Source organism: Lysinibacillus sp. NPDC097287 (genome assembly GCF_044761695.1).
GTDB lineage: Bacteria > Bacillota > Bacilli > Bacillales_A > Planococcaceae > Lysinibacillus.
This window is the reverse complement of sequence record NZ_JBIWCX010000024.1, coordinates 1-40,458: the sequence shown is the minus strand read 5'-3', so window position 1 is coordinate 40,458 and position 40,458 is coordinate 1. Positions and strand designations below refer to the sequence as shown.

38 protein-coding genes and 2 pseudogenes are annotated in these 40,458 nt (G+C 34.3%); 25 read left to right on the top strand and 15 right to left on the bottom strand.

The window, feature by feature from the left end; all coding sequences use genetic code 11:
* Nucleotides 1-300 precede the first annotated feature (300 nt).
* Together ACIQ2D_RS21010 and ACIQ2D_RS21005 are read left to right on the top strand one after the other, a co-directional pair.
* Complete coding sequence (locus ACIQ2D_RS21010) at nucleotides 301-627, top strand: hypothetical protein (RefSeq protein ID WP_402867254.1); 327 nt, start codon at nucleotides 301-303, stop codon at nucleotides 625-627.
* 1,036 nt (nucleotides 628-1,663) lie between these two features.
* A pseudogene (locus tag ACIQ2D_RS21005) lies at nucleotides 1,664-1,805 on the top strand (winged helix-turn-helix transcriptional regulator); the annotation flags it as partial.
* Here the strand turns inward: ACIQ2D_RS21005 and ACIQ2D_RS21000 are convergent.
* Complete coding sequence (locus tag ACIQ2D_RS21000) at nucleotides 1,791-2,114, bottom strand: LLM class flavin-dependent oxidoreductase (protein ID WP_402867253.1); 324 nt, start codon at nucleotides 2,112-2,114, stop codon at nucleotides 1,791-1,793. The pseudogene ACIQ2D_RS21005 and the gene ACIQ2D_RS21000 overlap by 15 nt on opposite strands.
* Before the next feature lie 28 nt (nucleotides 2,115-2,142).
* Complete coding sequence (locus tag ACIQ2D_RS20995) at nucleotides 2,143-2,391, bottom strand: transposase (protein WP_402867252.1); 249 nt, start codon at nucleotides 2,389-2,391, stop codon at nucleotides 2,143-2,145.
* Nucleotides 2,392-2,837: 446 nt separating this feature from the next.
* Between ACIQ2D_RS20995 and ACIQ2D_RS20990 the strand changes: the two genes are divergently transcribed.
* On the top strand, nucleotides 2,838-3,665 hold the full coding sequence (locus tag ACIQ2D_RS20990; protein ID WP_402867251.1) for a tyrosine-type recombinase/integrase: 828 nt from the start codon (nucleotides 2,838-2,840) through the stop codon (nucleotides 3,663-3,665).
* Nucleotides 3,666-4,619: 954 nt separating this feature from the next.
* On the opposite strand, the gene ACIQ2D_RS20985 is transcribed toward ACIQ2D_RS20990, so the two are convergent.
* The 3 genes from ACIQ2D_RS20985 to ACIQ2D_RS20975 are packed head-to-tail and all read right to left on the bottom strand — an operon-like array spanning nucleotide 4,620 to nucleotide 8,026.
* Nucleotides 4,620-5,606: a tyrosine-type recombinase/integrase gene (locus tag ACIQ2D_RS20985; protein WP_402867250.1), complete on the bottom strand. Its 987-nt coding sequence runs from the start codon at nucleotides 5,604-5,606 to the stop codon at nucleotides 4,620-4,622.
* Nucleotides 5,606-6,709 (bottom strand): tyrosine-type recombinase/integrase, encoded by a 1,104-nt coding sequence (locus tag ACIQ2D_RS20980; RefSeq protein ID WP_402867249.1) that lies wholly within the window; start codon nucleotides 6,707-6,709, stop codon nucleotides 5,606-5,608. The genes ACIQ2D_RS20985 and ACIQ2D_RS20980 overlap by 1 nt, the downstream gene beginning before the upstream one ends.
* A 12-nt stretch (nucleotides 6,710-6,721) precedes the next feature.
* The gene (locus tag ACIQ2D_RS20975; protein ID WP_402867248.1) at nucleotides 6,722-8,026 is read right to left on the bottom strand and encodes a tyrosine-type recombinase/integrase; all 1,305 of its coding nucleotides are present in this window, start codon (nucleotides 8,024-8,026) and stop codon (nucleotides 6,722-6,724) included.
* A 473-nt stretch (nucleotides 8,027-8,499) separates the two neighbouring features.
* Between ACIQ2D_RS20975 and ACIQ2D_RS20970 the strand changes: the two genes are divergently transcribed.
* The 7 genes from ACIQ2D_RS20970 to ACIQ2D_RS20940 all read left to right on the top strand — a co-directional run bounded on the left by ACIQ2D_RS20970 (nucleotide 8,500) and on the right by ACIQ2D_RS20940 (nucleotide 14,324).
* The gene (locus ACIQ2D_RS20970; protein ID WP_402867247.1) at nucleotides 8,500-9,300 is read left to right on the top strand and encodes a hypothetical protein; all 801 of its coding nucleotides are present in this window, start codon (nucleotides 8,500-8,502) and stop codon (nucleotides 9,298-9,300) included.
* 455 nt (nucleotides 9,301-9,755) lie between these two features.
* Complete coding sequence (locus tag ACIQ2D_RS20965; protein WP_402867246.1) at nucleotides 9,756-9,953, top strand: helix-turn-helix domain-containing protein; 198 nt, start codon at nucleotides 9,756-9,758, stop codon at nucleotides 9,951-9,953.
* Between the two features lie 175 nt (nucleotides 9,954-10,128).
* A complete protein-coding gene (locus ACIQ2D_RS20960; protein WP_402867245.1) occupies nucleotides 10,129-11,271 on the top strand; it encodes a site-specific integrase in 1,143 nt (380 codons plus the stop codon).
* 264 nt (nucleotides 11,272-11,535) lie between these two features.
* Nucleotides 11,536-12,291, top strand: a complete 756-nt coding sequence (locus ACIQ2D_RS20955; protein WP_402867244.1) for a MerR family transcriptional regulator — start codon at nucleotides 11,536-11,538, stop codon at nucleotides 12,289-12,291.
* A complete protein-coding gene (locus tag ACIQ2D_RS20950) occupies nucleotides 12,284-12,940 on the top strand; it encodes a GAP family protein (protein ID WP_402867243.1) in 657 nt (218 codons plus the stop codon). Before ACIQ2D_RS20955 ends, ACIQ2D_RS20950 begins: the two co-directional genes overlap by 8 nt.
* A gap of 153 nt (nucleotides 12,941-13,093) precedes the next feature.
* Complete coding sequence (locus ACIQ2D_RS20945) at nucleotides 13,094-13,573, top strand: GNAT family N-acetyltransferase (RefSeq protein ID WP_402867242.1); 480 nt, start codon at nucleotides 13,094-13,096, stop codon at nucleotides 13,571-13,573.
* A gap of 127 nt (nucleotides 13,574-13,700) precedes the next feature.
* Complete coding sequence (locus ACIQ2D_RS20940) at nucleotides 13,701-14,324, top strand: alpha/beta fold hydrolase (protein WP_402867241.1); 624 nt, start codon at nucleotides 13,701-13,703, stop codon at nucleotides 14,322-14,324.
* Nucleotides 14,325-14,576: 252 nt separating this feature from the next.
* Here ACIQ2D_RS20940 and helD read toward each other — a convergent pair whose 3' ends face one another.
* Nucleotides 14,577-16,901, bottom strand: a complete 2,325-nt coding sequence (helD, locus tag ACIQ2D_RS20935; RefSeq protein ID WP_402867240.1) for an RNA polymerase recycling motor HelD — start codon at nucleotides 16,899-16,901, stop codon at nucleotides 14,577-14,579.
* Nucleotides 16,902-17,425: 524 nt separating this feature from the next.
* Here helD and ACIQ2D_RS20930 point away from each other — a divergent pair.
* The 4 genes from ACIQ2D_RS20930 (at nucleotide 17,426) to ACIQ2D_RS20915 (ending at nucleotide 21,569) form a co-directional block, all read left to right on the top strand.
* Complete coding sequence (locus tag ACIQ2D_RS20930; protein WP_402867239.1) at nucleotides 17,426-18,037, top strand: hypothetical protein; 612 nt, start codon at nucleotides 17,426-17,428, stop codon at nucleotides 18,035-18,037.
* Between the two features lie 425 nt (nucleotides 18,038-18,462).
* On the top strand, nucleotides 18,463-18,855 hold the full coding sequence (locus tag ACIQ2D_RS20925) for a hypothetical protein (RefSeq protein WP_402867238.1): 393 nt from the start codon (nucleotides 18,463-18,465) through the stop codon (nucleotides 18,853-18,855).
* 669 nt (nucleotides 18,856-19,524) lie between these two features.
* The gene (locus tag ACIQ2D_RS20920) at nucleotides 19,525-20,412 is read left to right on the top strand and encodes a glycine-rich domain-containing protein (RefSeq protein WP_402867237.1); all 888 of its coding nucleotides are present in this window, start codon (nucleotides 19,525-19,527) and stop codon (nucleotides 20,410-20,412) included.
* Nucleotides 20,413-20,810: 398 nt separating this feature from the next.
* Nucleotides 20,811-21,569 carry a class I SAM-dependent methyltransferase gene (locus tag ACIQ2D_RS20915; RefSeq protein WP_402867236.1) on the top strand — a complete coding sequence of 253 codons (759 nt, stop codon included), beginning with the start codon at nucleotides 20,811-20,813 and terminating at the stop codon, nucleotides 21,567-21,569.
* Nucleotides 21,570-21,941: 372 nt separating this feature from the next.
* Here ACIQ2D_RS20915 and ACIQ2D_RS20910 read toward each other — a convergent pair whose 3' ends face one another.
* Together ACIQ2D_RS20910 and ACIQ2D_RS20905 are read right to left on the bottom strand one after the other, a co-directional pair.
* The gene (locus ACIQ2D_RS20910; RefSeq protein WP_402867235.1) at nucleotides 21,942-22,568 is read right to left on the bottom strand and encodes an FMN-dependent NADH-azoreductase; all 627 of its coding nucleotides are present in this window, start codon (nucleotides 22,566-22,568) and stop codon (nucleotides 21,942-21,944) included.
* A gap of 289 nt (nucleotides 22,569-22,857) precedes the next feature.
* The gene (locus ACIQ2D_RS20905; RefSeq protein WP_402867234.1) at nucleotides 22,858-23,442 is read right to left on the bottom strand and encodes a DUF3238 domain-containing protein; all 585 of its coding nucleotides are present in this window, start codon (nucleotides 23,440-23,442) and stop codon (nucleotides 22,858-22,860) included.
* A gap of 149 nt (nucleotides 23,443-23,591) precedes the next feature.
* On the opposite strand from ACIQ2D_RS20905, the gene ACIQ2D_RS20900 reads away from it, so the two are divergent.
* From ACIQ2D_RS20900 to ACIQ2D_RS20875, 6 genes are all read left to right on the top strand, one after another.
* Nucleotides 23,592-24,065, top strand: coding sequence for a MarR family winged helix-turn-helix transcriptional regulator (locus ACIQ2D_RS20900; protein WP_402867233.1), 474 nt, complete (start codon nucleotides 23,592-23,594; stop codon nucleotides 24,063-24,065).
* 272 nt (nucleotides 24,066-24,337) lie between these two features.
* Nucleotides 24,338-24,559, top strand: a complete 222-nt coding sequence (locus tag ACIQ2D_RS20895) for a hypothetical protein (RefSeq protein ID WP_402867232.1) — start codon at nucleotides 24,338-24,340, stop codon at nucleotides 24,557-24,559.
* 146 nt (nucleotides 24,560-24,705) lie between these two features.
* Complete coding sequence (locus ACIQ2D_RS20890; RefSeq protein WP_402867231.1) at nucleotides 24,706-25,146, top strand: cell wall hydrolase; 441 nt, start codon at nucleotides 24,706-24,708, stop codon at nucleotides 25,144-25,146.
* Between the two features lie 744 nt (nucleotides 25,147-25,890).
* Nucleotides 25,891-27,237: a TraB/GumN family protein gene (locus tag ACIQ2D_RS20885; protein ID WP_402867230.1), complete on the top strand. Its 1,347-nt coding sequence runs from the start codon at nucleotides 25,891-25,893 to the stop codon at nucleotides 27,235-27,237.
* Between the two features lie 1,132 nt (nucleotides 27,238-28,369).
* Complete coding sequence (locus ACIQ2D_RS20880) at nucleotides 28,370-28,807, top strand: VOC family protein (RefSeq protein WP_402867229.1); 438 nt, start codon at nucleotides 28,370-28,372, stop codon at nucleotides 28,805-28,807.
* A 317-nt stretch (nucleotides 28,808-29,124) separates the two neighbouring features.
* Nucleotides 29,125-29,661 (top strand): AAA family ATPase, encoded by a 537-nt coding sequence (locus ACIQ2D_RS20875; RefSeq protein WP_402867228.1) that lies wholly within the window; start codon nucleotides 29,125-29,127, stop codon nucleotides 29,659-29,661.
* A 405-nt stretch (nucleotides 29,662-30,066) separates the two neighbouring features.
* Here the strand turns inward: ACIQ2D_RS20875 and ACIQ2D_RS20870 are convergent, their stop codons facing one another.
* Nucleotides 30,067-30,423, bottom strand: a complete 357-nt coding sequence (locus ACIQ2D_RS20870; protein WP_402867227.1) for a glyoxalase superfamily protein — start codon at nucleotides 30,421-30,423, stop codon at nucleotides 30,067-30,069.
* A gap of 359 nt (nucleotides 30,424-30,782) precedes the next feature.
* On the opposite strand from ACIQ2D_RS20870, the gene ACIQ2D_RS20865 reads away from it, so the two are divergent.
* The 3 genes from ACIQ2D_RS20865 (at nucleotide 30,783) to ACIQ2D_RS20855 (ending at nucleotide 33,367) form a co-directional block, all read left to right on the top strand.
* Nucleotides 30,783-31,343, top strand: a complete 561-nt coding sequence (locus tag ACIQ2D_RS20865; protein WP_402867226.1) for a recombinase family protein — start codon at nucleotides 30,783-30,785, stop codon at nucleotides 31,341-31,343.
* A 501-nt stretch (nucleotides 31,344-31,844) separates the two neighbouring features.
* Nucleotides 31,845-32,633, top strand: a complete 789-nt coding sequence (locus tag ACIQ2D_RS20860) for an alpha/beta fold hydrolase (RefSeq protein WP_402867225.1) — start codon at nucleotides 31,845-31,847, stop codon at nucleotides 32,631-32,633.
* Between the two features lie 377 nt (nucleotides 32,634-33,010).
* On the top strand, nucleotides 33,011-33,367 hold the full coding sequence (locus ACIQ2D_RS20855) for a nucleoside triphosphate pyrophosphohydrolase family protein (protein ID WP_402867224.1): 357 nt from the start codon (nucleotides 33,011-33,013) through the stop codon (nucleotides 33,365-33,367).
* Nucleotides 33,368-33,745: 378 nt separating this feature from the next.
* Here ACIQ2D_RS20855 and ACIQ2D_RS20850 read toward each other — a convergent pair whose 3' ends face one another.
* The 4 genes from ACIQ2D_RS20850 to ACIQ2D_RS20835 form a co-directional block, all read right to left on the bottom strand.
* Entirely contained in the window at nucleotides 33,746-34,885 is a 1,140-nt protein-coding gene (locus ACIQ2D_RS20850) for a sensor histidine kinase (RefSeq protein ID WP_402867223.1), read from the bottom strand.
* 250 nt (nucleotides 34,886-35,135) lie between these two features.
* Nucleotides 35,136-35,810 (bottom strand): response regulator transcription factor, encoded by a 675-nt coding sequence (locus ACIQ2D_RS20845; RefSeq protein ID WP_402867222.1) that lies wholly within the window; start codon nucleotides 35,808-35,810, stop codon nucleotides 35,136-35,138.
* Nucleotides 35,811-35,920: 110 nt separating this feature from the next.
* Complete coding sequence (locus ACIQ2D_RS20840; protein ID WP_402867221.1) at nucleotides 35,921-36,592, bottom strand: PspA/IM30 family protein; 672 nt, start codon at nucleotides 36,590-36,592, stop codon at nucleotides 35,921-35,923.
* 1 nt (nucleotide 36,593) lies between these two features.
* Nucleotides 36,594-36,965, bottom strand: coding sequence for a hypothetical protein (locus ACIQ2D_RS20835; RefSeq protein ID WP_402867220.1), 372 nt, complete (start codon nucleotides 36,963-36,965; stop codon nucleotides 36,594-36,596).
* 195 nt (nucleotides 36,966-37,160) lie between these two features.
* Between ACIQ2D_RS20835 and ACIQ2D_RS20830 the strand changes: the two genes are divergently transcribed.
* Both ACIQ2D_RS20830 and ACIQ2D_RS20825 read left to right on the top strand, forming a co-directional pair.
* Nucleotides 37,161-37,856: a hypothetical protein gene (locus tag ACIQ2D_RS20830; protein ID WP_402867219.1), complete on the top strand. Its 696-nt coding sequence runs from the start codon at nucleotides 37,161-37,163 to the stop codon at nucleotides 37,854-37,856.
* Nucleotides 37,857-38,130: 274 nt separating this feature from the next.
* Entirely contained in the window at nucleotides 38,131-39,129 is a 999-nt protein-coding gene (locus ACIQ2D_RS20825; protein WP_402867218.1) for a carboxylesterase family protein, read from the top strand.
* 289 nt (nucleotides 39,130-39,418) lie between these two features.
* Here ACIQ2D_RS20825 and ACIQ2D_RS20820 read toward each other — a convergent pair whose 3' ends face one another.
* On the bottom strand, nucleotides 39,419-39,634 hold the full coding sequence (locus ACIQ2D_RS20820; RefSeq protein WP_402867255.1) for an IS3 family transposase: 216 nt from the start codon (nucleotides 39,632-39,634) through the stop codon (nucleotides 39,419-39,421).
* 159 nt (nucleotides 39,635-39,793) lie between these two features.
* Nucleotides 39,794-39,985, bottom strand: a pseudogene (locus ACIQ2D_RS20815) (transposase); the annotation flags it as partial.
* Between the last annotated feature and the right edge of the window lie 473 nt (nucleotides 39,986-40,458).

Sequence of the window (40,458 nt, the reverse complement as noted above, 5' to 3'; positions counted from 1 at the left end):
AGAAAAACACCTCCACATTGATTATTTCAGGTTTAAATACCCGTTATTCAATGAAAGGTGTTTTTATTTGTCTCATGTTATTAGGTCAGTCCCCTGTCTGAGTTTAATGACTACCAACTTGCTTTATATTTGTTTTCCTTTTCTTCGTTCCTTGAAATCATTCTATTAGAAAACTTCGAGTCAGCATATCTTAATGCTATTTCTAAAAAAATAGAAGATTATTCACTTAAGTATCATGAAATCTACACTCAGTGCTATGACCAAATTGAAGGATATGCTCAGTCCTCAATACAGTCCCACATGATAAAGGGACTTACAAGCGCTAGCAGAGGTGTAGGCGCTAGTTTAGCCGATAAACCAGAATTTAGGAATTTATTATTGGGTGAGTCCTTAAAAATAAGCAGCAAGATACTAGAAAAGAAAGGTTCAAAAAGAACAGAGCGGACTATGAAACAATTTATAGAAAAGCAGAACGATTACATCCAACCTTTCGTTGAAAAAATTAATACAGTTAACAAACTTTATAATCAACCAATTGAACTCATTTTTGATAAAGAGAACTTATACATTGAAACGAAAGAAGGGCAGCAAGAATTTAGTACCCCTTCTCAATTGCTTAGATCTTAATTTCTTCAAGCAATAGAGAGGAAATATCTTGCCCACGATGTTATTCATTCACCAGAAGAATTGATAGGACCTTATTAAGAGCGATTCTTGTTAATAGTAGCGGGGGCTTTAATTGAATAAGAAAATAAACAAAGGATTGAACATATTAGACATATCTAAAATGTTCGGTCCTTTTATTATCAACTCTTTGCCCTATCTAACCTAAATATAACATTGGTTGTACAAATATATGCAAGATCGTGATAACGACGGTATGGTAGGCGAATAAGCCCCTAGAACGTTGAGGCAAATAGAGCATCTGACATCGAAAATTAAATAACTATATTTAACCCCGTCCTAACTTAGAACGGGGTTATGTCTGTTTGAGGCTTTAAAATTAAAAAAACTTTATTGTCACTTGATAAGTTGATAAGCTTGTTACGATTTAAATCATAAATTGCCTAATCTTTAAGGAGATTGTGTTAACCTCAACTCATTTGAGCACGGAACGAGTCGCACCAATTACACCCCATTATTTCAATAACGATATGTTATTTGTAGCTTGACTATAAAGGCATCTTTATAAAGGTAATATGATTCCGGTGAAACTAAAATTATTTATTAATATTTTATGGACATAATAATCCTTACAAATATAAAAAGAGATGGTATTTATGGGTCAGAAACTTAGCTTAAGAAAGCTTAGAAGAGCCAATAAATATAATTCCCTGTCGTCGATTCTATCCATCATGGTCTTATTTATCATGGGGATGGTAGTGAGGAACTTGTACGGAAAATATTTTGATATCTAAAGTAAGGTCTGAATGGTATTTTTATAATACAAATCAAGTGATAACAACGAAAATAAGAGTCTGGATTAGATAACTAATTCGGACTCTTAATATGTGTTTATTTTAAGTTTTACACCCTGAAAGTGAACCCGTTAGTGTTGATGTTGGATTTTTTTTATTCCACAATAAGGCCAAATTGTGGAATAAGGTTTCCAATGAAAAATTTGGCTTTAAGCACAAGCCTTGTCTCTTATATTTTAGACTAGGGCATTATGACGCATCAACTAAGCGAGCTAGAGATAGATGAACTGGTGCATCGTGAGGTATTTAAAGTAGTACCACTAAAAGTCTGAGTATTCATTAACAAAAGAAGGGGGAGTATTTATTCCTATACTAAAAGCGATGTAAAGCTGGGGACTGGGGTAGACGTTCTTGTGATAATAAATCAAACGTTGCTGCTGCTTTTGCAGTTAAAACTGGATGGAGAAGAGTGGTCACAATACTCCCTGTACCAAGTGCGATTTTCTTTGTGTGTGCAGCGAGATGGGAAAGGTTGACAAATGGATTGTATCCAAATGTTGCCGCCGTTTTACCTTTTTTGATAAAAGTAGTATCACGCATAAATAAACTAATTAATCCAATGTTTTCAGCCTTTTTTGCGTAGTGGAGTTCATCCTCAAGGGAGAAGCTAGTTGTAGACTGATTGACAAATGTCACTGTTAATCCTAGTGTGAGACAGTGCGGTTTATGTGATTTTTCGTTCCTTTAAAGCGATCTGATTCAAACACACTGGGTATAGACTCTCAAAGGCTACTAGATTTTTGGGATGATTAAACAGCTCAATTTCTGAAAGTATCGTAGCAACGATTTTTTCACCTATTCCTGGAATTGACTTGATTAATTCATATTCTTCGAGTTGTGCCGCCAGTTGATTAATCTCACGCTCTAACGTAGAAAGTTGTTGGCGGTACGCTTGAAGTAAATAAATATACATATTCAGACTAACGAGAATGCTTTGATAAAGATTGACTGAATTATTTGTAATGCAGTTCACCTAAGTGATAGGCATCAATTGCATCTGTTCTAGTTTTTCGTAAAAGACAATGACTCTCTTGCCTCAAAAAACTGTACTCTTGGGTCGTAATAGTGACCTATCGCTACTAAAAAAATGGGTGGTCTCATTTCTGTTTAACTTTCTAAATCTAGTAAATAAGATGTAACTCTTCTAATCTTTCCACACCGTTTTTATAGGCATTTTTCATCTCAATTTTTCACTAGAATTTTTGCTAAATATTGTTCTATACAAACGTATAATAACGGCTATAGTTGGATATAAATGTATTAACTTCTGACAAATACATTGATATATATTTAGTCGCTAACAAGAACTACTAACGATTAGAAAAAATTGCGTACAATTAATTTGGAGGTATTTTGGGTATGAATAACAAGGAATGTATAGACCGATTTATAACAGAGGCTCTAGCAGGTAAAGCGAATAATACAGTAAATTCTTACAGATATTCGTTGGAAAGGTTCGGTAAGTATTTAGACGAAAGTGATACAGACTTGATTGGATATGGTCGTATAAACGTACAGAACTATATCGATAAGCAGTTTGCTAAGCGTTCGGCTAGTGGTGTTAATCGTGAAATAGCAGCAATCAAAGCATACAGCCGTTATGTAGGAAAGCCGGAAGTAAGCGAGGGTCTTCGTATCTTTAAACCACTTAAAGCTAAGCAACAAGCACGAACTTGGTTATCCCCTGAAAATGCAAATGAGATATTACATTTAACTGCTCTTAAACCTAATAAGCGTGACCATGCGATTGTAAGCCTCTTTTTATATTCCGGATTACGTCTAAGTGAAGTGGCGGCGCTTGACCGTAATGATGTAAATCTGTGTGAAAGTAGAGGCACAGTAAATGTGCGTGAGTATAAAATGGGTTGTGAACGAATTGTTCCACTTAGCAGTGGAACTTGTAAAGCAATCAAAGATTATTTAGATCAAAGAAATGACAACCTCGAAGCGTTGTTTTTATCATCATTTTACAAACCTTTAAGCGCTCGTTCGATTCAATCAATGTTAAAACAATACGGAATAAATTCAACTCAACTTCGTCATACATTTGTGAAGACACTTGTTAATAAGGGTACACCAATTGAGACAGTTAAAGTACTAAATGGACGTTTTAGTATCGGCAGGATTGCAAGTTATTTCAGTACAGAAGGTTTAGCAAATGTAGTCGATCGATTTACTAAACAATAAAACAAAAAAGGAGTTAAACTTCTACGCATTTTAATAGGGTACCTGTAGTTAGGACACTTGAAAAAGGAAGGTGTTTTACCAACAGGTATTTTTATATACTTAAATTTCAAGATATGCAGATTAGGGGACAACATGAGTAAGATAACATTTTCATCCAAAGCGATAAAAAACACTTCAAAAGAATCCAAATGTACAACTTGTTAGCGAGCGAAGGATGAGTATCTGGTTGGTAAACTCCCTCGATGTAAACTTTTGGAGGTGTCCAGTTCTGGATATTATAGCTATCTAAAAGCATCCACTGACCGAGAAGCAAGTGCACAATTTTTTGAAAAGGAAAATGGTGTGATAATCCCCCTCAAACATATAGCGCTTATACTTTGTATTATTTTTTTCTTTATCGTATTTTGTTATGGGTACATCATAACTCCTATTAGGGTTCGAAATGCAATACTTTGAGTGACAATCATTTTTTTTAAAATCTACCTTTTTTAAAAATTCAGCATTTTAGCTACTAGTAGTCTTAAAACTGGCATAGAGGAGCAATAATTTTCAATGGCTAATTGGAAGGTCCAATTTATTTCTTCTCGTTATCATTGATTGATTGGTAAATACAACAGTATCTTTAACTACATACAAAAAAAGGATGAGGATTAATAAATATTGGAGAATTATTAAAAAAGTCTTGATGAGTTGAATATAGGTTAAGGGAGAACCTCCTATAATGTAAGTCCGAAATATAAAAAAGCGCACATTTTCGATACGCATCACAAATAGTCGTATATCACTGATTTTTTATCAGATATAAGGCTATTTTATAATCCAACTTGGAAGTTTTTGACCAAGGGATGTAATCATTTAATATCTCTGATTGCTGATTGGTCGGTAAATTCGGAAGCTTTAAGGAAAATGAAGCGTTGAAAGGAAGGAGCAAAGCGTAGAAAGAGACATTCAGTATTAGATGTCTCTTTCTACGCTTTTGATTTTTAATCTTTCTTTCAAACGATTCAACACCAACTGGTTTTCAGGTATTCTTAAGTTTTTATTTCGGAGGTAATGTGGATTAATATAACTTTTTGTTGATTGAATACTTTTATGACCTAACATTTGCTGAATAAAATTAATGGGGGTATCTTCATCAGCCATTAAAGTGGCAAATGTATGTCTGAATCCATGAATATTAATAGGAGGTAAGTTTGATAAACGTAAATATTCTTTTAATAACGCATCAACGTCGGTACGTGTTAGTTTATTATTTTTACAGTTCAAGAATAAGAAATCTGTTACAACTCTATTCCGTTTATAAGCATACGTCTCGATAATCCTCCCCATCCCAGGCCTTAGATTTACAATTCTTTGATGATTATTCTTCGTTTTTTTTAGCAAAAATGTATCGTTTTCAAAATCAATATCTTTACATTGTAAATCTAAAATTTCTGATATTCTGCAACCTGTAGATAAGAGAAGGCAGAACAATAGTAAGTCTGTTTTCAAATCTTTTGAGTTTGTAACTATAGCATTAAAGAATTTAATTATATTTCCCCGAGTTAAAACCCTTGAATATTTCTTTTCTGGCGTATATTCAGAAAGACGAAACTCTATATCCACCATAGGATTTTTGAAGTTATAATTCTTTTCAAGAAACGAAAAGAAGCTCGATAAGGCGTTATGATTTGACTTCATTGGGCTAAAACCTTTATATATTAAGGTTCTAAAGTAGCTATCCAACAAAGCACTATCAATTGGATGATATCTAATTAGAACACCAACAGAATCCTTTTCCACGTAAACTTTATCCAAATAAATTTCTTCTTTTTTTTCATTCATTAGAGTAGCTAAATATAATGTGAAATCGTTTAATCTATTTAGGTATTTTTCGTTGGTTTCTTTAGTTAAACGGGAGTTTTTTAAAAAATACTCGATATTTTCCAATAGAGAGTCCATTATTTATCAACATCCTCATCTTTAATAACTTGATTTAATAAATTTTCAAATGGGAAAGGAAATTTATTTGTAATTTGTTCTTTTAAATCCTCATTATATAATTGAGTATAAACCATTGTCGTTTTTGGATCTGAATGTCCTAAAATCAATGATAGATTATGCAAACTGATGCCCATCTTTAAGCACTTAACTGCAAATGTGTGTCGAAATGTATGAACAGTTATATGATTTATTTCTGGAAGCCTCTCGCGTAGTCGATCAGCTAAATATTCAATTGTTCTGATCGGAAATTTTCTTTCCCTTTGTAAATTCTCATCTCTAGCAAAAAGATACCCCTCGTATTTGGAATCCCACTCTTCCATTCCACTTTTACTTAAATAGTGTAATATCTCTTCTTTTACTTCTTTAAACATAGGAATGTAACGCTCTTTGTTTCCTTTCCCTTTCCGAATGAATATCAAATCGTTTTCTACATCAAAGTCTTTAACTCGCATACTTGAAATTTCACTAACACGGCAGCCAGTCCCGAGTAAAAAAATAATCATTGCTCTGCATCTGTATGGTTTTGAAAAACTTTCTACACATTTAAGAATTTTAGATACATCTTCATCTTTAATATACCGTGGAAGTAATGCAGCGTTTTCAAATTTAAACTTGTATCCAAAGTCGACCTGAGTGTAATTCATTTCAAACGCAAATGTCATAATGCTCTTCATAATCGCACTATATTTATTCAAGGTTTTAACTGCATATTTGTCCTTTTTCTTCGGACTACTTTGAATGATTTTAAGGAGAATTATTTCGTTTAGTTCAGTAATTTTCAGAGAAGAACAATGTTCATGGAGATAAGATTTTACTCTAATTAAAAAGTTATTATAGGTTGTCCAAGTTTCTGAAGAACGTTTGTTAATTTGGACCAATTCTTTTAAGTTAATGAGAAATTCATCTATTATAAAAAGTGCTAAAGGTTGCTCAGTTCGATTAGAATTCACATACGTTTCGTGATTTTTTAGCTCCAGAAAAGATTTTAAAGCTAGGGGAGTAACACCTAGTTGTTTACTAATTTCTTCAAGTGAAAAATTACTTTTTTTTTCAATAGCCAATCAATCTTCCTCCTAATCAAAATTTAATTCTTTCCCGACAACAACTTCTTTAATTCTTTCTAAATCTCGGTAAAAATAGCCCATAGTAACAGATAGTGTTTTATGACCCGCAATTTGGGCTACTTCTTTGATATCATTTTTATTATTCAATGCATTAGTAATAAATGTATGTCGTAAAGATCTCGGTGAAAATTTCGTTTTTCCAAAGGCCCTAATGTTAGTAAGTTTGAACCAATCATAAATTGTAGTAGAAGTTATAGGAGTGCCATTTAGTTTTAAAAATAATGTTTTAGTTTTTGCATCGGGTAGATAATTGCATCTGATTTTTAAGTACGCTTGTATAAAATCCACTAGGTCTTTGCTGATTTTTAAAGTTCTTTGGTGTGATTTTTTGCTTTTTAGAGTAATTAAACGCTCAGCTAACACTACATCATCGATTTCTAAATTTGCCACTTCTATATGACGACAACCGGTTTCTAAGAGAATTAAAAAAATTGAAATATCTCTTAAGGTATTCGAGGACCTTTCTAAAATTGTATCTATAAGGATTAATAAATCCTGAACAGGTATGAATTCATTGTTTCTGTTACCTTTTTTTTCAAAATTTTTCGGGATCTTATATTTAAAACTAATGATTTTTTCCTCATATAAAAAGTCATAAAATGTTCTAATGCATTTTAAATAAATATAAGCACTTAAAGATAGTATCTTTTCTTTAATGACTTCATTGCGTAAAAATACCTCATATTTCTTTATTCGGTCCTCCCAAAAATATTCGTTGCAAACTATTTCAGAATTATAGGATGAAAATACTAAAAATCTTTTAATATGTTTTATATAACTTTCAAATGATGCATAGTTTTTATTATCTAAGAACACCATGAAATTCGAAAGTAAAGGAATAATTTGTGTATTTCTATCTTTAGGCTCACTTTTCAAAAAATTCACGGGTTTGTAAAAAAGGTTAATCAAACGTTTATTAGTTAAAAATTCACAAAACCTTCGAACATAAGAAAGGATTCTATTACCGTACTGTTTCGAAATTTCATATTTGTTAACTCGAAGTTCAATTTTATGTTGATATTTTAGAATGTGATCAAGTGTAATTTCGGAAATTAATAAAGTGCCATTCTTCCTAGATCTCAGTAAAGGATCTTCTAGACAATGTTCATATAACTGGTTCAGAACTAAATTGATATTTGATCTACTATAAGAGGGACTAAAAGTTAGTAAAAGTTCCTCTATTAATTGCTGATAATAAGGATCAAATTTATTTATATTCGATAAAGTTTTTCGGGAGTTAATGATATTTTCCATAAAAGTCGTATTTGAGCTCCTTTCATATGTTAGAATATTAATATAAATTGATATGATTTGGTGTCATATCCAGAGGCCTACATAAAACAAACAAGAGTAAATTAATTAAGCATTTGTAGAGTAATACACCTATTCTTTTCCATTTGCACTACAATATATACAGAAAAATCAAAAAACTTGCAAGGAAAATATGTTCCTTGGTAAATCTAGGGGGTACCCAATGAGAAAATCATCATGTTTTTTTAAAGAGGTAGCATCTGCAAGGGAAAGAAGAAACTGTGGATTGCTGCTTTTTAAAGTATTGCTTTAACTTAAAAAGCTTAATGTCTTGGCCCATATATGGGCTAGGCACCATAAGGGTAATTCAAGGTTATAGTATTTAAATCAGGTGATGATTTATCGATACTAAAAACTTAAAGTCGTTAAGATCATTAAAATCTAACGATGAATACCATTTAGAATTGATTTTGGGTTTGATTAAAGGTGAAATTGATTTTGATGAATATCTCAAAAAAAGGAATATTCATCGAACGGAGAAATTGAATGAGTTAAGACACATTTTTAATGAAAAGCCAACTTTATTTAATTTGTATTTGGCTAAAGTATCAATAACTATACGTGTAATGGCAATGAAGGTAATATTTGATTTTACTAATGAGGAGTTAGGGAGAATTGTGAAATCTTCCGGAACTACGATTGGAGAATTTATTAAACAGAATAATGTTAGGAATATAAACAAAAATGTTTATAAGCAAAGGAATTTTTTGCCTGAGTTGATTTATAATTTATCAATTGTATTAGATCTACCACATCGATATCTTGCTGATACGAATGCAGAATATAAAATGATTAATTCGTTTGTTGAATATGATAGAACAACGATTGAATCAAAGTCATTATTTGAGCTTGTTGATGAGATAATAACTAAAATGAAAAATTCTTTAGACTTTAGAAGAACAATTTATGGTGTGAAAGTTGAAAATGACTTTTTTAAATTTGAAAAATCTTTCCTGAATACTCGGGTTGATATCAGAGAAAAATTCTTTACTGTAGAAATTCATATAGAAAATGAAGCTAGTATCGAGTATTCTGCATTATTTATTTTAGAAAGTTCGTTAAAAGTGAAAAGTGAAATGTTTATTAGAAAAGCTATTTTACGAGAAAATAATAAGCTCTATATTTTAATTCCATTAGACGATTCTTTTAAGCCAGATATTTTACACTTACAGGAACGTTTTTTATGGAGAAACCTGCTACTTCCGCAGATAAAATAACGAAATTTTGTAACCCCTCTTAAGAGAACGAGCTTATGAGGGGTTGTGATTTTCTTTCTTTTAAAGTGAGTAAAAAGAAAGAGGATAGTTTTTAGCGATAGAACGTATAGACCTGAATTATTACCTGCAAAATAAATGAGTCTATTTAATTGAACGCTATAGTTGAATAATCCTAAGGTAATTCGTACATTTTTAACTAAAGTTGATTGCCAATCTTGACCCATATGTGGGTTAAATGTAAATAATAAATTATATTAGAAACCCTCTTAAGAGAAAAATCTTAGGAGGGTTTATTTTGCTTAAAAAGATAAGGAACAGTCAATAAACGGACGTGAAAGAGCACTTGCTTTATTAAAAGTATGGGAGGATGAGTTGAAAATGAAGAATGAGATTAATGATGTGAATTCGAAACCAGAGGAGAAAAACAATTTAAAAGTCCAACAGGAAAAATCCAAATGAGTTGGGGGGATGAACGAGCAGAAATTGAATCTTATCCTCTTGTTTTGACTGCAATTGAAATCAGTCAGATATTAAAAATTTCAAAACCAACCGCATATGAGCTCATGAACAGAAAAGATTTTCCATTAATTAGAATTGGGAGAAGTAAAAGAGTCTTAAGAAGTGAATTCTTCTCATGGTTAAGTAAGCACTAAGGACTACTACCCGACGTATTTAACTATATGGAATAAATGACTCTTAAATTTTTTTGATAATTAATCGGTCTTTAACAAATAAGTGGCTTATAAAATAGGAAGTAAGTGTTCAAAATAGTAGTAGATCACTTGCTTTCCTTAACATGTTTCGAAACAAGTACGGAGGTTGACGAAAATGAAAGGAAGCATTAAATTACGTGGAAGTCATTGGGCATATGTTGTTGATATAGGCAGAGATCCAATTACAGGAAAAAGGAAACAAAAAACTAGAGGAGGATTCAAAAGAAAAAAAGATGCTCAAGCAGCGCTTAATAAACTTCTTGTTGAAATCGATGATAATAAGTATGTTAATCCAAGTAATGAAACTTTCTCTAAGTTTATAGAAAGGTGGTTTACTGAACATTTTCAAAAAAGAATTGGAGATACTACAGCATCAAATAAAAGATATTTGATGTATAAGCATTTAATCAAAGAGAATCCCTTTGCTCAAAAAGAAATGTCCAAAATAACAACAGAAGATATTGATTCATATTATAGTCTGAAAATTGATGAAGGATATAAGGCTAGTTATATTCGTAAAATGCATCAAATGCTGAAACAAGTATTTGAACAAGCTATAAGATGGAAAAAACTATCGAGTAATCCTGTTGTTAATGCGGTTTCACCGGCTATAAAGAAAGAAGAGATGAAAATTTGGAGTCCTCAAGAAATTATTACATTTCTTCAATATTGTAGAGGTGAATATCATCGAATCACTTTTTTACTCGCTATTTATACGGGTATGCGAAGGGGAGAAATTTTAGGGTTAAAATGGTCCGATATTGATTATGAAAAAAAGACGATTAAAATTAATCGTTCTTTAGCTTACACTCCTGAAACGAAATATATTTTTACAACGCTTAAGACCAAAAATGCGAAACGAGAAATCCCTATCCCGCAATTGCTTCTTGATGAATTAATAAATCATCAAGAACATCAGCAAATTTGGAAAGATCGGTTAGGGGACGAATATCAGGAACAAGGTTTTGTGGTTTGTACGAAACAAGGATCAGCACAGGATCCAAGAAACGTGTTACGTGTAATGAACCGACTTGTTAATGCTGCGGAAATTACGCGTATTCGCTTTCATGATTTACGTCATACACACGCATCTATCCTAATTTCTGAAGGTGTAGATATTGTTAAGGTGGCACATCGATTAGGTCATGCTAATCCTAAAATTACATTAGAAACATACGCTCACCTTATTCCGAATCAAGATAATGAAGTAGCGGATATTTTTCTTTCCGCATTAAATCGTTCCGTGAGCAAATTGTGAGCAAATGAAAAAATAGCAGTAAGAAGTTACTAGATGAAAAGGCCTGTAAACATTACTATATCAACGTTTATGGGCTAGGTTTTAAAATGATAAAGAGTCAAGGCGTTAATCCGAAAAGGATTAACGCTTTTTTGAATTTATTGAACGAACGAAGCCGATTAGTTGAAGGAATTATAAGTAGTTAATTTATTTTTCCGAAAATACTTGAAAGTTACGTAACGTCATTTTGTATAATGTTATTAAACAAACGAGGAGGTACAATAAATGATTACAATTAAGGAAATATCAAAATTAACCGGAATTTCTGTTCGTACCTTACGTTACTATGAAGAAATTAAATTACTACTACCTTTAAATAAAACAGAAGGGGGTCACAGATTGTATGGAGATGAAGAACTGAAAAGACTACAACAAATTCTATTTCTCAAAAATTTAGGGTTTAAATTGAAAGAAATCCAAAGACTTTTGAACGAAACGTGGGAATGGTCAACTAGTTTAGAACATCAACTTGCATTTGTTTTAGAAGAGCAAGAAAAGTTGAAGCAAATGGAGAATACGTTAACTGGCTTAAAGAATGCCTTAGCGATTGAGGGAGAATTGAACGAAGGCCTAATTCAAAAGATGATTCAACTTTCTAATAGGGAAAGTGAGAAAAAACAAGCATTTCGAAAGCAAATGTTTTCTAATGATGAATGGGGTTTGGTACAAAGCCTTCCAAACTTAAATCGCAATGATCCGAGTTCTTTAGAGTGGATAGGATTGTTAGGTCAGTTGAAGCAATTAATGTCATCTGGGGCAGAGTCAGATTCAGTCCAACGTATCATAAAGCGGATGTTAGAGAAGAGTACTGAAGATTATCCAGATAACGAATCTTTTCTAGAGAAAATGTGGGATATCCGAAAATCTCCCTCACTTTCGGATAAGGTCGGATTATATCCACTTGATGAAGAGTTTTTAAAGTATGTTGAACAAGCTTTTAACATTTATGAAGCTAGGGAGTTGAGGGGAACTAATGAGTAATGAAATACTATTGTATATTGGTGCATTGGCTATTCTAGATATGTTTAGCCCAGCTATTATCGGAGTATCCGTGTACGTGTTACTTGTAGGGAAGAAAAAACAAACCCAGCTAATTGTCACTTATATAACAACCGTTATCGTGTTTTATTTTTGCACAGGTGTGTTTTTAATGTTGGGCTTAGATATCATATTTAATCCGATTGCAGATGCTTTAAGTAGTAATACTGCAAAAATTCTTATGACCATCGTTGGTGCTATTTTGTTTATTGGCAGTTGGTTTGTACCAAAGAAAAAATTTGCGGAATCACCTAAACCAAAACAGTTTAAGGTGAATGCGATGATTGCATTAGGTATAACCACTTCTCTTCTAGAAGTAGCTACTGCAATACCCTATTTCGCTTCAATTGGTCTAATGATTAGTAACGAGTTTACCATTTATGAATGGTTACCTGTTTTAGCAGTGTACAATGTAATGATGGTTGTTCCTGCCCTTGTATTACTTCTCCTTCATATGTTATTCCGCAGGTTTATGCAGAAACCATTAAGAAGTTTGCAAGCCTTATTTCAGAAGAATACAAGTTCAGCTTTATCTTGGATTATGTTCTTCGTTGGACTTATAATGTTAGCTAATGGTGGTAACTTTGGTTAATGTAGATACAGTTTGTGCGTGTATACACTTGAACTAGCAGAGTGCGTTGATCGAAGAGAGATTAACGCTCTTTTTTGAACTTATATTGTACTAAAGAAGCAGGTTGATTTAAGAGTATGATTAAACTATATTCAGCCTAAAGAGGTGTTTTTGATGATAATATTTGAAATAGATGAGTTATCAAGAGATCAAGTAATTGGATTTTTCAAGGCTCATTGGGGAAGTTCCGAAATGGTTATTTCAAGTGGGATTTATGATTGCAGTGAATTAGATGGATTTATCGTTGTAAATGATGAAAATGAAATCATTGGCTTAATTACTTATATAATTGCTTTTAATGAATGTGAAATAATTTCCTTAGATTGTATTGAAGAGGGGAAGGGAATAGGTTCAGCACTGGTTCAAGAAGTTGAAAATCTTGCTGTTAAGAAAAAATGTAAAATCATTAAACTTATAACGACAAATGATAATTTGTTAGCTTTAAAGTTTTATCAAAAACGTGGTTTTTACTTGTCGAAAATTTTAATCAATGCAGTTGAGAAAGCAAGAAAATTAAAGCCTGAGATACCGTTAGTAGGTAATGATGGAATTCCGATTAGAGATGAAATTGAACTGGAAAAGTTGCTAAGTTAATAGGATCCTTTACTTTAAGGTTGTAGAACTGTTTTGACAGCTCTTATTTTTTATTCTACTAACTGGGCAGTTTAACTCAAAGTTTATACGTTATTATACATATAATAGAATTTTGGAGGGTAATTTAATGAGATATATTTTTGTTCATGGTTTAGGGCAAAATTCCTCAAGTTGGGAGAAAACTATATCTTTTATGGAGAACACAACTCAAATTTCGCATCTTGATTTGTTTGAACTTCTGAAAGATCAAAAACCCACTTACAAGAATCTATACCTCGCGTTCTCGGAATATATTGAAGAATTTTCTGAGCCGGTCACCCTTTTAGGACTTTCTCTGGGAGCAGTTCTTGCATTGAATTATACGATTGACCATCCAAAAAGAATTCAATCTTTGGTTTTAATGGCGCCACAATACAAAATGCCTAAACTGATCCTTAAATTTCAAAATATCATTTTTCGCTTTATGCCTGAATCTTCTTTTCAAAAACTTGGATCCAGTAAAAATGATTTTATTGTATTGACAAGTTCTATGATGGACTTAGATTTTAGTAACGACTTAACAAGGGTTCAATGCAAGACTCTGGTTTTATGTGGGGAAAAGGATAGAGTGAATAAAAGGGCAGCGAAGAAGGTGGCAGCGCAAATACCAAAAGCAGAGATTCGGACAGTTATGGGTGCAGGTCATGAAATAAATGTGGATGCGCCCGAAAAAATGGCGTCCATACTTAATAATTTTTTGATAAAACAATGAAGGTAAATCCATTTTATCTGAGCAATCTTGTTTTATATAGTTTTTCAATTCTTTCTTGAATATCTCATTTTTAAAAGTCGTAGAGATAGTATTAGCGACAAAAGTCTACTCTTCAACTAGCGGGGGGATGGCTAATTGAAATGATTAACTTTATTATAAAAATCTCTTACTTCATAAAATGAGAAAACTCCATTTTGATCAATCTTTTTTTCAAAATGGAGTTTTTACATTTGCCGTTAAATAATTACAAAATCATATTTCCGGCGCAACGTCGCGTAAAAAGGGGCTTGGTTCGCCTACACTGTATAGTTGCAAGTGATGCATGGCCCGGGTGCAGGCAGTGTAAAACAATCTACGTAGGCTCTCATCTCCGTATACTTCTGCTGATGCGTCATAAATAATAACCGCGTCGAACTCGATACCTTTGGCCAAATACGCCGGTATGACGACAATGCCTTGCTCGTATTCAATTGTTCCACTCTTCACGAGCTTAATGTCTTCGATTTCACTTAAGGATTTGTATGCAATAGTGCTTTCTGCTGCAGATTTGCATATAACCGCTATTGTGCTATATTGCCGATTCCGTAAGTCTGCAATTTTGGAAACAATGGAGCGATGTAATTCAGCGCGATTGGACAGTTGTGTCAATTTAGGCTTCTCGCCATCGCGTTCGAAAGCGATAATACGTTCGCCGTTAGGTACGAGACCGCGTGTAAACTCGACAATCGGTTTTGTGGATCTGTAGCTGCGTGTCAAGTTGATTACAGCTGTTTCGTCCGGACCGTATAAGCCAGTAAGCATGTTAAAATCGACCATTTCGCTGGCATGGGCGAAAATTGCTTGGTTAAAGTCACCGAGCACGGTCATTCTAGCCGAAGGGAACAATCGTTTCAAAAACTCAAATTGAAACGGTGAATAATCTTGCGCCTCGTCTACAACTATATGTTTGATTGAGCTGTTCGTCTGAAAGCCTTGAATCAGCTCTTTCATAAGTAAAAACGGAGTAGCATCTTCGTAAAATAGTTTACCTTCGCTCAACATTTTTACAGTCAATTGGCAAATAGCCGGCCACTCCTCCGGTACTTCTTGGTCCATCCACTGTTTGATCTGGATCGGATCAGTAAAAAACTGTCTGTAAATTCCCTTAATGTTGATGAAACGAAACTCCTGGATCTGCTTTCGTAACTGTTTCAACTTCAGGTGAACAATCAAACGAGATAATGCTTCAGGTTCGATTTCATAATCGTGAATCGACTCTCCCGTAAAGCCGCGTTTTTCCGCTAAGTAGGTAAATAGCTTATGGTAAGCCTCATTGCTAAGGAGATCGATTTCCTCTTGTACCCATGGCTTCATCCATTCGAGTTTCTCGGCCTCATTTAATTGTTTAATTAGCCAATCCTTCAATTTTTCAAGTCTGTTAGTAAAGCGGAGAGAGGTGTCGTTGCTATAAAACTTTTCTGTGATTTGTTCCGCAGTAATAATTTTATTTCCTCTGAAGCTAATCCCTCTGAATACCATTCCGGATAATTCCAACGACTCCATGTATGATTTGATCGCTTCAAAAAAGCGGGTGCTAGCCTTGAACTGGATGCTCGCAATTCTAGTTTTGTATAATGGGTTATCCACTGCAGTCAAAACGTATTCCAATTGATTGTAAGGATTCTCAACTTCAAACTCATTATTCAGCCGATGATCCAGGTATTCCTGGAATGTGACCTGTTGCATATTCTCTTCGCCGAGTTCTGGCAGCACATTGGAAACGTAACTATTAAACATCGAATTCGGTGAAAAAAGTATGATTTGATCGGCACTCAGCATATCTCGATATTTATAGAGTATATAAGCAATCCGCTGAAGGGCAGCTGATGTCTTACCACTGCCAGCAGCGCCGTGTACAATGAGCATTCGACCACGATCGTGGCGAATGATCTGGTTTTGCTCCTGTTGGATGGTGGCTACTATACTGTGCATATGTTTGTCTGTACCTTTCCCGAGCACTTGCTGTAAAATCTCGTCACCAATAGTGATGCTGGTATCGAACATAGATTGGATAATGCCGCCGCGGATGAGATATTGCCACTTTTTATCCAGTATGCCATGAATGGTACCATCAGGTGTAGTGTACTCGGCGTGACCAGGTTGGTAGTCGTAGTAAACACTAGAGACTGGAGACCTCCAGTCGTAAATAAGGATATTTTCTCCGCTTGTATCCGTTAGTGTTGAGATGCCGATATAGATTCGTTCCGCAGTTGAAGTTCCTTTTTCAATGAAATCGATTCGACCAAAATAGGGCACTTCTTGCATACGTCGTAGCGTAGATAATATTTTAGATGCATGTCTATGGGTGCTTTGGCTTACGGACAGCGCTTGAGCCTCTTGTCTCAAGCCGATGATCGTCTCAAGATAATCGTCGAAGGTATCTAGATTAACCTTTACTTCATCCCAAAAGTGTTTGCGGATATTCACAACTTCCATCCGACGTTTGGAAGTCTCGGCCTCTAATCTATTGATTTGCTCTGAAATTGTCTCCTTTACGCTGTTTACACGTTCTTGCTCTTGGCGAAGGTCCATGTCCATAACACTCCTTAAAAAAAATAATATATAAAAGTTGACTAAAAAGGATTTATTGGTGTATAATTAAAATAAGGATAAATCTACACAATAAAATTATTTCACAGTATAACTATATAAATTTATCACAATTGCTCATTTATATCAATGTATTTATACGATCGTCAATAAGACGGATCATAATTATCGTAAATTTATGGGAAGAAAAACCCTATTTTATAAATTAAATGGCTTACACTAAATAATATCTAAATATAAGATTATTTAAACGTAGCATTAGAAACCTAATGTTTACAACGTTAAGTAAACTCCAATATTAAAAGTCCAATTTCTTAAGATTAATATAAAGAAATTGGGCTTTTTTTTATTCCATTAAAGCGACTTTTAATGTTCTAAATCCGTTTTTTGCGGATGGAACCCCTATTTAAATGTTTAATGATATTAAAGTTGTTTAAGAATCCTTATTCCACGAACGAAGCAGTTTAGTTGAGGAAGGAATTCGCTATCTCGCGTGTCGAAGTAGGTACAACATGAAAAAAAGTGGGGGGAATATTGTGAGGGGATTATTGGTATTAATTATTTGTAGTTTTACGATGTTGACAGCTTGTTCTCAGAAAGATGACTCTTTAGATAAGAATGAAAGTCAGCTGGAAGAAGTAAATGCGGAGTTTTCTGGAATGTTAAATGAAAAAGACAAAAAGATAGAAGAATTAAATCAAACTATAGAGCAACTTAATATACAGATTGATGATTTTAATAAGGAAAAAGATAATTTCGGTTTTATAAGTAATCTTTCAATGGAATTTGTTCAAGCGCAAACCACAGGAGATAAAGACAAACTCCGCCAATTATTATCAGAAGACATTGTTCTTGAAGAAAAAGATAACAAGTTATACGCAAAAATAATTAACTCTAACGGTTTTGAATGGCTCTTATTTAACAAAGAAGGAAAAACTCAATTAGATGACTGGGTCATCCAAGGATACCAATATGATAGTAAAACGAAAACATTCAATATTTTTATAAGAGAGGTCTATATAAATTTAAATGGAGAACCTGATATTCCCCCAACATTCCTAAATTTAACCTTTAAAATGTATAATACTGAGTGGAAGATTACTAGTTTAGGGTTTGACGTATAAAAATAGAAAGTGTTCTAATTCAGCTAATTGGGACGCCTCTACAACAAGTCGAGACGCTCTTTTATTTACGGGGTAGGTTAGTTGAAGCGTGTTGTTTAACTTGTGTTCAACAATCGGGCCTTTTAATGTTGTTTTGTAAAGTCGAATTGTATGGGACTGTATTAGGTTTTATGGGGTTTCCACGTTTTACAGAGTGGATTAATCACGCTCTCGTGAATTGAGGGGCTCAGACTTGGAACTTTCCATTGTGCAAAGTATCATAACCATGCATAAGGGATACATTGTAGTTATTAATAATGAAAAAGGCTATAAACCTGTTTATTTATAGTCTTTTTTCGCAAATTTTCAAGAAGTATTTCTCTTAACGAGGATTTAACATATATCGTTATATACTGGTAACATCACATAGATAGGAGGAATTTAATATGAAGAAAATATTAACAATTGCAACACTTACGCTAGGGTTATCTGCTGTCGCAGGATCGGTATATGCTGCGAGCAACAACGACATGTGGGGCACTACTAAATCCAGTGAACCTGTCAGCTTAGAAGAAATGGCTAAAGAACAAGGGATCACGGTAGATGAATTAGTTGTTCAGCTTGAAAAAGAAGCAAAGCTAGCAGAAGGTACTGAACCAACTTCGAGTACTGAAGCGGTGGTAGACTCAAAATCGAGTGAACCTGTCAATTTAGAAGAAATGGCTAAAGAACAAGGGATCACGGTAGATGAACTGATTGCTCAGCTTGAAAAAGAAGGAAAGCTGACAAAAGCTGCTGAATTAACAGAGGCCCAGCAAGTAGAAACAAACAATAAGTAATAGATAGTAACTGGAGCTGTCACAAAAGTTAACTTATGTTAAGGGGAACTTTTGAAATAGCTCTGTTGTTCGAAAGTAAAAAACGTTCTTTTATATGCAATATTTTAGAGGCAGTAATGACAAGGGTTTATCCTTTATTATTACTGCCTTTTTCAGTTGATGTATCAACCTACGATAGCAAAGCGTTCTGACCAATAAATACTATTCTTCTCTAGTGAAACAATTTCTCCATTTCTACATCCTAAACATAAACTCAAATATAGCTTTTTCCATGGGAGTATGACATGCCTCTCGTAAATGTTCAATTTTTCTTTCGCTGTAAGGAAAAACCTTCAATTCTCCTTTCCAATTCATATGTTTCCCATGCTTTTGACATAACAAAATACATTCCTCCAAAAATATTGTTTTATAGAGGAATTATTTCTAGATTACTAGAAAGAGTATACATAAAAAAATAAATACTTCACTAACGAAGTAGGGTAATTGAAAATGGTGAAATGTAGAACTGTGCCGCAATGAATTCATAATAGTAATAAAGGGAGGGTGATTTATAGTCAAAGGTTTAATATTACAGGGATACTCTTTTGGTTTTTTGTAGTAATAACAACAGCTGTTTTTTGGGGGATTAAAAGCTATTAAAATGTATTCTAATAGAAATGGGGGGATTAGATGGGATGGTTACTCCTGCTTGTAGTTTTTATTTGGCTTATTTTATTTTTACGCAGAAAACTCTCATTTAAATTTGGTTTTTCTCCAAAAATATTAGAGATAAAACCGATTAAAGGATTAAAAAAACTAAGTGATAACCTGGAGCAATCCCTTAGTAAAAGTTATATGGAAAACGTAGAAGAGAGGGTAAGGAAAAAGAATAGGTTAAAAGAAAATGAGTACCAGTGGCGTCTCCTGGATTTAAAACGTTATTTTATTTTGACTTCTCTTTTAAAAGAGTCACCAATGTTTAGTGAGAAAGTCGATGAACTGTGGCATCAGATGCTCATGTTTACCCGTGAGTATGGTGATTTTTCAAAGAATTATCTAGGGACAACACTTCATCACAGTCCAAATGTAAAAGTAGAGCCTAATCCGGATTTACGCGGATTTTTTGATTGGGTATATGCTGAGCTTTTTTTCATAAGAAATGAGAACATCCATCTTTACAAGGGGTTTTTTAGGTATCCTGTACATCCAAATATTATTGAGGATTTTAGAAATTTACCAGAAAATGAACTAATAGATATCTATTTTAAGAGTGGGACCCAATATATAACTACTGTGCTCTCGCTGATTTCTTCCATGAAAAAATCAGCAAATAGCATAAAAAATTATAAAAAAAAAGACATACATGAAATGATCAAAAAAAGAAAAATACAGCAAAATTACAATGAAATGCTCGTTCCTTTCTTATCTGTTTCTTATTTTCATTATGATGAATTTTCAAGTTACATGAAAATAAGCAGTGACAGTTCATCAAGTTGTACAAGTTGCGGGTCGGCAAGCTCCTGTAGTTCTTGTTCGTCTGGTAGTTCCTGCTCAAGCTGCGGTGGGGGTGGAGATTGATAAAAAGATTCTTTTAGGATTTTAATTTCTTTATAAAGTGTTTTAAATTTTATAGTCGAATAAGGCACTATCTTATTGTACTAATGGAGTAGCATTCCTGATAAATATAAATCGGAAAATTAAAAGTTTGTGAATTAATTAAAGATCATTGAGTTGCATGGGCAGCTCTTTTTTCTTTATTGAACGAAGCAGGTTATTTGAAAAAGATATTTATGGACTTGATACACATCGAAATACTGTATTGAGTCTAAAGAAAGTATATAATGTAACAATATTGTATAGAAAGCGAGTGATTTAAAATGATAGTCAGCTCTTTACCTACATCTAACAAACTTGAGGTGCGGAAGTTTTAATACTTCAATTAGGATTCTTCCGCATAAAATATCGGAGGAAATGAAATGTTTAGTTATTATGGTGCATTAAGTACAGAGGTATATGATCTTACCAAACCAGTGGGGTATTCAATTGACGGTGATATAGAATATTATCTTGAAAGATTAAAAGGGACTAAAGGGAAGATACTTGAAGCTGCTGTTGGGTCAGGCCGATTCTTAATTCCCTTACTTGAAAATGGATATATTGTTGATGGCATTGACTATTCAACTGAAATGTTAGATTCTTGTCGAAAACGATGCAGAGAAAGAGGCTTAAATCCGAAGCTATATGAAGGTAACTTACGTAGTTTTTCTTTGGAATCAAAATATGAAGCTGTCGTTATACCTACAGGCTCCTTTTGCTTGATTGAAAATTTAATGGATGCTAAAGATGCTCTGAAATGCTTTTATAATCATCTAATACCTGGAGGACGTGTAATAGTTGATTTGGAATTACCAAGCAATTGGCGTACAGGAGAAATTACTACTGCAACCTTTCCTCTTTCCGACGAAGAGGGCATTTCATTAGAAAGCAAATCAATTGAAATCAACTGGGTCGACCAATATACCTTATCTTATTTAAAATACGAGAAATGGAGAAAAGGTAAGCTGGTAGATACAGAATTACAGAAGTTTGCAATGAGGTGGTATGGAATCGAAGAATTCAACCTTATATTAGAAAGCGTTGGTTTTTCTGATATTACTTGTTCTGCCGATTATACTTACAATAAGCAACCATCAAAAGATAGCCAACTCATTACATTTGAAGCTGTACGAAAATAATGTAATCGCACATTTTTGAAACTGGATGTTTGCAAAAGAACTGAGCGTTATTTTTCGCTCAGTTCTTTTATTTATATAAAAAAGACTTTTCATTAAACTTGCTAATAGTTTGTAAAGAATTGTACTTAAAGTAACGAGGGCTGTAGTTGAAGAAGGATTAACGCATTTTTTAAAAACTCCCATGAAAGAACGTAATAATCTTTCATTTTCTGTGGTGAAGTGTTGATTTTTGAGCTTCATGGATGGCTAACGAGCTTAATTGAATAAGCATTATAATTTGATGTGCATTCAAAAGTATCGAAGTAGTTATAAAAAGCAGTACCACCACAATTAATATGGGGGCACTGCTATATGTTTTATTATTGAATTACTTTAGAATGTGCTTGCTAATTTAACAGCTTTTCCAAGTCCAGCAGCAACAATTTCTTCAGCTTTATCTGGGAATTGGTTGTGACCTTCAATGACTAATTTCTCTATATTCTTAATACCAAAGAAGCTCATCATGTTTTCTACATATCTAACAGCCATCTCGATTTCAGCAGATGGCCCCTCCGAATAGATTCCACCACGTGCATTCAATAATAAGATTTTTTTATCGCCAAGAAGACCTACTGGGCCATCTGGTGTATATTTAAATGTTTTGCCTGCACGGTTTAAATAATCAATATACGTGTGTAGGACAGCCGGAATTGTTAAATTCCATAGTGGGAAAGCAAATACAACTTTATCAGCTGCAAGGAATTGATCTAAATATTTATCAGCAACAGCTACAGCCTTTGCTTCATTTTCTGTTAGCTCAATATCTCTACTAGCCTTAAATGTACCGTTAATCATATCTACGCCTACATAAGGCAATTCTTCATTATATAAGTTAAGCTCAACAACTGTATCATTTGGATGTGCTTCTATATAGCTTGTAGTAAAAGCCTCATATAATTTAACACTTACAGCTTGATCTGCTGGACGATTATTTGCTTTTATAAATAAAACTGATGACATTTTCTCTTTTTCTCCTAAAACTTACAAATAGATTGTAATATATTTATTTTATTAAAATTGCGTTGCATGAAATAATATTATTTTGAATTGAATATATTATGCAGTTATTTACCGATAACTTTGTTAATTTCCTATTCAATACTAGCATAGGTTACTTCTTTTTTTGTTGATTGTAGCGGAGGGTGCTCGACTCCTGCTTGCCCGCGGAAAGCGAGCATCCCGTAGCGGAGATCAACTTTCCACTTTAATAGGAATAATTATAATTGGTTAATAAACACACCTAAAAATATTACAATTTCTTTTTGAAACTGCATTCCATTTCTCCACCTAGAGCGTCAGGAGTATCGCCTGTTTTTCTAAAATCATGCGTATGAATTTCTTCATAGGGTTCAAAATTTACTTGCTTATAAAATTCATAGCAAGGAAATCCATCATGAACTCCTTGAATATCTATACTCCCGTCTTTATTTACCTGAACAGATAATAGATAGTCAGCAGGGGGAGCCTTCAGATTTAATGGGTTGCTTGCACTTGCACTCATTTGAAATTTGACATCATCAGAACTCCATATGATATTAGTACACATAATGTTTTCTGTGCTGGCTTTTCCACTTCTTTTAGTAGCAGAACCATCAGGGTTTGTTACTCTTTCCGTAGTTATCCCCGTATTCGCATATGTAAAAATTTCTTTTTTAAGAAAATCTACAATTACTTCTTGTTCAATTCTAGAACGCATAGTGTTTACAGCATTAGGTGTAAATTCACGTGAGTCGCCTTCGAATTGAATGGCCTTACCTGTTTGCACATCTATTTTAGGTTCAGTCCAGGACATTGGTATAAACACACTTGCTCTTATTTTAACAATGTGATTCATATAGACACCTCCAAATTGAATTTACTTATATCGAATCTGCATTTCTTCAAACTATAAGAAATATAGTCAACTTGATTGACTACTTTACGCATAGTACAATAGATTAATCATATAGTCAACTAAGTTGACTATATTTAACGGAGGTATGTATGAGTAATAAAGTAGATAATGAGTTGGACCTTACATCACTTTTGTCTTTATCTTTTAGTTCATTGATTAATGAATTGCATGACAGACTGAGTGAATTAGGATTTGAGGATATTAGACCAGCACATGGTTTTATGTTTAAATGTATCACTCCCCGAGGAGCAACGGGGATAGAGCTGGCAGAATATTTAGGAATTACAAAACAGGCTGTAAGTAAAATGGTGGATTATCTTGAGAATTGTGGTTATGTTATGCGCCAAGCTCACCCAACGGATAAAAGGGGAAAAATAATTGTTTTAACTGATAGAGGTTGGTCAGTAGTAAAAGCTAAAGAGAAGATACTTGCTGAGATTGAAGAACAATGGATGGAAAACATAGGTGCAAAACGAATGCAAATGCTCAAAGAAGATTTATCGAAATTGGCCTCTGAAGAAAATGAAGGGAAACCATCATCGAGATTTAGACCTGTCTGGTAAATTTAAAAAGTACATCACTACAAATAGGATGCACATTAGTTTAAGAACAATATAAATTTAAATGATGAAAATGAATAAAGGTGGGGAGTGGATGAAAAAGAGTTTCATTCTTTATCTTATTGTTTTCATATTGTTAATCTTGCTATCAATCATATCACCTGATTTCGGAACGGGGCTGATGGTGGAAGGGTAACTTCTAGAGATGTTTTAAAAGAAAATTCAGATGCCGACATATTCAAGTATGACGAGGGCATTTATAGCAATATAACCGATTGGATTGGTTTAAAGAAAAAAAAGAAAAATACACCATACATCATTTATTTGGAAAGACTAAAAAGCAGTCCGCAAATAGTTTTTGGTTTACTGATTTGACAGCTACAAAATTACCTGTGGGAACAAGAGTATATTCAACTAATGAAAATGGCGATAGTGGAATATTGATAGTCGAATATGAAGGTGAAAATTTATATTACATGGAACTCCTTGAAGGTTAGATTGTGAAAGAGTGTACTTAAAGATCAGTGGTTCCACATATAGCTCTTAGAATGCCATAGTTTTCATCTTACATAAGCATTCTTAATTTTATAAACAAAGACATCAATGTAGGCTTTTTTTCATACTATATATTTGGGGTGGAAAAATGCCAAGAGTTAAATACCGAGAAGCAGACGTTGATTTAATGGCAAGGATGATGAGAGCAGAAGCCGAGGGTGAAGGACAACAAGGAATGTTATATGTTGGCAATGTAATTGTTAATCGTGCTGTGGCGGATTGTTTAGACTTTCAAGATGTAAGAACAATTGAAGATGTTATTTTTCAGGTACAAGGAGGAAATTATTCTTTTGAAGCTGTTCAAAAAGGGAATATGTTTTATCAAAGAGCAAGATCTACTGAAAAAAAATTAGCAAAACAGAATTTGGATTATTGGAGACAACATCCAGCGAAATATGCCCTTTGGTACTTTAATCCATATGCTCCTTGTCCTCCAACATGGTACGGTCAACCGTTTACTGGTCAATTTAAAAATCATTGTTTTTATGAACCAGCAGCTGGAACATGTGAAAGTGTTTATAACGGTTAGGTTGTCTAGGAGCCATTATTGATTCTGGCGTTTTAATGAGTTTTTGCCTTTTTGATGATGCGAATACAACATTTTTATTCGTAGGTACTGGTTGGTAGCCAACAATATTCATTCGATGCAACTCTTATAGGTAATGTAACATTTACCAGTTAAAAAAACCTTCATACGCTAATAGTAGCCTATTTTTCTCTAAAGTTGTTTTAGTGTACTTTTATCTCACGAAATAAAAAGGGAACTTCTTGGTTATGAAATGCACCCCAAATTTTTAGACAGTGTCTAAAATTTGGAGGTGCATTTTTGTTGAACTTCTCGTACTAAAGGGAAATTCTCTTTTATATTGAGAGGCAAATAAGAAATGAAAAGTTGAACTTGAATTAGTTATGGATTTAGTTGACTAGTTAATGCATAAAAGGACGCAATTTATTGTACGACACGTTCCTGGCTCAAATGAGATATGGAAAACACAATCTTAGTAAAAATTAGGCAAATTTTATATTTGAAGGGGATTATCGAGAAGTTGAAAGAAGAAGTAGCTGCCCAAAAGGCTTACCTTGCATCGAGTAGCATGCTATAAATTGGTTAATTTAGAGAAAGTCAATATTTATCTATGGAAGTGTTTGATGTACAATAAATGCAGGTATTTTTTTACTATTTAAGAAAAGGGTGGTTATTGCTCTTGGAGGGTAAAGCACTAAAATCTGCAACGTAAATATTCTTAACAAAAAATCTAAAGGGGAATAGATAATGAAAAGAATAGGTAAACATATGATTGCTGCTATGCTCGGAATAATGCTGATGTTGTCTACGATTGTTCCAGCAATCCAAGCAGAAGAAAGTACACCAGATATTAGCACTTGGGCACTCGAGACGCTAAACGAGGGTGAAAAGTACGGTATTTTCCCAACGCAATGGTATTATGAAGGATTTACAAGTGAAGTGTCGATTGAAAGAGTAAATGAATTAATAGCTTTAACAGAGAAGAAAATAGCGGCATTAGAACTTCCTAAAAACAAAAAATACAGCCCGATTAGCTATAAAGGAGATACTACTAGAGGAGATATCATCAATCGACTGTACAATATTGTAGCAAGCTATGATTTACCTGTAGGCAAAGATGCAGTAGCATATATGACTGAACGAAAAATCTTACAAGGTTCTAGCAATGGACTAGGATTAAAAGAGAAGGCAACGACGCAACATGCAGTCGTATTAGCTGTTCGATTAGTGAAGGATACATTCGACCTAGCACAACAAGGTTCTAAAGGTGTAGCTTGGGTAGTAGAAGATGAAGACACAAAGGTTTACTTATTAGGATCAATCCATGTAGGAACACCTGACCTTTATCCGATAAATAAAAAATTATTAACAGCATTTGACGAAGCGGATGCGCTATTAGTGGAAGCGAATGTCGTTGATGAAAAAGATCTTGAATACTTCACAGGAAAAGCGATGTATGCAGATGGGATAACACTTCGAGACAATGTTAGCGCAGAAACCTATGAAAAGATTGAAAAGGTTGCACAACAGTACCAGCTACCAATGGAACAATTAGTGATACAAAAACCTTGGGCGTTATCAAGTACTTTATCATTTTTAGCGGCGGACGAAACTATTGGCTTGTCTCCACAGGAAATGGCGATGCATGGCATTGATACGTACTTTTTATCAAATGCACTGCTTCAAGAAAAGCCAATCATTGAATTAGAGGGAGTAAAAGCTCAAGCCGATATGTTAGATGGTTTATCTCCTGAAGCGCAAGAACAGTATTTAGTAGCTACAGTAGATAGCATTTTAGAGCCATCTGCAGAAAGTGAATACGATATGATGCAGGAGTGGTTTAGCAGTTGGAAGAAGGGCGAGATTTTAGCGTTCGCTGAAAGTTTCAAAGAGATGGAAGGGGAAACTTCTGAATTTAATGAAATGCTATTTGGTTTACGAGATGAACAAATGGCAAAGAAGATTGTTTCATTATTAGAGGATGAAAAAGGCAAGTACTTCGTTGTCGTAGGAGCTGGTCACTTCGCAATTGAAAAAAGTATCCGTTATCATTTAGAACAGAGCGGATACGATGTTGAGCCTTTTTATCAATAAAACCACACAAAAGTGCAGCCATTACGCATTGTAAAATGTGCGAAGTAGCTGCACTTTTGTGGTCATTGATTAATGACAATAAATTTTAAAGTGAATTCGGTGGAAGTTATGTCCATATTTTTTAAAGTAGGGATTTATCGGGATTACACAGAATTCAAAAGAACGGGGAATCAATGGTAATGACCTCTCCCAAAAAAGATATTAAAGAAATCGAGAATACGCTTCAAGCGGCTACCAATCCTTGAATAACTGGCAGGTTAGTTCAATAAGTATAAGTTAGGAGAAATGCTTTTTCTAATTCAACTACCGAAAAAGTTTAGCTTAACAAACTTTGTTCGTATGACATTATTAAATTCAGCATTTATTGATTCGATTTCATACGGTGATATATTACCTCCCTCTAAACATTTTCGGAAAATCCTAAATAAGTACGGTCATTACTATTTAAGGGATAGGATCAGGGAAGACTTTCAAGAAGATCATTATTATGATGTAAGGATAGAGGAACAACATACGGGTCTCGCATATAGAGAACCTGTTTACGCGTGTCCTGTCATCCCAGTGAAGAAAGAATATCTATCTAAAATCTTAAACCTCTTCAAAGCTTTAAACGGAAATGTGTCCTTATGTAACGAAAATCATGAACACCCTAATGGTTGGTTTCGAGAGGTATGTTATGAAGGTTATTGTTATTATTAAGATAATGACGACAAAAAGATACTTTTCTTGCAAGAGTACAGTGACAATGGAGAACAACATTTTAACGTGAAAGAACTAAGTTGGTATAGGCGAATACCGAAAGACAAACGATGGATTCAGATAGACGCAAATGAAAATAAGGAGAAAGTGTTTTTACAATGGTTGGAGGACCTCCCCCCTTCAGAAGAAGACCAAAACCCAAAAGGTTAGTATATGTGTATCTTAAAGAACTAACGGAAGCGATTGTTCAATTAGAGCAGTCCCTTCTTGTGCTAACGGGAGGTTAGTTGAACAGTGTAGTTTAACTTGTGTTCAACTATCGGGCCAGTTTAATGACAAGGATATTTTCTGTTTTTAGCGAATTAGAATTACAAACAAACGTATCAAAAGTACAGGATATTACAAAATAACAGGAACATAGGAGGTATGAGATTTGAAAATCCAAAGAATAGATCATGTGGGTGTAAACGTAAATGATCTCTCTGCCGCTAAAGATTTTTTTCTCGATTTTGGGCTTGAGGTGCAAGGGGAATGGGAAATGGAAGGAGAGTTGATCAATCAGGTATTTGGGCTTAAAGACGTTAAAGTAGCATGTGTAGGATTGGGGACGCCAGACGGTCAGGTATGGATAGAGCTAATAAAATTTCATAATCCGTTAGATGAAAGAGAAATTCAGCAACCTTTTGCCAATACCCTGGGTATCCGGCATATTGCATTTGCTGTTGAAGATATTGAAGCTGTTGTTGCCAAGTTGAAAAAGAAAGGTACGAAAATCTTTAGTGAGATACTACACTATGGAGAAAGTTATAAGTTATGCTACTGCAGTGGGCCAGAGGGAATTATTTTAGAGTTGGCGGAGCAAATCAAATAAATTATGGGTAATTAATGGTTATCGGGCCTAATTGCTGGATTTTGACAGACCGCCAGTGAAATATGTAATCACGTCGATAAAATTGTTCCGCAGGCGGGCACGATTGTTATGTAAGCGTTTTTTTTCTGATTCAACAAACGAAGCAGGTTAGCGGAAGAAGGATAATAGAGACTTGCTGCATTATTAATTAAGATATTTAATACTATACATTTAAAATGACCTCAATATATTCAAAAAAGACCCTATTAACGCAAAATATTAAGTTTCGTAACATATCATAGTTATAATAAATAATTCATTTCAAAGGAAGTGATTTTGTGAAGACAAAAAGAACAGTCTTTTTGATAAGTGGTCCCCCAGGGGCTGGAAAGAGTACATTGGCTGATAAGATATGTAAAAGTATGGACGGGTTATGTGTACATATAGAGGGGGATCTGTTATACAATTTGGTAAAGAAAGGATGGGTACATCCTTGTGATGATCACGATAATTTTTTTCTGAATGTCTTATGGGACAATATAGTTGCTCTGGTTGAAAACTTTACAAACAATAATATGAATGTAGTTACTGATTATGTTTTTTCTAAAGAGCAGATATTTTCTGTTATAGATAGAATAAAGTATTTAGATATTAATATTAAGATAATAGTAATTAAAAGTGATATAAATATCCTAATTAATAGGGATAGACAACGAAGTGGAGTTGCGTATGTAGGAGAAGAAAGAATTAGACAAATTGTTAAAGATTTTAATTTGAATAAATTTCCAGAAAGATTGATACTTGATAATAATGATGCTGATTTAGGGGGCCTTGTAAATATCGTTTTGAAAGAAGGCAGGTTTAGCGTGAATTAATTTGTAATATTAGTTTAAGGCATACCTTAATGAATCAAAAACCAATACAAAAACCCTCTTAATCAACGAACGGGGAGCTTTAGTTGAAGAGCTAGAATGATGTATCCATCTCAGTTGAGGTGGTCTTTTTTATTTACGAGATGTCAATACATATAGTCAATACGTTACCGTTAGAGTACAACCTAACAGTAACGAAAAAAATTGCAAAACATTGATGTCACTTAAGACGCTATTTTAAGTAGTATATTGCATTATAAGAAAATATAAAAAAGTCCAGTTTCTCAGCATTAAAATTGAGAAATTGGACTTTTTTTGTTAATTGGAAATAGCACCTACTTATAGAGAGTTAATGCTCAAATCTCAAAATAGAACTTCTGCAAGCCCTCGTTAGCTCAATTATATTTTTTACAGGCGAGTACATATGCGCAATTGATTGCCATCAGGATCTAATACTGTCATCATACGAAGCCCTTCAAGATCCTCATTTGGAGGTTCAATAATACGAATATCTTTTTTACTCTTTAATTCGCTGTACCAGTTATCAACATTTGGAACAAAAAAATGAATTAATCCACCAACTTGGCAGTCTTCAGTATGTTCAGTCAAATAAATAGTCATTTCATCTTTGCTAATCTGAGCAAAAACGGGAAAATGCGGTTCAAATTGATGTTCCCAGTCAATTCGAAACCCCATACCTTCCACGTAGAACACCTTACTCCTTATATAGTCAGTTATGCGGAATGCAGGAATCACTTTTTGCATTTTGACCCTCCTTAAATTTCGTTATCCGTATTATTTTTCAATAATGGAGTTGTATTGTCCTGTCCGTTAATTTAAGTACAACGTTTTTCAATCTTTCCTATACTTTATCATATAAATCCAATTTTCTTTAACGCTATTGTTCCAGAAAATGGCCCGATTACAGAATAGAATTGAAAAAGCGTAGATATATGTTCTAAAACTCGTCCCTTTCTGAACACACTGCTGTTCAATCTGAAATGGACGTTTTTTATTGTCTTTTTCGTAACAAAACTCTGTTCATAATTCTACGTTCAATAACCTATGTGATTTTATCTTATATTACAATGAGTTTAGAGAAAAATAAGGAAAGAGTGATTTTGGTGTTAATTGGCTACGCACGTGTATCAACAGGATTACAAAATTTAGATTTGCAAATGGATGCGTTAACGAAATATGATTGTGTTAAAATTTTTCATGATAAGTTGAGTGGGACAAAGAAGCAGCGTCCAGGATTAGCAGAAGCATTAGAGTATGCACGTGAAGGGGATACAATTGTGGTTTGGCGACTGGATCGACTTGGCCGCAATATGCAGGACCTGATTCACATTGTGAATAGTTTGAATGAACGTGGTGTCGGCTTTCATAGTCTACAAGAAAACCTAACAATGGATAAAAGTAATGCGACTGGCCAACTGATGTTCCACTTGTTCGCAGCGTTTGCGGAATTTGAACGTAACTTAATAGAAGAACGTTCAGCTGCTGGTCGTGCAGCAGCAAGAGCGCGTGGTCGTCTTGGTGGTCGCCCAGAGAAGTTTGGGGAAAAAGATATTGAAATGATGAAATCCCTTATCGAAAATGGTACATCGATTAAAGATGTTGCAGAAAAATGGGGCGTGTCTCGCACGACGATTTATCGCTATTTAGAAAAATCTATAAAATAAAACGTGAAGCACTTGTTACCAGCTCACAGCTTGGATAAGTGCTTTTATTGTTTAGAATAGGCGTATTTTTAAGTGTAATTTACCGATTAAAGAGACACACTAACCCTCGCATAACCAAAAATCATTATGTATCGACTCCTTTTAACGAACAACTTATAACGAACACATCAACACACTGATATTGCTACAATCTAATCTGTTCATCTATAGCCTACTTAAAATGAACACCCTCCTTAAGAAATATACCGCTTTAAAGGCGGCTGGCGCTTAATGAGTGGGTATTGTTAGTAGAAATCTACACCTATTTCATTATTATTGAATACTAAATAATTTCCTCAAATTGTTCAGTTAATCAATTTCTATGCTTATCCAACCTTCAAGGTATTTTCAATCAATTAACACAGATGTGAATTTGGAATATAATTTCCACATATCTTCCTTTATGTTAAAATGTTTAACAAAGTTAAAGTCAATATTATCTTAGCTAATTGAGAGGTGTTAATGATTCCAAAATGTACAGTTAATAATGTAGATATCTACTATGAAATCAAAGGCAAGGGTGAACCACTGATTTTTACTCATGGCGCATCATGGGATCATAAACAATGGGATAAACAAGTTGATTATTTTTCTAAATATTATAAAACCATAACCTGGGATGTTCGTGGTCATGGAGCCTCTTCTCTTCCAAAAGGGAAGTTGTATGCTGAAGATTTCAGTAAAGATTTAATTGGTTTGATGAATCACCTACAAATTAAAAAAGCAAATTTATGTGGACTATCAATGGGTGGCCATATTTCTTTACAAACAGCAATTCATTATCCAGAATACGTAAAATCTCTAATATTAATAGGCACGCCATTTACAAATAAATTCAATTGGTATGAAAAGGTATTTGTTCCTATTAATCGTTTCTCCAACTTGTTTATTCCAATGTCACTTTCTGCAAAAATACAGGCATATACACTATCAAAGTTTAATAAGGCCAATAAGCAGTATATTTATTCCACTGTTGCAGCTATGTCTTATAGGAATTGGATTCGAATTTGGAATGTCGTATCCAGAATGGAAAGTGGAAACGAATTAGATAAAATAAATTGTCCTACTTTAATATTACATGGTGACCGCGATACTATGATTCAAAGACAACAAGAGTATCTACATAACAAAATTAAAAAGTCACAGTTAAAAATCATTGAAAACGCTCATCATGCCACTAATTTAGATAAACCAGATCAAGTAAATGAATATATCCACCAGCACCTTATAAAAACATCAACTAGCATTTAAATATTTTTGTGCAGTAAGAATTTCAATTTTATTATCTTAAGTTTTTTTACTGCACAATATTTATCAAGTGTTTAATAAAATATAATTTCATTCCACTACTTATTACGAATAGCCCTATAGGGGGCGTCAGAAAAATGCGGATTTACAACGATAAGCAAAGAAAAGTCCCCAACGACGCTTTGAGTGCATTTTCCTTATACAACAATCGGGCCAGATTGTTGTATAAGGGGTCTAGTCAGATTTATACGGATTTACAACGGTAAGCAAAGTAAAGTCCCCAAACGACGCTTTGGGTGTATTTTCTTATTCAACTAACGTACGCAGGTTAGTTGAAGTAGTTATTGTTGTGTTTTCGTTTAGATTAAGGCACAATACGAATGGGAACATACGTTTTGAGTGGAGAGGAAATGAAAAATATGAATTTTAGTGAAGCCGTTGAACGTTCTATACAATTAAGAAAAGTCTACCATCGTTTGGAACGACAGTATCATGAAACAGAATGGACAGTAGAAGAAGATGCGTTAGCTTTCCTGACAGATGCTGGTTTGGTCGGTCGTCTAACAATGTCTCAACAGGGTCGTTGGCCAACCAATGGGGAAACTGAATCTGAACTTGAACATAAGATTGGAGAATGCATATGGTGGCTGATTAATTTGGCTGAACGCACGAATATTGATAGCGGTGAAGCATTGGAAAAATTCTTATCCAAAACAGAAAAAAAACTAGGGGATTGAACTAATATACCTGTTGAACTAACGGGTGCTTTAGTGAAACAAGGTTTTATAAAATATTCATACTAAATCTAAAAAACGTTCCCAAATCAAAGTTTTGGAACAAAGAATAACGATCTTCAACAATCGGGCGCTATTGTTGAATAAGACATTAAAACTCTCAATTTGTTGTAGTAAATGAAGTCATTTTTAGTACAAAAAGGATAGATGGAGCGATTCCTAATATGCTCCCCTATCCCTTATTTTTATACTATATAATGTCTGACATCAAATAGAAAACTATCTAGTACAATACATTCCAAGAAATTTCTTGACGCCACACCTCAGCAGAAAAGTTCCCGAATGTTGGCACCCTATAACAGGTACAGCCATAACGTATAATCAAATCGCTTCAATTTGTGGGATTTTAATTAGAAAGGTAGTTCCTTCACCAGGTTTGCTTACTACGTCTATGCTTCCTTTATGTGTTTCTACTATCCATTTTGCAATTGAGAGCCCCAAGCCATGTCCTCCCATTTGACGAGAGCGTGCTTTGTCTGCTCTGTAAAACCTTTCAAAGATATGATTTAAATCTTCACTTTCAATCCCAATTCCTGTGTCCTGAACCTCTATAGAAAGGAGTGTACCTTCTTTTGAAAGAGTGAGTTTCACCTGTCCTTTTGTTGGTGTATATTTAATTGCATTGTCTACAAGAATGTAAAGTAATTGCGATAATCTTTCTGGATCGCCTATTGCTGTGAGTTCATTTGGTGAATCTAAACTAATCGAGATTGCTTTATCATTGGCAAGTGGACTTAGTGATTCTATTACTTTTCCAGCTACTGGTCTAAAGTCAAAAACTTCCGTTCGTAGCTCTAGTATATTAGAATCTGACCGTGCCAACGTTAGCAAGTCGCTTATTAAATTGGTCATTCGTTTAACTTCTAACTTCATGTTGATTAATAGTTTTCCCATGAAATCTTCTTTCGTAGGTTCAATTGTCATTTCCATCGCATCTATGGAGGATTGTAAAACCGCTAATGGTGTCCGCAACTCATGTGAGGCATCTGCCACAAATTCCCTTTGCCTTGTGAATGCATTTGAAATGGGTACCATCGCTTTTTTAGACATTCTTTGACTAATAAATACAGCTAGTCCAGAAAAGATGAGTCCTAATACAATTAGTATAATAAGGACCCAATGAAATATTTGGGAGGCAAAAGTAAAGTCTCTTCCGATGTACAAAGTTCCGATTACTTGGTCCTTATAAATAATTGGATGGCTAGCGATTATTAGACGAATATCTTTTTTGGATTCGAGTCGAAACTCTTTTTGCTTTCCGCGGTCATCTCGAAAATCGCCCAGATGAATTGATTCGTAAAAAATATCTTCGCCGTTGGTCACTTTCTCACTTAACAAAGGTGTTAATGCGTATTGTAAGCGTCTATCCTGATCGTTCCCCATTATGATTTTACCATTTGAATTCATCACATAGTAAAAAGCTTGATTTACACCGGAGAACACGATTTCCTGGTTTTTCATTTCTTGTAAATCCCTTTTTTTGTTTTCAAACAAGTAGCTCACAATTATGTTTGCTTCTTGTTCAACAAGGGTTTTTATTTCTCTTTCAGAATTTCTTGTTATAGATAAATATAGGGCACTGTATACGATTACAATAAAAAGAGAGAGGAATAGTAAGAGTAAGCCGATATATATAGACGTTAATCGTCTTTGGGTACGACTGAACATATCTTTTCCACTCGGTTGGAGCCTCTGGAAGAACGTAAAAAAATTATTGTTCAAACTTATATCCCACCCCTCGTATACTCTGAAGTAAATGTTCTTTCTGAATTGTTTTTAGTTTTTTACGTATTAGTTTTACAGTGGCATCGACAGTCTTCGGTGCAACCTCTGCATCAATACCCCATATCCGATCTAGAATCACTTCACGTGAAATGACTTGTCCTTTGTTCTGTACAAGTAAATCTAACAATTGAAATTCTCTTGGACTTAGTTGAATATCCTTAGTGCCAGATTGAATTAAATGGCTTGCCCGATTTAACACTAAGTCTTGGATTTTAATTTCTTCCTCTACAATTGGAGCGTAATTGCGGCGTGAAAGTGCTCTTATTCGTGCCAGTAGTTCATCGATTTCAAAAGGTTTAACAAGATAATCATCAGCGCCTGAATCTAGTCCATCAATACGATCTTGAATGCTGTCTTTAGCCGTAAGCATTAATATCGCACCAGCATAACCTTGTTTTCGTAAACGCTGACAAACCTCAATACCCGTCCCGTTCGGCATCATCCAGTCTAATACTAATACATCATAATGAGCATTATTGGCATAGTAAAACGCATCTTCACCTTCCATAACCCACTCAACATTATAGCTGGCCTTCTTTTTGAGCATAAAAACAATTAATTCCCCAAGTGTGCTTTCATCTTCAGCTAATAATATATTCATCTCTATATCACCTGTATTTCTAATTTGTTAGTTTATTATAATGGTATTCGCCATTAGTTGATACAAGAAAAGAAGCACCTAACTCCTACATTGGTGCCTCTTTTTCGATATCAACCGATTTTCAACTGTTCCTGTTTCAATTTATCGATTTCTTTATTAATATCTTCTTCATTAATCACGTTTTGATACGTTGTTTCCTGTATTAATAATGGTCTTGTAATTTGTTGTCCTGCTTGCACTTCTGCTTCCATTAATACAATTTGATCTTCGGCTTGCGAGATTCCTTTCAAAATATTCCCTACTTCAAATGAAGACGTTGCTGCTTGAATTCGTTTAATTGATTGGGCGATGTTTGCTCTTGAAGCTAATAAAATTTTTCTATTTTGTAATTCAACAAATGTTGCATTTAAGTCGTTTAAATGATTTTTTAGTATGTTTGTTTGGTCTTGCAGTGCTTCAAATTGTTCTAGGTAAAAGCTTAGCTGATTTTCTTGAATCATTTTTTCTTCTACAGCTAATCTCGCAATGGATTCTTCACCATTCTTTATCGCTAGTTTTGCCTGTCTATTTCTTTTTTCAATTGTTGCATTTATATTTAAAATCAATGCCTTCTGTTTATTTTCTGCATAAATTTGACGTGTGAGTGCCTTTTGAGCAAGAGCTATTTCTTGCTCTAATTCTCTTGTCATTTCATTTAGCATCATGATTGGATTTTCTGCTTTATCTAGAAGTCCATTTATATTAGCTTTTGTAATGCGTTTTACTCTTTTGAATATTCCCATATTACTTATTCTCCTTGTTATTTATATTTTTTTCCCACTGATCTAGGATATCTTCATTTTGATTTTCCATTGGCCTATACGAAGAGGCGAGACTTGTATTAATGAACTGTTCCATCGAAAACTCTTTTGTTTTCTTGTTAAACCAGCTCATTATGAACACAAGCACGATCACAGCAATGATTAAAAATAGAAGCATTCCTAACAAGGGAAATTCTACATCATGTGGTCCGTATATTGCTGGATGATGTCCAAATCCGTTAGGGCCACGTCCATGCATCCCTGCGGCTAAAACTTTAAAACTTCCCCCTACTAGAAGAGAAAATCCTAAAATACCTGACACAATTATAATTAGAGACTTCTTGAGTGCTTTCATTCACTTAACTCCTTTCTTCTTGATGTCTTTAATTTAATGGGCTTTGGTGAAATCTTGGTGAAAAACAAATAAGTTTTGTGAGTTTCATTTATATAGGTAAGCAGACGAAATATAAAAATTAATTTCAGCTTTCACCATTTTTTCACCAACGAGGAGTAAAGTAGCAATTAGAAAAATAAAAGGAGGAATTTTAAAATGTTTAAAAACAAACTTTTTGGATATGTAATGACAGGCACTTTATCGTTAGGTGTACTTGGGGGAGCGACTCATGCTTTTGCGGCAACGGAAAGTAATACGGTTACAACTTCAACAGTAGAACAAGGTGTAAACGTGAAGGCTTCATTGGATGAGGCGACAAAAGAAAAAGTACAGATAATCATGGAGAATCTTAAATCGAACTTAGCGACAATCGGAGTTGAACTACCAGTAAAAGGAGAACATGGCTCTCGTAGCGATTTCCTAGCGGAGGTAGATGATACAGCAAAAGAAAAAGCTCAAGATATATTAGATCAAGAAAAAGCTGGAACAATCACTTGGGAGGAAGCTCAAACTCAATTAGCTGCACTTGGTGTTGAACTTCCGACAAAGGGCAATGGTGGCCATCATGGCGATTTCCTTGCGGAGGTAGATGATGCAACAAAAGAAAAAGCTCAGGCTATTTTAGATCAAAAAAAAGCCGGAACAATCACTCGGGAGGAAGCTCAAACTCAACTAGCTGCACTTGGTGTTGAACTTCCAACGAAAGAGGACGCTCGTGATTTCTTAGCTGACCTAGATGCTGATACAAAAGAAGCAGCACAGAGTTTTATCGAAGATGCAGAAGCGCAATTAGCTGAATTAAGCGTAGATCACTTACCTATCAAAGGCTTTAAAGGAAATAAATCCGAATAAAATTCGCAAATAACTAGTTTTTATATCAATCAAACTCTATTACAAAATAAGCTCCTCACAAAATAGTAGAACTTCTTTATCAAGAGTAAATCGAAAATTATAGTATATCTATTAATCAGAAAGTATTGATGAGATTTAGTGAATTTTTTTGAAAGCATATATATTTTTTTGATAAAAAATGAACAGAAATAGTATATTTATTTCGTGAGGCGACTTACACAAGGATCAGTTTAAAAGGTAGTATGTCCTTATTATTTTAGGAGGGATTTTTTTAATGAAAAAAATAAGAACATTCATAGCATTAGGTATAGTAACATGCATGGCATTGAGTGGCTGTGGGACAAATAATGACTCACAGACAACATCTACTTCTACACCTACTGAATCTGAGAGTGGTAATGACATGAAGAACCAAGGAGGAGGCAGAGGTGGGGCAATGTCTGTAGAAAATGATCCTGAACTTCAGGCCATAATAGATGAAAACTCAGGGAAATTTCAACAGCTTACTTTTGAGGATGCAGAGACAGGGATTTCACTAGAGTATAGCCTATATGTACCAGAGAACTACGACGAAAATAAGACTTATCCATTAATTATGTATATTCCAGATTCCACAGGTGCCGGAAAGTCGGCATTGGAGACTGTGCAACAATATTATGGAGCAAATGTATGGGTGACAGATGAGGAACAGGAAAAGCATGCATCCTTTGTACTGGTACCGGCGTTTAGTGAAACGGTTGTTAAAGATAATTGGAGTACATCAGATCAAATTGAAGTAGTTGTGCGATTAATTAACAAATTGACAGAGCAAAATAGCATTGATATGAACCGTATCTATGCCACTGGGCAATCTATGGGATGCATGACATCACTGTATTTAAGTAGTCAGTATCCAGATTTATTTGCAGCCTATCTCTTTGTGTCCGGTCAGTGGGATATTTCTGTTTTAAGTGGACTTGAAAATGAAAAGTTCTTTTATATTACTGCAGGTGGAGATTCACGTGCATCGGGCGGTCAAGATGAAGTGATGAAAATGTTTGATACCGATGGAGTGAGCTATAGTTATGGAACATGGAATGCTCAGAACTCCTCGGAGGAACAAAATGCAGCAGTGGAAAAATTGATTGCAGAAGGAAATAAGGCAAATATGATACGCTTTGAAACTGGGACTGTATTCAAGGAAGGTGAAACGGGAATGGAACATATGGCATCCTTTAATTATGCTTACAAAATATCAGCAGTAAGAGATTGGTTGTTCAATCAGTCAAAATAAGGTGGAAAGAATAGTTGAGAGCGCATTGGAGCGCTCTTTTCTTATTTGTGGAGTAAAGGTTAATAGTGAATAAAATTGAAAAGCCATTAGAGTTTTGTAAGCGCTAAAGATAAAAATGACATCATTCAAATTAGCATGTATATTCGCAATCGCTAGATACACGAGTTCTGCATTTTATTTGCACCAGCACTATGTCCAAGGATTTCACGATTAAAAAGGTCGACAAATTGGCATAAATAGTGCCATTTTTTTTCGACACGGAGGTATGTAAATCACTGACGATAACTGCTCACGGCTCTTCTTGCTCAAACTGACGCTGTAATTCATTTTTTACTGGTTCATCATTACATGTTGATTTATACGGCTTATACGGTGCTACTGTATAGTTTGATACGAGTCCAAGACCTTTCATTAAACGACCAATTCGACGATGTGATATGTGTTTTGGTTCAGGTAATTTACTTAGTTCTTTCTTGATTTTTCGCGTACCATAATTATTACGGATTTCCGAATACGGGCAATCTCTTTGGAAATCTCTTTATCTTCATTTTTAAACTTACGTTTACATGCAAATCGGCATTATAGTAATAGGTACTCTTTGGAATATCGAGGACGTCACACATCGCTGATACCGAATATTTGTGAGTGTTATTTCGAATCACATCTATTTTCGTCCCATGATCAGCACTGCTTGCTTTAAAATATCATTCTCCATCAATAATCGTTGGTTTTCTTTCCGTAGTCGAGCCAGTTCATTTTCTTCTTCTGTTCGATTATCTTTGGCAGCGAAAGAGCCTGTTTCTTTGTGATTTTTAATCCAACGATCTAATGCAGAAGGCGTAATATCATTTTCTCTAGCAGTATCTGCACGTGATTTCCATTTTCATAAAGTTTCACTAATTGCAGTTTAAATTCGGGTGTAAAAGTTCGACGTTGACGTGTCATAGTAGCACGCTCCCTTAAGTTAATAGTCTAAGTTTACAGGCCCTTATTTTATCTGTCCAACTTAGTGTAACCTATCCAGGTTAAGTGGCATTTTGAGTAAGGTTGCATTCTTTAATTGTTCCTACTACTGTAACTAACAGGGGCTTAAGTTGAAAAACGATATTCCAGAATCGGGCGCTTTCCTTGAATAAGGAAAGGGTCTTTTTCCATTAAAGGACCAGATTGTGGAGTAACTTCTTTAAAGAAAGATTGAAGTCTATTTAAAATTATTTAAAATAAGACAGTGAACTGATGTAGTTAAAATAACGGCGGAGGTTGAAAATCACAGACAAAAAAGACATTCACTTGAATGCCTTTTTAACAAATATTCTCTTTATTAGCAAT

Bases quoted from the DNA above. Each gene is read 5' to 3' on its own strand.
- ACIQ2D_RS21010 (WP_402867254.1), top strand. From the start codon at position 301: ATGATAAAGGGACTTACAAGCGCTAGCAGAGGTGTAGGCGCTAGTTTA.
- ACIQ2D_RS20995 (WP_402867252.1), bottom strand. From the start codon at position 2,391: ATGTATATTTATTTACTTCAAGCGTACCGCCAACAACTTTCTACGTTA.
- ACIQ2D_RS20990 (WP_402867251.1), top strand. From the start codon at position 2,838: ATGAATAACAAGGAATGTATAGACCGATTTATAACAGAGGCTCTAGCA.
- ACIQ2D_RS20985 (WP_402867250.1), bottom strand. From the start codon at position 5,606: ATGGACTCTCTATTGGAAAATATCGAGTATTTTTTAAAAAACTCCCGT.
- ACIQ2D_RS20975 (WP_402867248.1), bottom strand. From the start codon at position 8,026: ATGGAAAATATCATTAACTCCCGAAAAACTTTATCGAATATAAATAAA.
- ACIQ2D_RS20965 (WP_402867246.1), top strand. From the start codon at position 9,756: ATGAGTTGGGGGGATGAACGAGCAGAAATTGAATCTTATCCTCTTGTT.
- ACIQ2D_RS20960 (WP_402867245.1), top strand. From the start codon at position 10,129: ATGAAAGGAAGCATTAAATTACGTGGAAGTCATTGGGCATATGTTGTT.
- ACIQ2D_RS20955 (WP_402867244.1), top strand. From the start codon at position 11,536: ATGATTACAATTAAGGAAATATCAAAATTAACCGGAATTTCTGTTCGT.
- ACIQ2D_RS20950 (WP_402867243.1), top strand. From the start codon at position 12,284: ATGAGTAATGAAATACTATTGTATATTGGTGCATTGGCTATTCTAGAT.
- ACIQ2D_RS20945 (WP_402867242.1), top strand. From the start codon at position 13,094: ATGATAATATTTGAAATAGATGAGTTATCAAGAGATCAAGTAATTGGA.
- ACIQ2D_RS20940 (WP_402867241.1), top strand. From the start codon at position 13,701: ATGAGATATATTTTTGTTCATGGTTTAGGGCAAAATTCCTCAAGTTGG.
- helD (WP_402867240.1), bottom strand. From the start codon at position 16,901: ATGGACATGGACCTTCGCCAAGAGCAAGAACGTGTAAACAGCGTAAAG.
- ACIQ2D_RS20930 (WP_402867239.1), top strand. From the start codon at position 17,426: ATGAAAAAAAGTGGGGGGAATATTGTGAGGGGATTATTGGTATTAATT.
- ACIQ2D_RS20925 (WP_402867238.1), top strand. From the start codon at position 18,463: ATGAAGAAAATATTAACAATTGCAACACTTACGCTAGGGTTATCTGCT.
- ACIQ2D_RS20920 (WP_402867237.1), top strand. From the start codon at position 19,525: ATGGGATGGTTACTCCTGCTTGTAGTTTTTATTTGGCTTATTTTATTT.
- ACIQ2D_RS20915 (WP_402867236.1), top strand. From the start codon at position 20,811: ATGTTTAGTTATTATGGTGCATTAAGTACAGAGGTATATGATCTTACC.
- ACIQ2D_RS20910 (WP_402867235.1), bottom strand. From the start codon at position 22,568: ATGTCATCAGTTTTATTTATAAAAGCAAATAATCGTCCAGCAGATCAA.
- ACIQ2D_RS20905 (WP_402867234.1), bottom strand. From the start codon at position 23,442: ATGAATCACATTGTTAAAATAAGAGCAAGTGTGTTTATACCAATGTCC.
- ACIQ2D_RS20900 (WP_402867233.1), top strand. From the start codon at position 23,592: ATGAGTAATAAAGTAGATAATGAGTTGGACCTTACATCACTTTTGTCT.
- ACIQ2D_RS20890 (WP_402867231.1), top strand. From the start codon at position 24,706: ATGCCAAGAGTTAAATACCGAGAAGCAGACGTTGATTTAATGGCAAGG.
- ACIQ2D_RS20885 (WP_402867230.1), top strand. From the start codon at position 25,891: ATGAAAAGAATAGGTAAACATATGATTGCTGCTATGCTCGGAATAATG.
- ACIQ2D_RS20870 (WP_402867227.1), bottom strand. From the start codon at position 30,423: ATGCAAAAAGTGATTCCTGCATTCCGCATAACTGACTATATAAGGAGT.
- ACIQ2D_RS20860 (WP_402867225.1), top strand. From the start codon at position 31,845: ATGATTCCAAAATGTACAGTTAATAATGTAGATATCTACTATGAAATC.
- ACIQ2D_RS20855 (WP_402867224.1), top strand. From the start codon at position 33,011: ATGGGAACATACGTTTTGAGTGGAGAGGAAATGAAAAATATGAATTTT.
- ACIQ2D_RS20850 (WP_402867223.1), bottom strand. From the start codon at position 34,885: ATGAAAAACCAGGAAATCGTGTTCTCCGGTGTAAATCAAGCTTTTTAC.
- ACIQ2D_RS20845 (WP_402867222.1), bottom strand. From the start codon at position 35,810: ATGAATATATTATTAGCTGAAGATGAAAGCACACTTGGGGAATTAATT.
- ACIQ2D_RS20840 (WP_402867221.1), bottom strand. From the start codon at position 36,592: ATGGGAATATTCAAAAGAGTAAAACGCATTACAAAAGCTAATATAAAT.
- ACIQ2D_RS20835 (WP_402867220.1), bottom strand. From the start codon at position 36,965: ATGAAAGCACTCAAGAAGTCTCTAATTATAATTGTGTCAGGTATTTTA.
- ACIQ2D_RS20830 (WP_402867219.1), top strand. From the start codon at position 37,161: ATGTTTAAAAACAAACTTTTTGGATATGTAATGACAGGCACTTTATCG.
- ACIQ2D_RS20825 (WP_402867218.1), top strand. From the start codon at position 38,131: ATGAAAAAAATAAGAACATTCATAGCATTAGGTATAGTAACATGCATG.